Source organism: Streptomyces sp. yr375 (genome assembly GCF_900110755.1).
GTDB lineage: Bacteria > Actinomycetota > Actinomycetes > Streptomycetales > Streptomycetaceae > Streptomyces.
Genome location: NZ_FOFF01000040.1, coordinates 1 through 56,636, shown reverse-complemented (window position 1 = coordinate 56,636; position 56,636 = coordinate 1). Strand labels below are relative to the sequence as shown.

At 71.7% G+C, this 56,636-nt stretch carries 47 protein-coding genes, 3 tRNA genes and 4 pseudogenes (1 of these 54 running past the window's edge); 29 read left to right on the top strand and 25 right to left on the bottom strand.

All coding sequences use genetic code 11. The annotated features are described in order from the left end of the window. Together BMZ82_RS29685 and BMZ82_RS29680 are read right to left on the bottom strand one after the other, a co-directional pair. Positions 1–1,594, bottom strand: the 5' portion of a protein-coding gene (locus BMZ82_RS29685; protein WP_093780483.1) for an NHL domain-containing thioredoxin family protein. It extends 236 nt beyond the left edge of the window; the window shows 1,594 of its 1,830 coding nt (coding positions 1–1,594); the start codon lies at positions 1,592–1,594; its stop codon lies beyond the left edge, outside the window. Positions 1,595–1,623: 29 nt separating this feature from the next. After that, positions 1,624–2,040, bottom strand: coding sequence for a cupin domain-containing protein (locus BMZ82_RS29680; RefSeq protein ID WP_093780482.1), 417 nt, complete (start codon positions 2,038–2,040; stop codon positions 1,624–1,626). A 51-nt stretch (positions 2,041–2,091) separates the two neighbouring features. Here BMZ82_RS29680 and BMZ82_RS29675 point away from each other — a divergent pair, with 51 nt between their 5' ends. Continuing rightward, on the top strand, positions 2,092–3,135 hold the full coding sequence (locus BMZ82_RS29675) for a helix-turn-helix domain-containing protein (protein WP_093780481.1): 1,044 nt from the start codon (positions 2,092–2,094) through the stop codon (positions 3,133–3,135). Continuing rightward, the gene (locus BMZ82_RS29670; RefSeq protein ID WP_093780480.1) at positions 3,095–3,592 is read left to right on the top strand and encodes an LURP-one-related/scramblase family protein; all 498 of its coding nucleotides are present in this window, start codon (positions 3,095–3,097) and stop codon (positions 3,590–3,592) included. Before BMZ82_RS29675 ends, BMZ82_RS29670 begins: the two co-directional genes overlap by 41 nt. A gap of 71 nt (positions 3,593–3,663) precedes the next feature. Here BMZ82_RS29670 and BMZ82_RS29665 read toward each other — a convergent pair whose 3' ends face one another. Beyond that, positions 3,664–4,461 (bottom strand): carbon-nitrogen family hydrolase, encoded by a 798-nt coding sequence (locus tag BMZ82_RS29665; RefSeq protein ID WP_093780479.1) that lies wholly within the window; start codon positions 4,459–4,461, stop codon positions 3,664–3,666. A 222-nt stretch (positions 4,462–4,683) separates the two neighbouring features. Between BMZ82_RS29665 and BMZ82_RS29660 the strand changes: the two genes are divergently transcribed. Then, the gene (locus tag BMZ82_RS29660; protein WP_093780478.1) at positions 4,684–5,508 is read left to right on the top strand and encodes a maleylpyruvate isomerase family mycothiol-dependent enzyme; all 825 of its coding nucleotides are present in this window, start codon (positions 4,684–4,686) and stop codon (positions 5,506–5,508) included. Between the two features lie 118 nt (positions 5,509–5,626). Here BMZ82_RS29660 and BMZ82_RS29655 read toward each other — a convergent pair whose 3' ends face one another. Then, positions 5,627–6,529 carry a D-alanyl-D-alanine carboxypeptidase family protein gene (locus tag BMZ82_RS29655; RefSeq protein ID WP_093780477.1) on the bottom strand — a complete coding sequence of 301 codons (903 nt, stop codon included), beginning with the start codon at positions 6,527–6,529 and terminating at the stop codon, positions 5,627–5,629. A gap of 279 nt (positions 6,530–6,808) precedes the next feature. Between BMZ82_RS29655 and BMZ82_RS29650 the strand changes: the two genes are divergently transcribed. The 5 genes from BMZ82_RS29650 to BMZ82_RS29635 all read left to right on the top strand — a co-directional run bounded on the left by BMZ82_RS29650 (position 6,809) and on the right by BMZ82_RS29635 (position 11,419). After that, positions 6,809–7,519 carry a GntR family transcriptional regulator gene (locus BMZ82_RS29650; protein ID WP_093780501.1) on the top strand — a complete coding sequence of 237 codons (711 nt, stop codon included), beginning with the start codon at positions 6,809–6,811 and terminating at the stop codon, positions 7,517–7,519. Between the two features lie 62 nt (positions 7,520–7,581). Beyond that, a complete protein-coding gene (locus BMZ82_RS29645; protein ID WP_093780502.1) occupies positions 7,582–8,829 on the top strand; it encodes an MFS transporter in 1,248 nt (415 codons plus the stop codon). Between the two features lie 50 nt (positions 8,830–8,879). Then, a tRNA-Arg gene (locus tag BMZ82_RS29640) sits at positions 8,880–8,952 on the top strand. Between the two features lie 5 nt (positions 8,953–8,957). Beyond that, positions 8,958–9,029: transfer RNA gene (locus BMZ82_RS40960), tRNA-Glu, on the top strand. Between the two features lie 2 nt (positions 9,030–9,031). Beyond that, positions 9,032–11,419, top strand: coding sequence for a hypothetical protein (locus BMZ82_RS29635; RefSeq protein ID WP_093780476.1), 2,388 nt, complete (start codon positions 9,032–9,034; stop codon positions 11,417–11,419). A gap of 111 nt (positions 11,420–11,530) precedes the next feature. Here the strand turns inward: BMZ82_RS29635 and BMZ82_RS29630 are convergent, their stop codons facing one another. From BMZ82_RS29630 to pdhA (BMZ82_RS29620), 3 genes are read right to left on the bottom strand one after another with little or no spacing between them, the layout of a single operon-like run. Further along, the gene (locus BMZ82_RS29630) at positions 11,531–12,973 is read right to left on the bottom strand and encodes a dihydrolipoamide acetyltransferase family protein (protein WP_093780475.1); all 1,443 of its coding nucleotides are present in this window, start codon (positions 12,971–12,973) and stop codon (positions 11,531–11,533) included. Between the two features lie 10 nt (positions 12,974–12,983). Next, positions 12,984–13,985 carry an alpha-ketoacid dehydrogenase subunit beta gene (locus BMZ82_RS29625; protein WP_093780474.1) on the bottom strand — a complete coding sequence of 334 codons (1,002 nt, stop codon included), beginning with the start codon at positions 13,983–13,985 and terminating at the stop codon, positions 12,984–12,986. A gap of 1 nt (position 13,986) precedes the next feature. Continuing rightward, the gene (gene pdhA / locus BMZ82_RS29620) at positions 13,987–15,183 is read right to left on the bottom strand and encodes a pyruvate dehydrogenase (acetyl-transferring) E1 component subunit alpha (protein WP_093780473.1); all 1,197 of its coding nucleotides are present in this window, start codon (positions 15,181–15,183) and stop codon (positions 13,987–13,989) included. Between the two features lie 528 nt (positions 15,184–15,711). Between pdhA (BMZ82_RS29620) and BMZ82_RS42830 the strand changes: the two are divergent. Continuing rightward, positions 15,712–16,817 (top strand): annotated as a pseudogene (locus tag BMZ82_RS42830) (phosphotransferase). A 98-nt stretch (positions 16,818–16,915) separates the two neighbouring features. Here BMZ82_RS42830 and BMZ82_RS29610 read toward each other — a convergent pair. Continuing rightward, a complete protein-coding gene (locus BMZ82_RS29610; protein WP_371271322.1) occupies positions 16,916–18,514 on the bottom strand; it encodes a protein kinase domain-containing protein in 1,599 nt (532 codons plus the stop codon). 359 nt (positions 18,515–18,873) lie between these two features. On the opposite strand from BMZ82_RS29610, the gene BMZ82_RS29605 reads away from it, so the two are divergent. Continuing rightward, positions 18,874–20,514 carry a protein kinase domain-containing protein gene (locus BMZ82_RS29605; protein WP_093780471.1) on the top strand — a complete coding sequence of 547 codons (1,641 nt, stop codon included), beginning with the start codon at positions 18,874–18,876 and terminating at the stop codon, positions 20,512–20,514. A gap of 82 nt (positions 20,515–20,596) precedes the next feature. Here BMZ82_RS29605 and BMZ82_RS29600 read toward each other — a convergent pair whose 3' ends face one another. Next, positions 20,597–21,142, bottom strand: a complete 546-nt coding sequence (locus tag BMZ82_RS29600; protein ID WP_093780470.1) for a bacterial proteasome activator family protein — start codon at positions 21,140–21,142, stop codon at positions 20,597–20,599. Positions 21,143–21,306: 164 nt separating this feature from the next. Between BMZ82_RS29600 and BMZ82_RS29595 the strand changes: the two genes are divergently transcribed. Further along, a complete protein-coding gene (locus BMZ82_RS29595) occupies positions 21,307–21,858 on the top strand; it encodes a hypothetical protein (protein WP_093780469.1) in 552 nt (183 codons plus the stop codon). Between the two features lie 30 nt (positions 21,859–21,888). Here BMZ82_RS29595 and BMZ82_RS29590 read toward each other — a convergent pair whose 3' ends face one another. Beyond that, a complete protein-coding gene (locus BMZ82_RS29590; protein WP_093780468.1) occupies positions 21,889–22,869 on the bottom strand; it encodes an NAD(P)H-quinone oxidoreductase in 981 nt (326 codons plus the stop codon). Positions 22,870–22,994: 125 nt separating this feature from the next. On the opposite strand from BMZ82_RS29590, the pseudogene BMZ82_RS40955 reads away from it, so the two are divergent. Together BMZ82_RS40955 and BMZ82_RS40950 are read left to right on the top strand one after the other, a co-directional pair. After that, positions 22,995–23,177: pseudogene (locus BMZ82_RS40955) on the top strand (ATP-binding cassette domain-containing protein); the annotation flags it as partial. Beyond that, a pseudogene (locus BMZ82_RS40950) lies at positions 23,154–23,291 on the top strand (ABC transporter permease); the annotation flags it as partial. The pseudogenes BMZ82_RS40955 and BMZ82_RS40950, both read left to right, overlap by 24 nt. A 34-nt stretch (positions 23,292–23,325) precedes the next feature. Here the strand turns inward: BMZ82_RS40950 and BMZ82_RS29580 are convergent. Then, positions 23,326–24,024 (bottom strand): annotated as a pseudogene (locus BMZ82_RS29580) (TrkA family potassium uptake protein); the annotation flags it as partial. A gap of 121 nt (positions 24,025–24,145) precedes the next feature. On the opposite strand from BMZ82_RS29580, the gene BMZ82_RS29575 reads away from it, so the two are divergent. Further along, on the top strand, positions 24,146–25,264 hold the full coding sequence (locus BMZ82_RS29575; RefSeq protein ID WP_093780465.1) for a potassium channel family protein: 1,119 nt from the start codon (positions 24,146–24,148) through the stop codon (positions 25,262–25,264). A gap of 108 nt (positions 25,265–25,372) precedes the next feature. Here the strand turns inward: BMZ82_RS29575 and BMZ82_RS29570 are convergent, their stop codons facing one another. From BMZ82_RS29570 to pdhA (BMZ82_RS29550), 5 genes are all read right to left on the bottom strand, one after another. Then, positions 25,373–26,761: a molybdopterin molybdotransferase MoeA gene (locus tag BMZ82_RS29570; RefSeq protein ID WP_093780464.1), complete on the bottom strand. Its 1,389-nt coding sequence runs from the start codon at positions 26,759–26,761 to the stop codon at positions 25,373–25,375. Beyond that, the gene (locus BMZ82_RS29565; protein ID WP_093780463.1) at positions 26,758–27,681 is read right to left on the bottom strand and encodes an NTP transferase domain-containing protein; all 924 of its coding nucleotides are present in this window, start codon (positions 27,679–27,681) and stop codon (positions 26,758–26,760) included. The genes BMZ82_RS29570 and BMZ82_RS29565 overlap by 4 nt, the downstream gene beginning before the upstream one ends. A gap of 116 nt (positions 27,682–27,797) precedes the next feature. Further along, a complete protein-coding gene (locus BMZ82_RS29560; RefSeq protein WP_093780462.1) occupies positions 27,798–29,162 on the bottom strand; it encodes a dihydrolipoamide acetyltransferase family protein in 1,365 nt (454 codons plus the stop codon). Continuing rightward, entirely contained in the window at positions 29,162–30,166 is a 1,005-nt protein-coding gene (locus BMZ82_RS29555; protein WP_093780461.1) for an alpha-ketoacid dehydrogenase subunit beta, read from the bottom strand. The genes BMZ82_RS29560 and BMZ82_RS29555 overlap by 1 nt, the downstream gene beginning before the upstream one ends. Then, positions 30,163–31,320 carry a pyruvate dehydrogenase (acetyl-transferring) E1 component subunit alpha gene (gene pdhA / locus BMZ82_RS29550; protein ID WP_093780460.1) on the bottom strand — a complete coding sequence of 386 codons (1,158 nt, stop codon included), beginning with the start codon at positions 31,318–31,320 and terminating at the stop codon, positions 30,163–30,165. Before pdhA (BMZ82_RS29550) ends, BMZ82_RS29555 begins: the two co-directional genes overlap by 4 nt. A gap of 175 nt (positions 31,321–31,495) precedes the next feature. On the opposite strand from pdhA (BMZ82_RS29550), the gene BMZ82_RS29545 reads away from it, so the two are divergent. After that, a complete protein-coding gene (locus BMZ82_RS29545) occupies positions 31,496–32,005 on the top strand; it encodes an Lrp/AsnC family transcriptional regulator (protein ID WP_371271321.1) in 510 nt (169 codons plus the stop codon). A gap of 37 nt (positions 32,006–32,042) precedes the next feature. On the opposite strand, the gene BMZ82_RS29540 is transcribed toward BMZ82_RS29545, so the two are convergent. Together BMZ82_RS29540 and BMZ82_RS29535 are read right to left on the bottom strand one after the other, a co-directional pair. After that, a complete protein-coding gene (locus BMZ82_RS29540) occupies positions 32,043–32,633 on the bottom strand; it encodes a TetR/AcrR family transcriptional regulator (protein WP_093780458.1) in 591 nt (196 codons plus the stop codon). After that, positions 32,630–34,144 carry a 3-hydroxyacyl-CoA dehydrogenase gene (locus tag BMZ82_RS29535; RefSeq protein ID WP_093780457.1) on the bottom strand — a complete coding sequence of 505 codons (1,515 nt, stop codon included), beginning with the start codon at positions 34,142–34,144 and terminating at the stop codon, positions 32,630–32,632. The genes BMZ82_RS29540 and BMZ82_RS29535 overlap by 4 nt, the downstream gene beginning before the upstream one ends. A gap of 159 nt (positions 34,145–34,303) precedes the next feature. Here BMZ82_RS29535 and paaN point away from each other — a divergent pair, with 159 nt between their 5' ends. Then, on the top strand, positions 34,304–35,998 hold the full coding sequence (gene paaN / locus BMZ82_RS29530) for a phenylacetic acid degradation protein PaaN (RefSeq protein ID WP_093780456.1): 1,695 nt from the start codon (positions 34,304–34,306) through the stop codon (positions 35,996–35,998). Here paaN and BMZ82_RS29525 read toward each other — a convergent pair. Genes BMZ82_RS29525 through BMZ82_RS29515 form a run of 3 tightly spaced genes read right to left on the bottom strand, consistent with a single transcriptional unit; the run spans position 35,995 to position 38,899 of the window. Continuing rightward, a complete protein-coding gene (locus BMZ82_RS29525) occupies positions 35,995–36,771 on the bottom strand; it encodes a TrmH family RNA methyltransferase (protein ID WP_093780455.1) in 777 nt (258 codons plus the stop codon). The two genes, paaN and BMZ82_RS29525, sit on opposite strands and share 4 nt — an antisense overlap. Further along, on the bottom strand, positions 36,768–37,979 hold the full coding sequence (locus tag BMZ82_RS29520) for an HTTM domain-containing protein (RefSeq protein WP_093780454.1): 1,212 nt from the start codon (positions 37,977–37,979) through the stop codon (positions 36,768–36,770). The genes BMZ82_RS29525 and BMZ82_RS29520 overlap by 4 nt, the downstream gene beginning before the upstream one ends. Beyond that, complete coding sequence (locus BMZ82_RS29515) at positions 37,976–38,899, bottom strand: DUF5819 family protein (RefSeq protein WP_093780453.1); 924 nt, start codon at positions 38,897–38,899, stop codon at positions 37,976–37,978. The genes BMZ82_RS29520 and BMZ82_RS29515 overlap by 4 nt, the downstream gene beginning before the upstream one ends. A gap of 284 nt (positions 38,900–39,183) precedes the next feature. On the opposite strand from BMZ82_RS29515, the gene paaA reads away from it, so the two are divergent. The 6 genes from paaA (at position 39,184) to BMZ82_RS29485 (ending at position 44,187) form a co-directional block, all read left to right on the top strand. Further along, positions 39,184–40,218, top strand: a complete 1,035-nt coding sequence (gene paaA, locus BMZ82_RS29510; RefSeq protein WP_093780452.1) for a 1,2-phenylacetyl-CoA epoxidase subunit PaaA — start codon at positions 39,184–39,186, stop codon at positions 40,216–40,218. Then, entirely contained in the window at positions 40,215–40,502 is a 288-nt protein-coding gene (paaB, locus tag BMZ82_RS29505) for a 1,2-phenylacetyl-CoA epoxidase subunit PaaB (protein WP_093780451.1), read from the top strand. The genes paaA and paaB overlap by 4 nt, the downstream gene beginning before the upstream one ends. Next, the gene (gene paaC / locus BMZ82_RS29500; protein WP_093780450.1) at positions 40,499–41,251 is read left to right on the top strand and encodes a 1,2-phenylacetyl-CoA epoxidase subunit PaaC; all 753 of its coding nucleotides are present in this window, start codon (positions 40,499–40,501) and stop codon (positions 41,249–41,251) included. The genes paaB and paaC overlap by 4 nt, the downstream gene beginning before the upstream one ends. Further along, positions 41,245–41,862: a 1,2-phenylacetyl-CoA epoxidase subunit PaaD gene (gene paaD, locus BMZ82_RS29495; RefSeq protein WP_093780449.1), complete on the top strand. Its 618-nt coding sequence runs from the start codon at positions 41,245–41,247 to the stop codon at positions 41,860–41,862. The genes paaC and paaD overlap by 7 nt, the downstream gene beginning before the upstream one ends. Next, positions 41,862–42,923: a 2Fe-2S iron-sulfur cluster-binding protein gene (locus BMZ82_RS29490; RefSeq protein WP_093780448.1), complete on the top strand. Its 1,062-nt coding sequence runs from the start codon at positions 41,862–41,864 to the stop codon at positions 42,921–42,923. The genes paaD and BMZ82_RS29490 overlap by 1 nt, the downstream gene beginning before the upstream one ends. An 85-nt stretch (positions 42,924–43,008) precedes the next feature. Beyond that, positions 43,009–44,187, top strand: a complete 1,179-nt coding sequence (locus tag BMZ82_RS29485; RefSeq protein WP_093780447.1) for an acyl-CoA dehydrogenase family protein — start codon at positions 43,009–43,011, stop codon at positions 44,185–44,187. 83 nt (positions 44,188–44,270) lie between these two features. On the opposite strand, the gene BMZ82_RS29480 is transcribed toward BMZ82_RS29485, so the two are convergent. The 4 genes from BMZ82_RS29480 to BMZ82_RS29465 form a co-directional block, all read right to left on the bottom strand. Further along, positions 44,271–44,600: a rhodanese-like domain-containing protein gene (locus BMZ82_RS29480; protein ID WP_093780446.1), complete on the bottom strand. Its 330-nt coding sequence runs from the start codon at positions 44,598–44,600 to the stop codon at positions 44,271–44,273. 117 nt (positions 44,601–44,717) lie between these two features. Beyond that, positions 44,718–45,515: a hypothetical protein gene (locus BMZ82_RS29475; protein WP_093780445.1), complete on the bottom strand. Its 798-nt coding sequence runs from the start codon at positions 45,513–45,515 to the stop codon at positions 44,718–44,720. 125 nt (positions 45,516–45,640) lie between these two features. Then, positions 45,641–47,113 (bottom strand): DUF2252 domain-containing protein, encoded by a 1,473-nt coding sequence (locus BMZ82_RS29470; RefSeq protein WP_093780444.1) that lies wholly within the window; start codon positions 47,111–47,113, stop codon positions 45,641–45,643. 461 nt (positions 47,114–47,574) lie between these two features. Next, positions 47,575–47,658: transfer RNA gene (locus tag BMZ82_RS29465), tRNA-Leu, on the bottom strand. A 471-nt stretch (positions 47,659–48,129) separates the two neighbouring features. Between BMZ82_RS29465 and BMZ82_RS29460 the strand changes: the two genes are divergently transcribed. The 7 genes from BMZ82_RS29460 to BMZ82_RS29425 all read left to right on the top strand — a co-directional run. Continuing rightward, the gene (locus tag BMZ82_RS29460) at positions 48,130–49,023 is read left to right on the top strand and encodes an FhaA domain-containing protein (protein WP_093780443.1); all 894 of its coding nucleotides are present in this window, start codon (positions 48,130–48,132) and stop codon (positions 49,021–49,023) included. Positions 49,024–49,033: 10 nt separating this feature from the next. Continuing rightward, entirely contained in the window at positions 49,034–49,549 is a 516-nt protein-coding gene (locus tag BMZ82_RS29455; RefSeq protein ID WP_093780442.1) for an FHA domain-containing protein FhaB/FipA, read from the top strand. A 92-nt stretch (positions 49,550–49,641) separates the two neighbouring features. Beyond that, on the top strand, positions 49,642–51,204 hold the full coding sequence (locus BMZ82_RS29450; protein WP_093780441.1) for a Stp1/IreP family PP2C-type Ser/Thr phosphatase: 1,563 nt from the start codon (positions 49,642–49,644) through the stop codon (positions 51,202–51,204). Between the two features lie 25 nt (positions 51,205–51,229). Then, on the top strand, positions 51,230–52,669 hold the full coding sequence (locus BMZ82_RS29445; RefSeq protein WP_093780440.1) for an FtsW/RodA/SpoVE family cell cycle protein: 1,440 nt from the start codon (positions 51,230–51,232) through the stop codon (positions 52,667–52,669). Continuing rightward, positions 52,666–54,135 (top strand): peptidoglycan D,D-transpeptidase FtsI family protein, encoded by a 1,470-nt coding sequence (locus BMZ82_RS29440; RefSeq protein ID WP_093780439.1) that lies wholly within the window; start codon positions 52,666–52,668, stop codon positions 54,133–54,135. Before BMZ82_RS29445 ends, BMZ82_RS29440 begins: the two co-directional genes overlap by 4 nt. Before the next feature lie 169 nt (positions 54,136–54,304). Then, positions 54,305–56,290 (top strand): Stk1 family PASTA domain-containing Ser/Thr kinase, encoded by a 1,986-nt coding sequence (gene pknB, locus BMZ82_RS29430; RefSeq protein WP_093780438.1) that lies wholly within the window; start codon positions 54,305–54,307, stop codon positions 56,288–56,290. Positions 56,291–56,445: 155 nt separating this feature from the next. Beyond that, positions 56,446–56,636: DUF4277 domain-containing protein (locus tag BMZ82_RS29425; RefSeq protein WP_256252180.1), on the top strand; the 191-nt coding region annotated here is incomplete at its 3' end.

The window sequence follows — 56,636 nt, the reverse complement described above, 5'->3', positions numbered from 1 at the left end:
GCTCGGCCGGGGTCGCGGAGACCAGCAGCCGCGTCGACGGGCCGTACCGGATGTCCAGCTTCTGACCGGCCGGGGCCTGGAAGATCACGTCCAACCGCAGTGTCCCCGGCGCGACTTCGGTGGCGGCACGCCGCGTGCGGTGGGCGACGGCCGCCACCCGGACCGCCTCCTCCGGCAGCCGCAGCCGGGTCAGCCGGTGCCGGGCCGACTCGACGACCACGATGTCCTCGCCGACGAGAACGGCGTCGCTGGGCTCCCGCAGGTCCGTCGCCAGGGTGGTGACCTCACCCGTCCGCGGGTCGTAGCGGCGCAGCGCGTGGTTGTAGGTGTCGCAGACGGCGACCGAGCCGTCCGGCAGGACGGTGACGCCCAGGGGGTGCTGGAGCAGGGCCTGACCGGCCGCGCCGTCCCGGTGCCCGAAGTCGAACAGGCCGGTGCCGACGGCGGTGTGGACGGCCCCTTCCCGGTCGACCCAGCGCAGCGCGGACGTCTCGGAGTCGGCGAGCCAGAGCCGCTCCCCGTCGGGCGTCGCCGCGAGCCCCGACGGCTGGGCGAACCAGGCCTCGGCGCCCGGCCCGTCGACGAGCCCCTCGTTGGTCGTGCCGGCCGCGACGCCCACGGTGCCCTCGACCGGGTCGTACGCCCACAGTTGGTGGACACCGGCCATGGCGATCCACACCCGGCCGCCGAAGAGCGCCACGTCCCACGGCGAGGAGAGGTCGATGTCGCGGGCGGGGCCGGAGGTCGGCGACCCCTGCCACCACTGCTTCCCGGTGCCTGCCAGGGTCGTCACCTCACCGGAGCCGAGGTCGAGGCGGCGCAGCGCGTGGTTGACGGTGTCGGCGACGACCACGGCCGAGTCGTCGTCGAGCAGCGCGAGCCCCTGCGGCTCGTTGAACGAGGCCGTCTCCGCCACACCGTCGGCGAACCCCCGCACTCCGGACCCGATCCGCCGTACGACCGTCTCCCCGTCCCCCGCCAGCTCCACGAGCTGATGCCGGGTGGTGTCGCTGACCAGAAAGGTCCCGCCGGGCAGGACGAGGGCCTTGCCCGGGAAGCGCAGGGCGGTCGGCTCGGGCTCCGGCGCCACATACGGGCCGTCGCCGCGCCGCAGGGTGCCCTTCGCGGCGTGCTCGGCCTCCAGCTCCGCCACGAGCCGCTCGATGGCGTGCACATGCCCCTCACCGGCGTGCTGTGCGACGACGTACCCCTCCGGGTCGATCACGACGAGCGTCGGCCACGCGCGCACCGCGTACTGCTTCCAGGTGCCGAGCTCGGGGTCGTCCAGCACCGGATGCTCCACCCCGTACCGCTCCACGGCGTCCACGACCGCCTGGTGCTCGGCCTCGTGCACGAACTTCGGCGAGTGCACCCCAATGATGACGACCGTGTCCCGGTGCTTCTCCTCCAGCTCTCGCAGCTCGTCGAGCACATGCAGGCAGTTGATGCAGCAGAACGTCCAGAAATCCAGGACGACGATCCGTCCTCGCAGGTCGGCGAGGGTGTACTGCTGACCGCCCGTGTTCAGCCAGCCGCCCTTGCCGATCAGCTCGGGGGCGCGGACACGGACGCGGCGAGGAGTGGAATCGCTCATGCCTCCAGGGTGCCACCCGCCACTGACAGTCACCCCAGCGGATGTCCCGTCGTGACGTCCACATGCGCCGGGAGCTCCTCGTGGCGGTCGCCGACCGTCGAGGTGCCGGACGGGTTGAGGACGAGGATGTCGGTGCGGACGGGGGCGGACGGCCTGTGTTCGGTGCCGCGCGGGACCGTGAAGACGCTGCCCTTGGGCAGGACGACCGTGCGCTCCCCGGCCGGTTCGCGCAGCCCGATGTGCAGCTCCCCCTCAAGGACGAGGAAGAACTCGTCCGCGTGGTCGTGGACGTGCCAGATGTACTCGCCCTCGACATGCGTGACGCGGACGTCGTGGTCGTTGACGGTCGTGACGATGCGCGGGCTCCACTGCTCGGCGAAGGTGGCGAGCGCGGCAGGCAGAGAAACGGGGTGGGAAGCGGGCTGGGCTGCGGGTTCGTTGGTCATGTCCTCATCGTGGGGTGGGCCGCGCGGCCGTACGAGTGCTAGGAATCGCACATGCCGCAAGATTCCTCGCAGCGCGGCGGGCCGCCGCACCGGGTCGCCGTGATCGTCGACGAGGGCACCAACCCCTTCGAGGTCGGTGTCGCCACCGAGCTGTTCGGCCTGCCCCGGCCCGAACTCGGGCTGCCCGGGCCGCTGTACGAGGTCGTCCTGTGCGCGCCCGCGCGCGAGGTGCGCATGAACCACGGCTTCTTCACCCTGACCGGCATGCGCGGCCTGGACGCCGTGGACACGGCGGACACCCTCGTCGTACCGGGCCGCCCCGACGTCGTCGTACCGCGCGGCGAGGCCGTCCTGGACGCCATCCGGCGCACCCACGCGCGCGGGGCACGCGTCATGAGCTTCTGCACCGGCACCTTCGCGCTCGCCGAGGCCGGTCTGCTCGACGGCCGCCGGGCCACCACGCACTGGATGTGGGCCGACCACTTCCACAGGCTGCACCCGAAGGTGCGGCTCGAACCGGACGTCCTCTTCCTCGACGAGGGCGGCATCCTGACCGCCGCGGGCAGCGCCGCCGCGCTCGACCTCGGCCTGTACGTCGTACGGCGCGACCACGGCGCGGAGATCGCCAACGCGGTGTCCCGCCGGCTGGTGTTCGCCGCTCACCGGGACGGCGGACAGCGGCAGTTCGTGGAGCGCCCGCTGCCGGACGTGCCCGACGAGTCCCTGGCGCCCCTGCTGGCCTGGGCCCGGGCGCGGCTGGGGGAGCCGCTGACGGTGGCGGCGCTGGCGGCCCGCGCGGCCGTCTCCCCCGCCACGCTGCACCGGCGGTTCCGGGCCCAGCTCGGCACGACCCCGCTCGCGTGGCTCACGGGGGAGCGGGTGGCGCTCGCCTGCCGGCTGATCGAGCGCGGCGAGGAGCGGCTCGACGTGGTGGCGGCCAGGAGCGGGCTGGGGACCGCCGCCAACCTACGCGCGCGCGTGCGGCGCGAGACCGGGCTCAGCCCATCGGCCTACCGGCGGCGTTTCGGACCGGCGTCCGGGGAACCGCTAGGACATGAGATTCCTCGTGCGCGACCGGCTCCTCGGCTTCGGTGACGACTACTGGATCGAGGACGACCGGGGCTCCAGGGTGTACCTCGTCGACGGCAAGGCGATGCGGCTGCGGGACACGTTCGAGCTGAAGGACGCCCAGGGGCGGGTTCTGATCGACATCCGCCAGAAGATGTTCGCCCTGCGGGACACGATGGTGATCGAACGGTCCGGTGAGCCGCTCGCGACGATCCGCCGCAAACGGCTCTCCCTGCTGCGCAACCACTACCGGGTGGCCCTGGCGGACGGCCGTACCGAACTCGACGTCAGCGGCAAGATCCTCGACCGGGAGTTCGCGGTCGAGTACGACGGCGAACTGCTCGCCGTCATCTCCCGGCGCCGACTGCACGTACGGGAGACCTACGGCGTCGACGTCGTCCGCGAGGACGCCGACCCGGCGCTGCTGATCGCGGTGGCCGTCTGCGTCATCCACCTCGCCGACAAGGAACGGGAGGACGACTGAGCGGGACCGAGCAGGACTGACAAGGGCTGGGCAGGGCTGATAAGGGCTCAGGAGGGGCCGGAGAGCCGGCGCTAGCGGATCGGGGCGTGCAGGCCCAGCATCCGGTCCTTGAGGGCCGGGAACTGCTCGCGGGTCGTGGCGACGCGGGACGGGTCGAACTCGACCGTCAGGATCTCCTCGCCCGACCCCGCCTCCGCCAGCACCTCGCCCCACGGATCTACCACGATCGAGTGACCCGCCTGCGGAACTCCGGCGTGCGTCCCGGCCGTTCCACATGCGAGCACGAACGCCTGGTTCTCGACCGCCCGCGCCTGAGCCAGCAGCGTCCAGTGCGCCCGGCGGCGCTCCGGCCAGCCTGCGGGGATCACGAAGGTCTCGGCGCCGGCGTCGACGAGACCGCGGAACAGCTCGGGGAAACGGAGGTCGTAACAGGTGGCGAAGCCGACGGTGGTCTCGGGGAGACGGGCCGTCACCAGTTCCTGGCCCGCGCCCATCAGCACGGCCTCGCCCTTGTCGAAGCCGAAGCGATGGATCTTGCGGTAGGAGGCGACCAGCTCACCGGAGGGGGAGAAGACGAGAGACGTGTTGTAGAGAGCGCCCCGTGGGTCCCGTTCCGGGATCGAGCCCGCGTGCAGCCACACGCCCGCGTCGCTCGCGGCCTTGGCCATCGCCTCGTACGTCGGCCCCTCCAGGGGCTCGGCCTCGCTGCCGAACAGCTCGTAGGCGAACGCCCCGGTCGTCCACAGCTCCGGCAGCACCACCAGGTCGGCGGCACCGGCCTGTTCCCGTACCAGCGCGGCGACCCGCACCCGCCGCGATTCGACCGATTCGCTGTCTTCTACGGCGATCTGGATCACAGAGGCGCGCACACTACCACCGTCCTGGCATTCGAGTCGTCCACACAGGCCTACGATCGTCACACGAAAGCACTGCCGGGGTGCCTCACAGCAGCGTAGCTTGGGGTTCCCCCCAGCCTCGAGCGCAGCCGAGAACTGGGGACGTTCCAAGACACCCGCCGACAGCAGCCACCTCCCGCTGGCAACGCCGCCACAGCCCACCCGAAGTACCGACCGCCGAGGGGTCCCGTTTCCGTGAGTCTGCATCCCACCCTCCAGCCCTACGCCGACGCCTGGACCCACTCCATCGAAGCGATATCCGAGCTCGTGCAGCCCCTGGTCGAGGCGGACTGGAACCGCAGGACGCCCTGCCCGGGCTGGTCGGTGCGCGACGTCGTGTCGCACGTCATCGGGCTGGACTGCGAGATGTACGGCGACCCGCGGCCCATCCACTCCCTCCCGCGCGACCTGTTCCACGTCACCAACGACCTCCAGCGCTACATGGAGATGCAGGTCGACGTCCGCCGTCACCACACGTCGCCGGAGATGACGTCCGAGCTGGAGTACACGGTCATCCGCCGCAACCGCCAACTGCGCAACGAGTCGCGGCAGCCCACCGCGATGGTGCGCGGTCCGCTCAGCACCACGCTCACGCTCGAGGAGTCCATGCGCCTGCACGCGTTCAACGTGTGGGTGCACGAGCAGGACCTGCGCGCCGCCCTCGGCCGCCCCGGCAACCTCGACTCCCCCGGCGCGCACATCGCCCGTGACGAGCTGCTCGCCGAGCTCCCGGCGGTCGTCGCCGAGAAGGCCGACGCCCCGCGCAGCTCCGCGGTCGTCTTCGACGTGCACGGCCCGATCGAGTTCCTGCGCACGATCCGCGTCGACATGGCCGGCCGCGGCACCCTGGAGACGGCCCCCGCGCTCGGCCCCGCCGCCGCCTTCGCCCTCGACTGGGAGACGTACGTCCGGCTGGCCTGCGGCCGGGTGACGGCGGAGGCGGTCGCGGACCGCGTGAAGGCGGAGGGCGAACCGGAGCTGACGGCGGCGATCCTGCGCAACTTCGCGGTCACCAAGTAGAACGGGCCCGTCGTGTGGATCACGACGGGCCCGTTCCTCAGGCACTACAGGTACTACAGGTACTACAGGCACTCAGGTACTACAGGTTGACGCGCGAACGTCAGCCGAGCTTCGAACGTCAGCCGAGCTTGGCGAAGCCGTAGTTCAGCAGCTTCGTCGCGTCGGCGGAGCGCACCGTCGCGTTGGTGGAGGCCAGCACCGTGCCCACGACGGTCTTGGTGCCGCGGGTGGCGGCGAAGACGAGGCAGTACTTCGCCTCCGGGCCGGAGCCCGTCTTCACGCCGATGGCGCCGCTGTAGCTGCTCAGCAGCGTGTTGGTGTTGGTCCAGGCACCCATGGTGCGGATGGAACCGGTCTTGGTGATGGTCTTGGCGGTGTACGACTTCGTCTTGACGATCGCCCGGAAGTTGGCGCTCTTCAGCGAGTTGCTGGCGAGCTTCGTCAGGTCCTTGGCCGTCGAGTAGTTCGCGCCGTTGCCGATGCCGTCGAACGAGTCGAACTTGGTGTTCGTCATGCCGAGCGTCTTGGCCTTGGCGTTCATCTTGGCGATGAAGCTCTTCACGCGCGCGGCCTGCGTCGTGCCCGTGCCGAACTTGTCGGCCAGGGCGAACGCGGCGTCACAGCCGGACGGCAGCATCAGCCCGTAGAGAAGCTGACGCACGGTGACCTTGTCGCCGACGATCAGCCGGGCGGACGACGCGTTGTTCTTGACGATGTAGTCGCTGTACGCCTTCACGATGGTGACCTTGGCGTCAAGGTTGAGGTTGGCCTGCGACAGCACCACGTTCGCCGTCATGACCTTGGTGGTGGAACCGGTGGACAGCTTGGTGTCCATGCCCTTGTTGTACAGGGCGGCACCGTTCGCGTTGTTCATCACGTAGCCGGTCTTGGCGGCGATCGTGGGCGTCGTGACGGCTTGTGCGGGTGCCGCGGTGAGGGCTCCGGTCGCGAGCACTGCGCCGACGGTGACGGCGACGGATGCGGCCCTGCGGACTCGAATGCCCTTGGTGGCGGTTATCAACTGAAATACCCCGATTACGTCGAATGCCCCTGCGATGCGGCCGAGTTGGAGGGGGAAAGAAAAAAGGGGCCGCACGTGTGTGACACGTAAGTAGCACAGAAAGTTGTGCGCTTGCTGGACCGAATTTCCGATTACTTGGGAATGCCCTTACCTGCCGCTGGCATCTGCCCCAGTCACCGGCCCCGCACGACACCGCCACCGGCCTCGCGCACCACGTCCGACGGTCCCGAAATATGGACCCGCCCCCCGATGCGTACGCGTTGTATCTATCCTGTGGACATGCCATCGTCCGCCCCGCCCGCCCCCGCTACCGCCGCCCCCACCGCCACCCCCTCGCCGGCCCCCGCCCCCGTCAAGCAGCCGCCCGCCGCCGACCGCGTGTACGCCCACGTCAAACAGGGCGTCCTGGACCGCCGCTACGAGGGCGGCACCCTCCTCACCGAGGGGGAACTCGCCGAGGCCGTGGGGGTCTCGCGCACACCGGTACGGGAGGCGCTGCTGCGCCTGGAGGTGGAGGGGCTGATCAAGCTCTACCCGAAGAAGGGCGCCATGGTCCTGCCGGTCTCCGCTCAGGAGATCGCGGACGTCGTGGAGACCCGCCTGCTGGTCGAGGAGCACGCGGCGCGCAAGGCCGTCCCCGCGCCCCCCGGTCTCATCGCCCGCCTGGAGGAACTGCTCGCACAGCAGAAGGAGCAGGCGGCGGCCGGCGATCTGGCGGCGGCCGCGGTGACGGACCGCTGCTTCCACGCGGAGATCGTCCGCAGCGGCGGCAACGCGATCCTGTCCCGGCTGTACGACCAACTCCGCGACCGGCAACTGCGGATGGGCGTCGCCGTCATGCACTCCCACCCCGACCGGATCGCCAAGACGCTCACCGAGCACGAGGAGATCCTCCACGCGCTGCGCTCCGGCGACGCGGAGGCGGCCGTCGAGATCGTGCACCGGCACGTCGGCTGGTTCTCGCACCTGGCGCGCGGTGAGGTCCGATGAGCGCCGGCTCGCGCCGCGTGAACTCCACCCTTCCGGGTGACCCGCCGGGCGGCCGGCGCGCGATGGCCGTCTGGGGGATCGGCGTCTCGGTCTACTTCGTCGCGGTCATCTTCCGTACGTCGCTGGGGGTGGCCGGCCTCGACGCCGCCGCCCGCTTCCAGGTGAACGCCTCGGCCCTGTCCACCTTCTCGATCCTCCAGCTCCTGGTCTACGCGGGCATGCAGATACCGGTGGGCCTGCTGGTCGACCGGCTCGGCACCAAGAAGGTGCTGACCATCGGCATCGTGCTGTTCACGGCCGGCCAGCTCGGCTTCGCCTTCTCCCCGTCCTACGGCACCGCCCTCGCCTCCCGCGCGCTGCTCGGCTGCGGCGACGCGATGACGTTCATCAGCGTGCTGCGGCTGGGCACCAAGTGGTTCCCGGCGCGGCGCGGGCCGATGGTCGCCCAGATGGCGGGCCTGGCCGGCATGGCGGGCAACCTGATCTCGACGCTCGTCCTGGCCCGCCTGCTGCACAGCGTCGGCTGGACGGCCGCCTTCGCGGGCAGCGCGGTGGCCGGAGCGGTGGTCCTGGTCCTCGTCCTGCTCTTCCTGAAGGACCACCCCGAGGGTCACGAGCCCGCGCCGTTCCCGCACCAGGGCGCGGCATACGTCCGCCGTCAGATCGCCGCGTCCTGGCGCGAGCCGGGGACCCGGCTGGGCCTGTGGGTGCACTTCACCACCCAGTTCCCGGCGATGGTGTTCCTGCTCCTGTGGGGCCTGCCGTTCCTGGTGCAGGCCCAGGGCCTGTCGCGGGCGACGGCCGGCGAGCTTCTCACCCTGGTGGTGCTGTCCAACATGGTCGTGGGCCTGGTCTACGGCCAGATCGTCGCCCGCCACCACGGGGCGCGGCTGCCGCTGGCCCTCGGCACGGTGGGCGCGACGGCCCTGATGTGGGCGGCCACGCTGGCCTACCCCGGCGAGCCGGCACCGATGTGGCTGCTCGTGACGCTCTGCGCCGTGCTGGGCGCGTGCGGCCCCGCCTCCATGCTCGGCTTCGACTTCGCCCGCCCCGCCAACCCGCCCGAGCGTCAAGGCACCGCCTCCGGAATCACCAACATGGGCGGTTTCGTGGCGTCCATGACGACGCTCTTCGCGGTCGGCGTCCTGCTCGACGCCACCGGCGACGACTACACGATCGCCTTCTCCTGCGTCTTCGTCCTCCAGGCGCTCGGCGTCAGCCAGATCCTGCGCCTGCGCAAGCGGGCGGCCCGCCGCGAACGCGAGCGGCTGGTGGCGAGCCGGGTGGAAACGGTGCACGTACCGGCGTAACGAAACCCGGTTGTACGGTCACCCGTTCGGCGTCTAGCGTCACCTCACATCGACGTGTAGCTCAGTAGCCAGAGCGCCGGACTTCGGATCCGGAGGGCGCAGGGGCGGAACCTGCCACGTCGGCTCATCGGCGTGCAGCTCAGCAGCAGAGCACCGGGCTCTCCACCCGGAGGGCGCGGGGGCAGCACCCGCCATGCCGGCTATGAACGACGACACTGACCAGCAGCATCCCGCCCAGGCGAACCCGGGCTACGCCTCCGGCCAACTGGCCGCGGCGCTCCGGACCGCGCTCACCCACGACGACCCCGACACCCGCCACCGGGCCGCGCAACGGCAGCATGCCTGGCGGTCCGTGCTGGCCGGCATGGCGAACGGGCTGCTCGCCATCGGCTCCCGCACCCCCGTCAAGGGACTGCCCGCGTGGGTCACCCCCGAGGTGCTCCGCGGCGGCTTCGCCACCGGCGAACCGAGCGCCGGCGGCCCCCTGACGGCGTACGAGACCGAGGCCGCGCGCCGCGCCGGAGTACCGCAGGACCGACGGGCGCTGTTCGCGCACTGGCTGTCCGAGGCCGGGCTCGCGCAGCTCTACGACCTCCTCGACAGCGGACGGTACGAGGTCACCGTCCCCGAGGAGGCCGCCCTGCTCACCGTGGCCTGGCTGGCCCGGGCCGGCGAGACGGACGCGGCGCTCGCGCTCGTCGAGGAACTCGCGCCGTTCGCGGGGCGACTGCGGTTCGCGCCGCGCCCGACGACCCACCCGGCGCCCGACGCCGACGCGGTGCACCGGCGAACCGTCGCCGAGGCCGGCGACACCCTCGTACGACGACGCGTCAACCAGGCCGTGGAGACACAGCGGGAGGCCCTGGCCGTCTGGCAGCCCTTCGGCGACGAACTCCTCGCCCACTGGCTGAAGACCGCCGACCAGACAATCGACGAGGCCCCCGACAAGACCGGCGGCGGTGAACTGCCGGAGCGATCGGCCCTGGTGTGGACGCGCGTCCCCGACCCTGCCTGGCACGAGCGCAGTGCCGAACTGCTGCTCCGCTACCGCGACCTGGCCCGCCGTCACACCCTCTGCACCAAGCACCGCAAGCCGAAGGAGAACCTCGCGATCCTGCGCGGAGCACTGGAGGAGACCGTCGCCGGGCGGGAGTTGGACGCGCGCAGGCTCGGACTGCTGCGGCACGCCGTCGCGTCCATGGTGCGGCGACGCGGGCTGCCCGGCTCGGCGGAACTTCAGGCGCTGCGCCGCGAGCAGGCCGCCCAGGCCGCGCTGCCCTCGCACCACGCGCTGGCCCAACTGGTGCTGGGCCGACTGACCGGACTCGAGCAGGACACCGGCGTGGCCGAGATCGCCCCGCTGCTCGCCCCGGTGAGCGAGGACGAAGCCCTGGTCACCGGGCTGCCCGTGGGCGCGGCGGTCCCGGCCGGGGTCCGCCGCCCCGTCGAGGCCGCGCTGAGCGCGCCCCTCGGCACGCTGGTGGAGCGCGGGGTCGTGCCCTCGGCGGAGGTGCTGGCCGAACTCGTACCGCAACTCGTCGCCGTCACCACCGCGCAGGCCTACCCCGACCCGGCCCTGCGCACACTGGCGGCAGCCCACCACCGGGCGTTCGCCGGCCGCCGTTCGCTGCTCCTGCTCAACCTCCAGCGCCAGGTACGGGCGGAGGAACTGCCGTGGGTACGGGCCGTGGCCGGACAGCGGATCACCGGCGCGGCGGGCGAGGCAGGTGAGGCCGGCGAGGTGTCGGCGCTCGCGCTGCGCCACCTGGGCGAACTGGCCGTGCAGGCCTTCCCCGGCACCCTCCTGCCCAACCCCCTGATCCGCGAACTGTCCGTCCTGGCCCGCCAGGCCGAGCTGGGCGCGCCCATGGTCGAGGAGCTGGCCGCGGACATCTTCATGGGCACGTTCACCCCGAAGTTCCTCGTCGCGGCCCGGATCGCGGCCGAACTCCTGGGCGGCGGCTCCCTCTACGAGCGCTACTACGGCATCGACTACCGGGCCGTCCGCAACCTGGCGATCGTCGAGACCGGCGAGGCCCTGGCGCGGTCGTACGGAGCCCGAACCTCGCCCGGGTTCGCGAAGCTGTGCGCCGAGCGGGCCGGCACCGCCGCGTCCCGGTGGGGGCACGGCTACGGGTCACCCGCCGCGAACGGCACGGTGATCGAGCAGGCGCAGATCCTCACCACGCACAACCTGGCCACGCTGGTCCACCGCGTCGGCATCGCCCCGGCCGCGGGCTGGGCGGAACTGGCCCGCCGCTGCTTCGTCACCGTGTGCCGGCTGACCACCCGCCTGCACGCAAACCCGCGCCCGCTGAGCACGATCAAGGACGTGGCCTACGCCTGGCGGCACCTGCTGTTCCACCTGTCCCTGTGCACCCCCGCCGAGCGGGCCCGCACCCTGGCCTGGCTGCCCGAGGAACTCACCCGCCACCCCGCCCACGTGGCAGCCCGCCTGATCCCCGCCCTGACCGGACTCCACCAGGTCGCCGACGGCGGCCGCCCGGACGAGGGCACCGGCCGACTCCTCACCGGCTGGACGACGGACGACCACTGGCTACGAGCGGAACCGGCCGCGGCAACCGCCTGAAGCCTCCCGCTGGCCGCCGGTTACCGGTCATCGGTCCGGAAGGGGGCCGCGCTCCCCGCGCGGGGGGGGTGCGCGGCCCCACTCGGGGGTGCGGCCCCTTCCAACCGACCGTTAACCCCAGGTGATCAGCTTCTTCGGCTGTTCCAGGATCGCCGCCATATCCGCCAGCACCTTCGAGCCCAGCTCCCCGTCCACCAGGCGGTGGTCGAAGCTCAGCGCCAGCGTCGTCACCTGACGGGGCTTCACCTTGCCCTTGTGGACCCACGGCTGGAGCTTGATCGCGCCGACCGCGAGGATCGCGGACTCGCCGGGGTTCAGGATCGGCGTGCCGGTGTCGACGCCGAAGACGCCGACGTTGGTGATGGTCACCGTGCCGCCCTGCATCGCGGCGGGCGAGGTCTTGCCGTCGCGCGCCGTCGAAACCAGCTCGCCCAGCGACTGCGCCAACTGCGGCAGCGTCTTGGCGTGCGCGTCCTTGATGTTCGGGACGAGGAGACCCCGGGGGGTCGCGGCCGCGATGCCCAGGTTGACGTAGTGCTTGACCACGATCTCCTGCGCCGCCTCGTCCCAGGACGCGTTGATCTCCGGGTTGCGCTTGATCGCGACCAGCAGGGCCTTGGCGATCAGGAGCAGCGGGTTGACCCGCAGGCCCTGCATGTCCTTGTCCTGCTTGAGCTCCTCGACGAGCTTCAGCGTGCGCGTCACGTCGAACGTCACGAACTCCGTGACATGCGGCGCGGTGAACGCCGAGCCGACCATCGCCGCCGCCGTCGCCTTGCGCACCCCCTTGACCGGCACCCGGGTCTCCCGGACCTCACCGACCAAGTCGTACGACGCCACGGGCGCCGCCGCGGGTACGGACACGGGAGCCGGCGCGACCGGAGTCTGCGTCACCGGAGCCGCCGGGGTCACCGCCGCGTGGACGTCCTCGCGGGTGATGACGCCGTCCGGGCCGGACGGGACCACCGTGGTGAGGTCGACGCCGAGATCCTTGGCCAGCTTGCGCACCGGCGGCTTGGCCAGGGGGCGGTCCTTCACGGCGGGCGCGGTCCCATGGCCGTTCAGGTCGGTGCGGATGGTGTCCGGGACCTGCGGGAGCGTGATCTCCGGGCCCCTGCGCGCCCGGCGCTTGGTGGAGGACGCGGCCACGCCGTACCCGACGAGGACCGGCTGACGGCCCGCGCCCACCGGCTTCGCCGCCTCCGGCTTCACCGGCTCGGCCTTCTTCTCGGGGGCGGCCGGCGCCTGCGCGGGCACCTCGGCGACCGGGGCGGCCCCCGGCCCGCCCGCGCCGCCCGCCACGTCCACCGCGATGATCGACGTGCCCACGTCGACCGTGGCGCCCTCGGGGAAGTGCAGCGCGTGGACCACCCCGTCGTAGGGGATGGGCAGTTCGACGGCGGCCTTGGCCGTCTCGACCTCGCACACCACCTGGCCGTCCGTCACCGTGTCACCGGGCTGGACGTACCACTTGAGGATCTCCGCCTCGGTGAGCCCCTCGCCCACGTCGGGCATCTTGAACTCGCGTACGGACGCTTCCGTCATCGTCGTCACGACCCTCTCCTCAGTACGCCAGGGCACGGTCGACGGCGTCGAGCACCCGGTCCAGGCCAGGCAGGTACTCCTCCTCCAGGCGCGCCGGCGGGTACGGCGCGTGATAGCCGCCGACCCGCAGGACGGGTGCCTCCAGGTGGTAGAAACAGCGCTCGGTGATCCGGGCGGCGATCTCCGCGCCCGAGCCGAAGAACACCGGCGCCTCGTGCACGACGACCAGGCGGCGGGTCTTCTCCACCGACGCCTGGATCGAGTCGAAGTCCAGCGGGGACACCGAACGCAGGTCCAGGACCTCCAGGTTCTTGCCCTCCTCGGCGGCCGCGGCGGCGACCTCCTGGCAGAGCTTCACCATCGGACCGTAGGCGACCAGGGTCAGATCGGTGCCCTCGCGGACGACCCGGGCCTTGTGCAGGGGGCCGGGGATCGCCTCGGTGTCGACCTCGCCCTTGTCCCAGTAACGCCGCTTCGGCTCGAAGAAGATCACCGGGTCGTCGCTCTGGATGGCCTGCTGCATCATCCAGTACGCGTCGGACGGGTTCGACGGCGAGACGATCTTCAGGCCCGACACATGCGCGAAGAGCGCTTCCGGCGACTCCGAGTGGTGCTCGACCGCGCCGATGCCGCCGCCGTACGGGATGCGTACGACGACCGGGAGCTTGACCTTGCCGAGCGAGCGGGCGTGCATCTTCGCGAGCTGCGTGACGATCTGGTCGTAGGCCGGGAAGACGAAGCCGTCGAACTGGATCTCCACCACCGGGCGGTAGCCGCGCAGGGCCAGCCCGATCGCGGTGCCGACGATGCCGGACTCGGCGAGCGGGGTGTCGATGACGCGGCTGTCGCCGAAGTCCTTCTGCAGGCCGTCCGTCACCCGGAAGACGCCGCCGAGCTTGCCGACGTCCTCGCCCATGATCAGGACCTTGGGGTCGGCGTCCAGGGCGCGGCGCAGCGATTCGTTGATCGCCTTGGCCAGGGCCAGGTTCTTGCTGGTCGCGGTTGTCGCGGTCTCGGCCATCTCACTTACCCCCGTCTTCGTCCACGAACGACGCCTGGTAGGCGGCGAACTGGGCCCGCTCCTCGTCGACGAGCGCATGCCCGTCCGCGTACACGTTCTCGAAGATGGCGAAGTGGTCCGGGTCCGGCATGGCGCGGACCGCTTCGCGCACTCGCCTGCCCAACGCCTCGCTCTCCGCCTCGAGTTCCGCGAAGAATCCCTCGTCCGTGTGGTTTGAGGCCTCCAGGTGGCGGCGAAGGCGCAGGATCGGGTCCTTCGCCTCCCACGCCTCGCGCTCCTCGTCGGCCCGGTACTTCGTCGGGTCGTCGGAGGTGGTGTGGGCGCCCATGCGGTACGTGTACGCCTCGACGAGGGTGGGGCCCTCGCCGTTGCGGGCCCGCTCCAGCGCCCACTTGGTGACCGCGAGGCAGGCCAGGACGTCGTTGCCGTCGACGCGGACGCCGGGGAAGCCGTAGCCCTGCGCGCGCTGGTAGAGCGGCACCCGGGTCTGCTTCTCGGTGGGCTCGGAGATCGCCCACTGGTTGTTCTGGCAGAAGAACACGACGGGCGCGTTGTAGACCGCGGAGAAGGTGAAGGACTCGGCCACGTCGCCCTGGCTGCTGGCGCCGTCGCCGAAGTAGGCGATCACCGCGCTGTCCGCGCCGTCCTTGGCGACGCCCATCGCGTAGCCCGTCGCGTGCAGCGTCTGGGAGCCGATGACGATCGTGTAGAGGTGGAAGTTGTTGCTGTTGGGGTCCCAGCCGCCGTTGTTCACCCCCCGGAACATGCCGAGCAGGTTGGCCGGGTCGACCCCGCGGCACCAGGCGACGCCGTGCTCGCGGTAGGTCGGGAAGACGTAGTCGTCGTCGCGCAGGGCCCGGCCGGAGCCGATCTGGGCGGCCTCCTGGCCGAGCAGCGAGGCCCACAGGCCCAGCTCGCCCTGCCGTTGCAGGGCGGTGGCCTCGGCGTCGAAGCGGCGGGTGAGCACCATGTCGCGGTAGAGGCCGCGGAGGTCTTCGGGGGTGACGTCGGCGGCGTACTTGGCGTACTCCGCGTTCCTGCTGTTCTTGACCCGCTTGCCCTCCGGCGTCAACAACTGCACGAGCTCGGGCTCGGCACTCTTCGCGGTGGTGCGGGTGGTGCGCGCGGTGCCGGTGGCGCCGGCCTTGTCTCCGGCGCTGCGTCGCGGCTTGCGCGCGGCAGTGCTCTCCACGGTCACGTGTGCTCCTCCGTCGGTCCGGCCCCCGGGGTTGCCGGGTGACTGGGGTTCCCCTCAGCCCTTTTGAGGGCCTGGGGGAGCGGCTCACCTGTGCCGACGCCCGTGCACGGGGTGGGTGTCACTGGGTCGGACAGGCGTGACAGGTGCCCCGGCAAGCGCCCTGCAGTCATCACGTTACCCAGTGCTCCACATTTCTGTGAAACCCCTCCTGACCTGCGTTTTTGCTTGGATTTCCAAGTAAATCGGCAAAGTCGGAAGAGAGCCTGGTCACAGCCTTGCAGGAGGCCGGAGCAACGGCACGTTATCCCGGCCGACCAGGCCACGGGAAGAGTTTTCGGATGCGAGTGCCGCCGGTCGCGGGCGTACCCGAAGGGCGGCTGCGCGACCGCACCCACCCGCGAAACGACCTGAAGCGACCACCTGTGACACCTGTTGACCTTTGGTGACTTTCTGCGACAACGCCCAGCTCACAGCCCTAAATCGTGCCCTAGCATCGGGCGCGTGCCGCGCCCCTGTGTACCACCCTCCGTGCCCCACGCGCCCCCTTTGGGCGCTCTGCTCCGCCGGTACGCCGCCGGCACCGCGCTCGCCTGCGAGCCCGTCGACGAGGGGCTGCTGAACCGCGGTTACCGGCTGCGCACCACCCGAGGGCGCTACTTCCTCAAGCACCACTTCGACCCGGACACCGCCGACCCCGCCGCCATCGCCCGCCAGCACCGGGCCACCGAGCGCCTCGCCGACCTGGGCGTCCCGGTCGCGCCCCCGCTCCCCGGCCGCGACGGACGCACGGTCGCCGTCGTCGGCGGCCACGCCTACGCCCTCCACCCGTGGATCGACGGCCGCCACCGCCACGGCGCCCAGCTCACCCCCGGCCAGTGCGGCCGCCTGGGAGCACTGCTGGGGGTCGTGCACGCCAGCCTGGAACACGTGATGCGAGCCCCCGGCGAGCAGCCGCCCCCGACGGGCGCGGCGCACGCGGCTCCGGGGCGCGAACAGCCCGCACTCCCGGCGCACGCACCGGAGCGCACCACCCCGCCCGAGCACCCCGCTCCCGCCGGGCACCCCGCTCCGAGCCCCGACCCCGCCGACACCTTCGCGCTGATCGACGACCTCCTCGCGCGCGTGCGCCGCCACCGCCCCGCCGACTCCTTCGACGACCTCGCCCGCCACCGCCTCCTGGAGCGGCGCACCCTGCTGGAACGGCACGCGGACCGGCGCCCCCGCACACCGGCCCGATCGGCTGGGTGCACGGCGACTTCCACCCCTTCAACCTGCTCTACCGCGGCGACGCCCCCGCCGCCATCGTCGACTGGGACCGGCTCGGCGTGCAGCCCCGCGCGGAGGAGGCCGTCCGCGCCGCCGCGATCTTCTTCGTACGGCCCGACGGCACCCTCGACCTGCCCAAAGCGCGGGGGTACGCGCGCGCGTACCGGCGCGCGGCCGGGGCCGGCCCCGCCGAACTCGCGGCGGCCGTGCACCGCGTGTGGTGGGAGCGCCTCAACGACTTCTGGATGCTGCGCTGGCACTACGAGCGCGGCGACACCCGCGCGGACCCTCAGTTCCCGGCCGCCTCGGCCCTCGCCGTGTGGTGGACCCAGCAGTACGACGCGGTGTGCGGCGCGTTCACGGACTGAGCCGGACCGCACACACGACCACGCGCGCGTAGAGCCTTGTCAACAGGCCCACGCGCGCGTGGTCGAAGCGATACCGAAGAGGGGCGTACGCCGGTCGGTCAGTTGCCGATGCCGGTGCCGCCGATGCCGGTGTTGCCCTGGTCCGTCCCGCTGGTCGGGTTGTCGGAGGACGGGGTGCTCGGGTCGCTCTCCGTCTCGGTCGGCTCGGCCGGCGGCTGGGTGTCCGTCGACGCGTCCGACGGCCCGGAGGTGATCGACGCGGAGGGGGTGTCCGACGGCGTGTACGACGGCGTGTACGACGGCGTCCAGCTCGACCCGGAGTTCGAACCGCTGTTGTCGTCCGAGCTGCCGTCCGTGGACGTCTCGGTCGGATCTTCCGACGGCGTCTTGCTGGGGGTCTCGCCCGCCGCGGACGGCGAGGCGGTCGGCGACTGCGTCGTCTTGGTGTCGTCGCCGGTGCCCGCGCCCTTGGTGTTCAGCGCGAGCGCGACGCCCGCGGCGACGGCGATCACCGCGAGGACGGCGAGGATCCACAGCTTGCCGCGGCCGCTGCCGCGGTTGCCGTGGCCCTCGAAACCGCCGTCGTCACCGCCGCCGTAGCCGGTGGGCAGGATCGGCTGCGGGATCTGCGACGTGCTGGAGCCGTCGCCGCCGTGCGGCAGCATGGTCGTGCCGGCGAGACCGCCGGCGAAGCCGCCGGCGGGCGTGGAGCGGCCGTCGTGCGGGCCGACCGGCCCGGTGTTCCAGGTGCCGGTGTGGCCGCCCTGGTCGTACAGCATCTGCAGCCCGTACTGGATGAGGCCGCGCATCTCCTCCGCCGTCTGGAACCGGTCGTCCGGGTCCTTGGCCAGGGAACGCATGACGAGGCCGTCGAGTTCCGGCGGGCACTCCCCGCCGGACGTCTGCTGCGACGGCGGCATGGGGATGTCCTGCACATGCTGGTAGACCACCGACAGCGGCGTCTCGCCGGTGAACGGGGGCCGCAGCGCGAGGAGTTCGTACAGCAGGCAGCCCGTGGCGTACAGGTCGGAGCGGTGGTCGACGGCCTTGCCGAGCGCCTGCTCCGGGGAGAGGTACTGGGGGGTGCCCATGACCATGCCGGTCTGCGTCATCGTCGTGGACGCGCCGTGCAGGGCGCGCGCGATGCCGAAGTCCATCACCTTGACCGCGCCGTTGTGCGTGATGATCACGTTCGCCGGCTTGATGTCGCGGTGCACGATGCCGTGCTGGTGCGAGTAGGCGAGCGCCTCCAGGACGCCGGAGACGATGATCAGGGCCTGCTCGGGCCCGGGCGCCTCGGCGTTGAGGAGGAGGTCGCGGATCGTGCGCCCCTCGACGATCTCCATGATGATGTACGGCACGCTCTGGCCGCCCACGAAGTCCTCGCCGGAGTCGTACACGGCGACGATCGCGTGGTGGTTGAGGCCGGCCACCGACTGGGCCTCGCGCGTGAAGCGGGCCTTGGACGTCGGGTCCTCGGCCAGATCCGCGCGCAGCAGCTTGACCGCGACGGTGCGTCCAAGGCGTACGTCCTCGGCCGCGAACACCTCGGCCATGCCGCCCCGGCCGAGTCTGTGGGTGAGCCGGTATCGGCCGTCTCCGACCAGCCCGCCGTTGCCCCAGTTCTCCGGCGCATCTGACATACCGCCGCCAGTCGCCTCGGGGTCGGACGGGCCCTGAGCGCGCTGCTGTGCCATCAGTCCTCGCCGTCGTTTCTGCCCGCGGTGCGCGCGGTGTTGTCACGGTCTCCGTCGGCCACGCTACAGCCTCCGCGCAAGCCGCCGGTCCGGGGCGATCCCCGGAGCGACGCCCCGCGCGGACCCGGGCGCCGGTCCGACAGGGACCGGCCATGAAACCCGTACTCCGTACCGGCGTGCAAATTCTGTGTACCGCCGGTACGGCACCTGTAACGCTTCCGCGACGCTTCTTTCTCTTAGGGTCACGGAACGGGCACCGAGCTTGACGTGTCAGTGCCCTACGGCAGACTTGGCCGGGAATAGCACTGTCGATCAACGACAGGTCAACGGCGCCTGAGGGCCTACGGGGGACGCAGAACATGAGCCAGGACGGCGCGCAGGGCCGGTACGCGGGGCGGGCGCTCGCAGCCGGCCGCTATCAACTGCGCGACTTGCTCGGCGAGGGCGGCATGGCCTCGGTGCACCTCGCCTACGACGCCGTGCTCGACCGTCAGGTCGCGGTGAAGACCCTGCACACCGAACTCGGCCGCGAGCAGGCCTTCCGCGAGCGCTTCCGCCGCGAGGCGCAGGCCGTGGCCAAGCTCACGCACACCAACATCGTCTCCGTCTTCGACACGGGCGAGGACGACGTCGAGGGGCTGACGACGCCGTACATCGTCATGGAGTACATCGAGGGCCGCCCGCTCGGCTCCGTGCTCGACGAGGACGTACGGCAGCAGGGCGCGATGCCCGCCGACAAGGCGCTGAAGATCACCGCGGACGTGCTGGCGGCGCTGGAGATCAGCCACGAGATGGGGCTCGTCCACCGCGACATCAAGCCCGGCAACGTGATGATGACCAAGCGCGGCGTCGTCAAGGTGATGGACTTCGGCATCGCGCGGGCGATGCAGTCCGGGGTCACCTCGATGACGCAGACCGGCATGGTCGTCGGCACCCCGCAGTACCTCTCGCCCGAACAGGCCCTGGGGCGTGGCGTGGACGCCCGCTCCGACCTGTACTCGGTCGGCATCATGCTGTTCCAGCTCGTCACCGGGCGGCTGCCGTTCGAGGCGGATTCACCGCTTGCGATCGCGTACGCGCATGTCCAGGAGGAGCCGGTGGTGCCCTCCTCGATCAACCGGGCGCTGCCGCCGGCCGTCGACGCGCTGATCGCCCGCGCGCTGAAGAAGAACCCGAACGAGCGGTTCCCGACCGCCGTCGCCATGCGCGACGAGTGCCTGCGCGTCGCCGCCTCCTTCCAGCCGGCCCCGCCGAGCATCGTGCCGGGCGCGCAGACGTCGAGCGGCGCGGGCGTCGGCTCCGCGGTGTTCCCGCCGGTCGGCCAGGGCACCCCGGCACCCCAGGCGGGCGTCCAGACGCCCTACCAGCCCGCCCCGACCCCGAACCCGTACGGCACCCCGGCGCCGTCCCCCTCCTACGGCTACCCGCAGCAGGGCGGCTACCAGACGCCCGCTCCGGCCTACGGCCACCAGCAGGCGCCGCACACCCCGCCCGCGTACAACCTCAGCCCGCAGCCGTCCACCGCGGTGTCCTCGGGCGGCGGCAGCCGCAAGGGCAGCAGGGCGGTGCTGATCGGCTCGGCCCTCGTCGCCGTGGTGACGGTCGGCGGCCTGCTCATCACCCTCTCGACGAAGGGCGGCAGCGACGACGCCAAGGGCGGCACCGGTGCGACCAGCGCCTCGCCGTCGGCGACGAAGGCGGCGGACTACCGCGCCCCGGACCCGTCCAAGACGATCGACGCGACGGAGTGCTCCGAGCCGCAGGAGTCGTACAACGACCCCGACAAGATCCAGGTGCCGAACTTCAAGTTCAAGTACATCGACTCGGTCAAGGCGTGCTTCCAGTCCGCCGGCTGGAAGATGAAGATCACGAAGATCGACGAGAACACGTACGGCGAGGGGGCGGTCATGGACCAGTTCCCCGCCGCCGGGACGGACGTCGACCCGGAGGACATGCCCGAGATCGAGCTCCGGGTCTCCTCGGGCAACCCGCCGTCCTGACGCCGCGACAGGTCGGGCCGAGCATGTGAAGGGGCCCGGCGTCTCGGACGCCGGGCCCCTTCTTCGTGTGTTTCCCGGGCTGCTACAGGTACGGTCCGCCCGAACGGCCGCCCGCGCGCGGGTCGTCGGCGCCCTCGTGGCCCACACCCGGCGGCAGCGCGCGGCGCATCTGCTCCAACTGGGCGCGCGCGGCCATCTGCTGGGCGAAGAGCGTGGTCTGGATGCCGTGGAAGAGGCCCTCCAGCCAGCCGACCAACTGGGCCTGCGCGATCCGCAGTTCCGCGTCGCTCGGCGTCGAGTCCTCGTTGAACGGCAGGGAAAGCCGCTCCAGTTCGTCGACCAGCTCCGGCGCCAGGCCGTCCTCCAGTTCCTTCACCGAACTCGCGTGGATCTCCTTCAGCCGGACCCGGCTCGCCTCGTCCAGCGGAGCCGCGCGCACCTCCTCGAGCAACTGCTTGATCATGCTTCCGATGCGCATGACCTTCGCGGGCTGCTCGACCATGTCCGTCACCGGGATCTCGCGGGGGTCCTCGTCAGCGTCGATGCCGCCCAGCGCCATGCCGTCCTGTCCTACGACCAGGATCTTCTGGGCGTTCTCCGGCGACCTTTCGTTCCTCGGCATCTCCATGCCGCCATTCTCTCGCACGTCCCCACCTCATCACCGTGGTGCCCCCCGTGAAGGGTGATCCAGCGTTTCCGTTCGGCGGAGTCCGGAATGCGGTCGAACTTCACCGATGTGAGGCTTGTCACGTCTTTTTCTTGGCGACTGGGTACCGGGAGGGGGTCACGGACGTGACTCCATGGCAGCGGGCGTTGCGCGGGATGCAGGTGGGCGCACTGGGTGTGGCGGGAGTAGTCGTGCTGCCCTACGGGGCGGTCTCGGCGTACGCGGCCATAACGGCGTACGGCCCCGCCCCGGCGTACGTCACCGTGTCGGCGTCCGCCACCCCGGCCCCCTCCTCCCCCGAACCGGACCGGGCCGGAAGCCGCGCGGGCGAGGGCCGCGCGCGGCCCGGACGGGACAGCGACCAGGCGCAGGCCGGGAACGGGGACGAGAACGGGGACGAGGAGGGGCAAGACAGCGGCGGAGACGACACCGGCGGCGAGGACACGGCGGCCGGTGACGGCGATCTCGGCGACGGCACCGCCGAGTCCGAGTCGCCGCAGGCCGTCGTCGCTCCCGCGACCCCGGCCGCGCCCCGGAACGCCGTACGGCAGGCGGTCGCGCCACGGGACCGGGCCGACGGCCCCGTGCTCCAGATCCTGCCGCTCGGCAGCGGCCTCGTCCTCATCGGCCTGGGCATCGCCCTCGCCCTCGCCGCCCTGCGCCTGCGCCGCAGTTAGCCGCAGTCAGGTGTGCTGTCGCGGAGCCGGTCAGGGCGCGACCAGCAGCACCTTGCCGACGTGGCCGCTGTCCTCGAGAACCCGGTGGGCGGCGGCCGCGTCGCTCATCGGGAGTTCGCGGTCGACGACAGGGCGCACGTGGCCGGCCGCGATCAGGGGCCAGACGTGTTCGCGTACGGCCGCCACGATGGCCGCCTTCTCCGCCAGGGGGCGGGCCCGCAGCGAGGTCGCGCTGACGGCGGCGCGCTTGCCGAGGAGTGCGGCGATGTTCAGCTCGGCCTTGATGCCGCCCTGCATGCCGATGATCGCGAGCCGGCCGTTCACGGCGAGGGCCTGCACGTTGCGGTCCAGGTACTTCGCGCCCATGTTGTCGAGGATGACGTCGGCGCCGACGCCGTCCGTGGCCTGCTTCAGCTCGGCGACGAAGTCCTGCTCGCGGTAGTTGATCAGGATGTCCGCGCCCAGTGCGGCGCAGTGCTCCAGCTTCTCCTTGGTGCCCGCGGTGACGGCGACCCGCGCACCGAAGGCCTTGGCCAACTGGATCGCCATGGTGCCGATGCCGCTGGAGCCGCCGTGCACGAGCAGCGTCTCGCCTGGGCGCAGGTGGGCGATCATGAAGACGTTCGACCAGACGGTACTGGTCACCTCGGGGAGCGCGGCGGCCTGCCGGAGGCCGACGCCCGTCGGCACGGGCAGCAACTGACCGGCCGGCACCGCGACCTTCTCGGCGTAGCCGCCGCCCGCGAGCAGCGCGCACACCTCGTCGCCGACGGCCCAGCCGGTGACGCCGGCGCCGATCGCGGCGATCCGGCCGGAGCACTCCAGGCCGGGGTAGCGGGAAGCGCCGGGCGGCGGGTCGTAGAAGCCCTGCCGCTGGAGGATGTCGGCGCGGTTGACGGCGCTGGCCACCACCTCGACCAGGACCTCGCCCTCGCCTGCCACCGGATCGGGGACCTCGTCCCACACCAGCGCCTCGGGACCACCAGGTTCGGGAATCGTGATCGCATGCATGAGGGGGACGCTACTCCCCGCCCCCGGCCGAGCATCACCCGGCAAATCGATGTGCGATCACCGATGAGTTCGCGCGAGAGTAAAGGTCTCCCCATGCGTAGCCCAAGTACGCGGAAGGAAGCCCCATGAGCCAGCACCGCGCCGGCCTGGCGATCGAGACCGCGGGCCTGGTGAAGACGTTCGGCCGGACCCGGGCCGTGGACGGCGTCGACCTCGCCGTCCCCACCGGCACGGTCTACGGCGTCCTCGGCCCGAACGGCGCAGGCAAGACGACCACCGTCAAGACCCATCTGGCGTCGGCGGTACGGGGATTGATGGCCGGCGACTGGCCGGGCGCCGAGATCGCCTGGTCGCGGGGGTGGGCCGCACTGTTCGTGCTGGTCTTCGGACCGGTGACGATGCGGCTGTACAACCGCAAGTAACGCGGCCCGACGGGTCGGCCTGACGGGTGGGTGTTCAGGCCGGCGGGAGGGGCGGGACGCCGGGCATGCCGGGGGTCCCGAGGACGACCGGTCCGCGGTCCGGGCCCATCCGCGTGATCGTGACCAGCCGGTCCGTCGGCTCCAGCACGCCGATCGCCGGGTCGTCGTAGGCCAGCACACGGTGCCCGCGGACGACGCTCACCACCAGGTCGTCCGTCTCACGCGGGCCGCGGCCCGCCTCGGCCTTGGTGACGGGCCGTTCGACGAGGTCGAGCCCGTCGCCCTGCTGGATGAGGTCCTCCATGACCCGGCCCGCGGCCGGGCTGAGCACGGACAGACCGAGCAGCCGGCCGGCCGCACCCGCGCTGGTGATGACCTCGTCGGCGCCGGACTGCTTGAGCAGCGGCGCGTTCTCCTCCTCGCGGACCGCCGCCACGATCTTCGCCCCCGGGTTGAGCTGGCGGGCGGTCAGCGCCACCAGCACGGCCGTGTCGTCGCGCTGGGTCGCGATGACGATCCGCCCCGCCCGCTGCACCTCGGCCCGCCGCAGCACGTCACTGCGCGTCGCGTCCCCGACGACCCCCTCGTAGCCCTCGGCCGTCGCCGCCTCGATCATCTTCGCGCTCGGGTCGATCACCATGACCTGCTCCCTGCGCAGCCCCGCCGCGCAGGCCGTCCGGATCGCGGACCGCCCCTTCGTACCGAAGCCGACAACGACAGTGTGGTCGCGCAAGGGGACCTCCGGGATCATGGAACAGGTGCGGACTCATGGAGACGTGTTGCTTCATGACGGGCACGAACCCGCCGGGAACCATGGTGCCCACCGATCGGATCACCATCACAGGGGGCGCGCGATGAAGGACCACCCACGACAGCCCGGCGGCCCGGCCAGGTTCTCCCTCTTCCGGTCCCTCTGGTACCGCTCGCGCTCCGAGGCCCGGGACGACGCCGAGGCGGGCCGCTCCATCACGATGCCCGTGCGCACCGGCGTCCCCCCGCTCCAGCAGGTGCTGCGACGCCTCGCCATGGGCCTGCTGGTACTCGCCGCCACCACCCTGATCGTCTACGCCGACCACGACGGCTACAACGACAACTCGGACGGCTCCGTCGGCCTCCTCGACTCCGCCTACTACGCCACCGTCACCCTCTCCACCACCGGCTACGGCGACATCACCCCGGTCAGCGACATGGCCCGGCTCATCAACATCCTCGTCATCACACCGCTGCGCGTGGTGTTCCTGATCATCCTGGTCGGCACCACCCTGGAGGTCCTCACCGAGCGCACCCGCCAGCAGGTCCGCATCCACCGCTGGCGCGCCCGTACCAGCGATCACATCGTGGTCGTCGGCTACGGCACGAAGGGCCGCCACGCGGTGCAGACCCTCGTCGGGCAGGGCATCCCCAAGGACCGGATCGTGGTCGTGGACGCCCAGCGCAAGTACGCGGACCTGGCCGGCGACGACGGGCTGGTGGCGGTGACCGGGGACGCCACCCGCTCGGAGACCCTCCTCAAGGCAGAGGTCCAGCGCGCCTCGCGGGTGATCGTCGCCCCGCAGCGCGACGACACGGCCGCCCTGGTCACCCTCACTGCCCGCCAGTTGAACCGGCGCGCCACGATCGTCGTCGCCGCCCGCGAGGACGAGAACGTACCGCTGCTCAAGCAGAGCGGCGCGAACACCGTGATCACCAGCTCCAGCTCCGCCGGCCGACTGCTCGGCGTCTCGATGGTCAGCCCGACCGTGGCCAGGACCCTGGAGGACCTGATGACCCTCGGCAGCGGCCTGGACCTCATCGAGCGCCCGATCACCAAGGCGGAGGCGGGACAGACGCCCCGCACCTGCGCGGACCTCGTCGTGGCAGTCGTCCGCGGCAAGGAACTGCTGAACTACGCCGACCCCCGGCTCACCCGTCTACAACCGGGGGACCACGTGATCACGGTCAGCCGGGCGGTCCCGGCCGCCGAACAGGCCTGACGATGTTTCACGTGAAACAGGGAGTGTGTTTCACGTGAAACGAACGCCACGGCCGCCATGTTTCACGTGAAACAGGCTCCCCGTTTCACGTGAAACAAGCTGGCCGTTTCACGTGAAACAAGCGCCGATCCCGGCTGTCGCCCACGGCAGGTCGAGGAGTTCGGCCTCCTGACCCGCCCCTGCACCGCCCGGCGGTACGACGGCGAGGGCGTCGGCCACCGCGATGCCCCGCAGCATGGCCGGACCGTTGTAGTGCAGCGGCACCACATGGTCACCCCGCAGCACGACCGGGACGAGCCGGGTGTCGTACGGGTGCCCGTGGACCGTCTCCCTCAACGGCAGTGTGTACGGCTCGGGAGCCGAGCGGGCGGCGAGGGTGCGCAGCAGGGGCTCGGCGAGGGTGATCAGGCCGGAGACGGCCGCGAGCGGGTTGCCGGGCAGGCCGACAAGGTGCTGGTCGTCCTTGAGGCGGGCCAGCAGCATGGGGTGACCGGGTCGCACCTTGACGCTGTCGACAAGGAGTTCGGCGTCGAGGCGGCGCAGCGTGGGGTGAACGTGGTCGACGGGGCCGGCAGCGGTGCCCCCGGTGGTGACGATCAGGTCGGCGCCGGACGCGGTGACGGCCTTGTGCAGGACCTTCGCGTCATCGCGGAGCCTGCGCACGGCGATGACCTCGGCGCCCAGCGCCCGCAGCCACGGGGGCAGCATCGGGCCGAGCGCGTCCCGGATGAGGCCCTCGTGCGGGCGGCCCTCGGTGAGCAGTTCGTCGCCCAGGACGAGCACCTCGACCCGGGGGCGGGGAACGGCCGTCAGCGTGTCGTACCCGGCAGCGGCGGCGAGTCCGAGCACCGCCGGGGTCACCACCGCTCCGGCGAGGAGCAGTTGGTCCCCGCTGCGGCACTCCTGCCCTCGCGGGCGGATGTCCTGCCCGTGCTGCATCTCGCGGGTCGGGTGCAGCCGGCCGCTGTCGTCGGTGCGGCCGTGCTCACTGCGCAGCACCGCGGTGGTGTCCGCGGGGATCCGGGCGCCGGTGGCGATCCGGACGGCCTCGCCGTCGCCGAGGGACGCGGGCGCCGCGCTTCCGGCCAGCACTCCTTCGTCCCGTACGTGCCAGGGGCCGGGGCCGGCGACCGCCCAGCCGTCCATCGCCGAGGTGTCGAAGGAGGGCAGATCGGTGAGGGCGGTGAGGGGGGCGGCCAGGACGAGACCGAGGGCGTCGCCGAGGGTGACGGAGACGGGCGGGCGGCGGGCTGCGCCGGACCGGGCGGCGCGGGCGGCGATCGTCCGGGCCTCGGGCCAGGAGATGGCCCGGTGGCGGTGTTCCGGGGCGGGGGAGGTCTCGGAGGACGGGGTGCCGTCGGCGCTGCCCTCGCGCTGCGCGGGGCCGTGGTCGCCGGTCGGGCGGGCGGGGCCGTTGCCGTCCTTCACGAGGGCGAGCGCCTCCTCGACGTCGAGGTCCTCGGCGTCGAGGCCCTGCCGGGTGCCGTGGGGGGTCATCCGGCGTCCGGTCCGGAGCCGCCGGGCCCGGCGGCCTTGTCCTGCTGGACGGCCTTGTCCTGCTCGGCCTCCTGTGCCCAGCTCAGGGCCAGCGCGACAGCCTTGCGGGTGGCCTCGGCGACGGCCTCGGGGCCGCCCTGGGCCTGCGCCGCCGCGTAGCCGACCAGGAAGGTGGTCAGCGGGGCCGCGGGCCGGGCCACCCCGTGGGCGGCGTCACGGGCGAGGTCGAGGAGGGCGCCGGTGTCGACGTCGAGGTCGATGCCCAGCTCGTCCTTGACTGCGGAAATCCATTCATCCAACACGTGGCCATGCTCCCTGATACGTGCCCTGGCGGTGGCGATGTCGTCCCAGGTGTCGCAGTCGAAGGACGCGACCGGGTCGGGGACGCGGGTGAGTTCGAGCCCGGCGGTCAGCCGGCGCAGGGGCAGCCCGGTGAGGCCGCCGTGGTCGGTGGCGAGCACCGCCAGTTCGCGGCGCAGGGCGGCCGTGCGGTACGCGGCGACGAGCGGCTGGTCGCGGCCGTCGGCGTCGGTGAGCAACGCGCCCTCGGCTCGGCCGGCGCGCAGGGCCGTCAGCAGCCGCCGTACGGTGTCCGCCGCGAGGAAGGGCAGGTCGGCGGAGAGGACGACGACGTCGTCCGCCGTGGCCTGGCGCAGTCCGGCGTCGAGCGCGGCGACGGGTCCCGCGCCGGGCGGGTCCTCGCGCGCCCAGCGCACGGGCCGGGCGGCGAGGGCGGGGCGGGGTTCGGCGACGACGATGGTGGCGCGTGCGTCGGCGCAGGCCCCGAGCACCCGGTCGAGCAGCGCGCGCCCGCCCACCCGCACACCGGGCTTGTCGGCGCCGCCGAGCCGGCGCGCACCGCCACCGGCGAGCACGACGGCGTCGTAGGCGGCCGGTCCGGGAGGCTCGTTCGAGGTCACCCCCCGAGTATGCGGGCCGCTCCGGCGATGCGTGCCCCCGCGATCACGGGAAACGCGGGGAGCACGCGGGCGGGGGCGGGGGCGGGGGCGGGGACATGTTCAGGGCCTGGCCGGGATCACAGCGTGCGCAGCAGCACCGCCGGCTGCTCCACGCAGTCGGCCACGTAGCGCAGGAAGCCTCCCGCCGTGCCGCCGTCGCACACCCGGTGGTCGAAGGTGAGCGAGAGCTGCACGACCTGGCGCACCGCCAGTTCGCCTTCGTGCACCCACGGCTTGGGGATGATGCGGCCGACGCCGAGCATGGCCGCCTCGGGGTGGTTGATGATCGGCGTGGAGCCGTCGACGCCGAACACGCCGTAGTTGTTCAGCGTGAAGGTGCCGCCGGTCAGTTCGCCGGGGGTGAGGCGCCCGTCGCGGGCGACCTCGGTGAGCCGGGCGAACTCGGCGGTGAGTCCCTCGGCGTCCCGGGCGTGCGCGTCGCGGACGACGGGCACGACGAGTCCCCGCTCGGTCTGCGCGGCGAAGCCGAGGTGGACATGGTCGAACCGGACGACCTCCCGGGCCGCCTGGTCGACGGTGGAGTTGAGCTCCGGGAAGCGGGCCAGGGCCGCGGTGCAGACCCGGGCCAGCAGCGCGAGGAGGGAGATCTTCGGCCCGCCGGCCGCGTTCATCGCGGCACGGGCACGCATCAGTTCCGTCGCGTCGGCGTCCACCCAGCAAGTCGCGTCGGGAATCTCCCGACGGCTGCGCGAGAGCTTGTCGGCGACGGCACCCCGCACGCCCTTGAGGGGGATGCGATGGCTTCCGGCGAGAGTGGCGGAGGGAGCGACGGAGGCGGGAGCAGTCGTCGCCGCGGAGACCGGTGCGGACTGCGGAACGGCAGCCGCCCGCATCACGTTCTCCACGTCCGCCCGCAGGATCAGCCCCTCCGGCCCGGAACCGGAGACCTCCCGCAGATCCAGCCCGTTCTCGCGAGCGAGGCGACGGACCAGCGGGGAGATGACGGGGACGGGCCCGGCCGCCGCCCCGCGCGAAGCCGCCGGGGTAGCCGGGACCGCTGCGACCGCCGGTGCCGGAGCAACAGGCGTCGCGTGAGAAACCGGCGTCGGCTGAGCGACAGGCGTCGGCTGGACCGGCCGCACCCGCCTGCGCCGCGCCGGTGCCTCCGAAGTGCCGTAGCCCACCAGCACGTTGCCCGAGCCCTCGGTGGGAACCGTCTCACCGCCGGAAGCCGGCGGGCCGACCGCCACCGTGATCAGCGGGGCGCCGACGGGCATTTCCGTACCCTCCTCGCCGAAGCGGGCGGTGACCACGCCGCCGTAGGGACAGGGCACCTCGACCATCGCCTTGGCCGTCTCGACCTCGACGATCGGCTGGTCGACGGCGACCACATCGCCGACCTCGACCAGCCAGCGGACGATCTCCGCCTCGGTGAGCCCCTCCCCGAGGTCGGGGAGCTTGAACTCCAGCACCTGAGCCATCAGTTCTCGGCCTCCCACTGCAACCGCGCCACGGCGTCCAGGATGCGGTCGACGCCGGGCAGGTGGTGGCGCTCCAGCATCGGCGGCGGATACGGGAGGTCGAACCCGGCGACGCGCAGCACCGGTGCCTCCAGGTGGTGGAAGCAGCGCTCCGTGACACGGGCCGCGATCTCCCCGCCCGGCCCGCCGAAGGAGCCCGACTCATGGACGACGACCGCGCGGCCGGTCCGCCGTACCGAGGCGCAGACCGTCTCGTCGTCGAAGGGCACCAGGGAACGCAGGTCGACGACTTCGAGGTCCCAGCCCTCGGCGCGCGCCGCCTCGGCGGCTTCGAGGCAGACCGGCAGCGACGGCCCGTACGTGATCAGTGTGGCGCTCCGGCCCGAGCGCCGCACCACCGCGCGGCCTATCGGCTCGACGGTCTGCGGGTCCTCCGGGTTCCAGGAGTCCTTGGACCAGTACAGGCGCTTGGGTTCGAGGACGACGACCGGGTCGTCCGAGGCGATCGCGGCGCGCAGCAGGCCGTAGGCGTCGGCGACCGTGGCCGGCGTCACGACATGGAGGCCGGGGGTCGCCATGTAGTACGCCTCGGAGGAGTCGCTGTGGTGCTCGACGCCGCCGATGCCGCCGCCGTAGGGCACCCGGACGGTGATCGGCAGCGGCATCCGGCCGCGGGTGCGGTTGCGCATCTTGGCGACATGGCTGATGAGCTGCTCGAACGCCGGAAAGGCGAAGGCGTCGAACTGCATCTCCACGACCGGGCGCAGGCCGTACATGGCCATGCCGACGGCGGTGCCGAGGATGCCCGCCTCGGCGAGCGGGGTGTCCGTGCAGCGGGTCTCGCCGAACTCCTTGGCGAGCCCGTCGGTGACCCGGAAGACGCCGCCCAGGGTGCCCACGTCCTCACCCAGGACGTGCACGGACGGGTCGGCGGCCATCGCGTCGCGCAGCGCGCGCGTGAGCGCCTGCGCCATGGTGGCCGGCTTGACGGCGACGGTGGTCATCGGTGCGCGCTCCCCTGGTCACTGCCCTGGTCGGCGTGCTCGGCGTCGAGTTCCGCCCGCAGCAGCGCCTGCTGCTCGCGCAGTTGGGGGGTGGGTTCGGCGTACACGTGGGAGAACAGGTCCATCGGGTCGAGGACCGGGTCCTGGTTCATGCGGGCGCGCAGGTCGGCGGCCATCGTCTCGGCGGCGTCCCGCGCGGACTGCCGCAGGTCCTCGTCGAGCAGCCCGCGCGCGGTCAGTTCGCGCTCCAGGAGCTGGATCGGGTCGTGCTCGCGCCAGGTCTCGACCTCGGCGTCGCCCCGGTATCGGGTGGCGTCGTCGGCGTTGGTGTGCGCCTCGATGCGGTAGGTCACCGCCTCCACCAGGGTCGGGCCGCCGCCCTCCCGCGCGCGGCGTACGGCGTCGGCCAGCACCTCGTGCACGGCGACGGCGTCGTTGCCGTCGACCAGGCGGCCCGGCATGCCGTACCCGACGGCCTTGTGGGCCAGCGAGGGGGCCGCGGTCTGCTTGGCGAGCGGGACGGAGATCGCGAAGCCGTTGTTCTGCACGAGGAAGACGACCGGCGCCTGCCAGACGGCGGCGAAGTTCAGCGCCTCGTGGAAGTCGCCCTCGCTGGTGCCGCCGTCACCGACCATGGCGAGCGCGACCACGTCGTCGCCCTTGAGGCGGGCGGCGTGCGCGAGGCCCACGGCGTGCGGGAGCTGGGTGGCGAGCGGCGTGCACAGGGGCGCGACGCGGTGCTCGTAGGGGTCGTAGCCGGTGTGCCGGTCGCCGCGCAGCAGGGTGAGGGCCTCGACGGGGTCCACTCCGCGCGCGACGACCGCGAGGGTGTCGCGGTAGCTGGGGAAGAGCCAGTCCCGCTCCTGAAGGGCGAGCGCGGCGGCGACCTCGCAGGCCTCCTGGCCGGTGCTGGAGGGGTAGACGGCGAGTCTGCCCTGCTTGGTGAGGGCGGTGGCCTGGGCGTTGTAGCGGCGGCCGCGCACCAACTGGGCGTACAGCCGGCGCAGCAGCTCCGGATCGGTCTGCGCGGCCGCGTCGGTGCCGAGGACGCGGTACGGCTCCGCGTCGGGCAGCAGCGGCGCGGGGTCGGTACGGGGCTGCCAGGCGGGCGGCGGCGTGGGCCGGTACGTGCCCCGCTGCTCCAGGACCGTCATGACGGCACCTCCTCGTGGAAGCGGCTGTGGGAGGCGCGTCGGTTGTGATGCGCCTCACCTACCGATTGTTCGGTCGTCGGCACATTTTGGCTACAGGCCCCCTCAGGCTGTGGACAAACGGTTCTGCACAGCCTGAGATGGGTGCAGTACGTCCATGGTAGGGAGGCGGGGGGACATGGCACCTGAACAAATGGCCGAAGGGGCGCCGACCCCGGAGCCCGGCCCTCCGTCCCAGCCGGCCCGCCCGCTCGACGCCATCGACCAGGACATCCTGCAGATGCTCCAGGCGGACGGCCGCGCCTCGATACGGTCGGTCGCCGAGCGGGTCCACGTCTCGCGCGCAAACGCTTACGCGCGGATCAACCGGCTCATCGAGGACGGCGTCATCCGCGGTTTCGGCGCCCGCGTCGACCACGAGCGCGCGGGCCAGGGGACGAGCGCCTACATCACGCTGAAGATCGTGCAGAACTCCTGGCGGACCGTGCGCGAGCAGCTCAGACTGCTGCCCGGCGCCTCCCACATCGCCCTCGTCGGGGGCGACTTCGACGTACTGCTCCTGGTGCACACGCCCCACAACAGGGCACTGCGCGAGGTGGTGCTCACCCGGCTCCAGGCGATCCCCGAGGTGCTCAGCACGCGCACACTGCTGGTGTTCGAGGAGGAGGACCTGGAGCCGCAGGGCTGACCGGGCGCAGGACCACAGGACCGCGGGACCTGTGGTCTCAGTCCGCCGTGCGCAGGCCCTCGAAGACCAGCCGCACCACCGCGTCGGCCACCTCGCTCTCGACCATCCCCCGGCCGCCCGGCCGGTACCACTCGACGATCGAGTTGATCATCCCGAAGACCAGCCGCGTCGCGAGCCGCACGTCGATGTCGCCGCGTACGTCCCCGTCGGCGGCGGCCGCCCTCAGCAGGTCGGCGACCCGGTGGTCGAAGTCGCGGCGCCGCTCCAGGGCCCACCGCTCGGTGTCGGTGTTGCCGCGCACGCGCAGCAGCAGCGTCACGTACGGCAGTTCGCCGATGAGCACCTCGACCATGCGCCGTACGACGTACTCCAGGCGCTCCGAGGTGTGCCCCACGCGCGCGTGCTCCTCGTCGAGGATCCCGAAGAGGCCGTCCAGCGCCCGGCTGACGGCCCGCCGCAGCAGTTCCTCCTTGCCGGCGACGTGGTGGTAGATCGACGACTTGGAGATGCCGGCCGCCTTGGAGAGGTGCTCCATGGACGTGCCGTCGTACCCGCGCTCGTTGAAGACCTGGACGGCGACGGTGAGCAGGGTCTCCGGGGTGTACGTGTCGCGCTTGGCGGTGGTCACGAGGCGCCCTCCCGCTTCTCGGTGGCGTAGGAGTGCCGGTAGAGCGCGAGGGACGGCGCGTAGCGGCCGGAGGGGTCGCGCTCGTGCAGGTCGTCCAGGAGGGAGCAGGCCCAGGTGCGGCCCAGCCTGCGGCACCACTCGAAGGGGCCGAGGGGGTAGTTCACGCCTAGGCGCATCGCGGTGTCGATGTCCTCCTCGGTGGCGACGCCCTTGGCCACCGCGTCGTGCGCGAGGTCGACGATCCGCGCGACCGTGCGGGCGACGATCATGCCGGGGACGTCGCCGATGACGCTGACGTCCTTGCCGAGCGCCTGGAACAGGCCGATCGCCTCGGACATGGTCTGCGCGGAGGTGTCCTGGGAGGCGGACAGGGCGATGCGGGTGGCCTTGCGGTAGTCGAGGGCGAGGTCGAAGTAGACGACGTCCCGGAACTCCACGGAGGTCTGGCCGTCGGCGAGGGCGAGCTGGCCGCCGCCGGGCAGCACCAGGCGGCTGCCGTGGTCCTCGTCGTCCTCGCGGACCTGAATGCCCGCCTCGCGGATCAGCGCGAGCAGTTCCGACGCGGGGCCCAGGTCGCCTTCGGCGACGACGTACGCGGGCGGCTGGGCGGGCTCCGCGGTGTGCGGTTCGGCGGGCTCGGCGTCGTCGCGGTGGTCGTACCAGCCCTGGCCGGTCTTGCGGCCCAGGCGGCCCGACTCGACCAGGCGGCGCTGGGCGAGCGAGGGCGTGAACCGCACGTCCTGGAAGAAGGACCGCCACACGGAGTGCGTGACGGACTCGTTGACGTCCTGCCCGATCAGGTCGGTCAGTTCGAAGGCGCCCATCTTGAAGCCGCCCGACTCGCGCAGGATCGCGTCGATGGTGGCCGGGTCGGCGCCCTGCGCCTCGTAGACGGCGAACGCCTCGGCGTAGAAGGGCCGCGCGATGCGGTTGACGATGAAGCCGGGGGTGTCGGCGCAGGCGACCGGCGTCTTCCCCCAGGAGCGGGCGGTCTCGTACGCGCGCGTGGCCGACGTGACGTCCGTGGCGTACCCGGAGACGACCTCGACCAGCGGCAGCACCGGCGCGGGGTTGAAGAAGTGCAGGCCCACGAGGCGGCCGGGGTTGCGCAGGGCGCCGGCGACGGCGGTCACCGACAGGGAGGAGGTGTTGGTGGCGAGCAGGCAGTCCTCGCCGACGATGTCCTCCAGTTGCCTGAACAGCTCCTGCTTGGCCTCCAGGAGCTCGACGACGGCCTCGACGACCAGGGAGCAGTCCGCGAGGTCGGTGAGGCTCTCCGCGGCCTCCAGACGGGCGCGTGCCTCGTCCCGGTCGGTGGCGGCGAGGCGGCCCTTCTCGACGAGCCGGTCGAGGCGGGCGCCGATCGCGGCGGCCGCTTCTTGGGCGCGCCCGGGTACCGCGTCGTACAGCCGCACGAGGTGGCCCGCCACCAACGCGACCTGGGCGATGCCCTGGCCCATGGTGCCGGTGCCGACGACGGCCACGGGGCTGTTGAGGTCGAGTGCTGTCATGTGCGCGATCCTCCCGCACGGGGTTTTCCACAGATGCGGCAGGCCCCCTTGTCCCGACCGATCGTTCGGTTACTCTAGCCCTGACTGGCCGTTCCTGCCCAGGATTCCGCCAGTTCATGGGTGCGAAGAAGAGTTCTCACGACGAGGAGTTGGTCCCGCATGGCCACCGCCGAACTGACCGCGCACGACCTGACCGCCCAGCACCGGCCCACCCTCGACCAGGCCCTGGAAGCGATCCGCACCCGCGCGTACTGGTCCCCGCACCCGGAACACCCCAAGGCCTACGGGGAGAACGGCAGCCTGGACGCGGCGGCGGGCAAGGCCGCGTTCGACGCCGTGCTGAACACCCGCCTCGACCTCGGCCAGCCCGGCACCGACGACTGGGTGGGCGGCGAGGTCTCGCCGTACGGCGTCGAGCTGGGCGTCACGTACCCGCACGCGGACGTGGACACGCTGCTGCCCGCCATGCGGGCCGGACAGCGCGCCTGGCGCGACGCGGGCCCGGAGCTGCGCGCACTGGTCTGTCTGGAGATCCTCAAGCGGATCAGCGACCGCACGCACGAGTTCGCGCACGCGGTCATGCACACCTCCGGCCAGGCCTTCATGATGGCGTTCCAGGCGGGCGGCCCGCACGCGCAGGACCGTGGCCTGGAGGCGGTGGCGTACGCCTACGCCGAGCAGGTCCGCACACCGGGGACGGCGGAGTGGTCCAAGCCGCAGGGCAAGCGCGACCCGCTGACGATGACCAAGAGCTTCACGCCGGTCCCGCGCGGCATCGCCCTCCTTATCGGCTGCAACACCTTCCCGACGTGGAACGGCTACCCGGGCCTGTTCGCCTCCCTGGCCACCGGCAACGCGGTCCTGGTCAAGCCGCACCCGCGCGCGGTGCTGCCGCTCGCGCTGACCGTGGGCGTCGCGCGCGAGGTGCTCGCCGCCGCCGGCTTCGACCCGAACCTGGTGGCGCTGGCCGCCGAGCGTCCCGGCGAGGGCGTCGCCAAGACCCTGGCCACCCGCCCCGAGATCAGGATCGTCGACTACACCGGCTCGACCGCCTTCGGCGACTGGCTGGAGGCCAACGCCCGCCAGGCGCAGGTCTACACCGAGAAGGCCGGCGTCAACACGGTGGTCGTCGAGTCCACCGCGAACTACAAGGGCATGCTCGCCAACCTGGCGTTCTCGCTGTCCCTGTACAGCGGCCAGATGTGCACCACCCCGCAGAACCTGCTGATCCCCCGCGCCGGCATCCGCACCGACCAGGGCCCCAAGACCTTCGACGAGGTCGTCGCCGACCTCGCCCGCGCGGTCGACGGCCTGCTCGGCGACGACGCCCGCGCGAACGGCCTGCTGGGCGCGATCGTCAACCCGGACGTCAAGGCCCGCCTGGAGGCAGCGGCGGGCCTCGGCGAGATCGCCCTCGCCTCCCGCGAGGTCGGCAACCCGGAGTTCCCGGACGCGGTCGTGCGCACACCGGTGATCGTCAAGCTGGACGGTGCCAAGCCGGACGACGAGGCCGCCTACATGAGCGAGTGCTTCGGCCCGGTCTCCTTCGCCGTCGCCGTCGACTCGGCGGCCGACGCGGTCGCCCTGCTGCGGCGCACGGTGCGCGAGAAGGGCGCGATGACGGTCGGCGCGTACACCACCGACGAGGAGGTCGAGCGGGCGATCGAGGAGGTCTGCCTCGAGGAGTCCGCCCAGCTCTCCCTGAACCTCACCGGCGGGGTCTACGTCAACCAGACGGCCGCGTTCTCCGACTTCCACGGCTCGGGCGGCAACCCGGCGGCCAACGCGGCGCTCACCGACGGCGCGTTCGTCGCGAACCGCTTCCGGGTGGTGGAGATCCGCAGGGACGCCTAAGGGACGTGCGGTGCGCCCCCGGTGACGCTCCAGTGGTACAGCGTCATGGCCACACTGGTCGCGAGGTTGTAGCTGGAGACCTGGGGGCGCATCGGCAGGGCGAGGAGATGGTCGGCACGCGCGCGTAGCTCGGCGGAGAGGCCGCTGCGCTCCGAGCCGAAGGCCAGGAGGGCGTCGTCCGGGAGCTTGACGCCCCGGATGTCGTCGCCCTCCGGGTCGAGCGCGAAGACCGGTCCGGCCGGCAGTTCGTCGACGGTCAGCCGCTCCACCGCGGTCGCGAAGTGCAGCCCCGCCCCGCCGCGCACGACGGTCGGATGCCAGGGGTCGAGCGTGCCGGTGGTGACCACCCCGGTCGCCCCGAAACCGGCGGCCAGCCGGATCACGGCCCCCGCGTTGCCCAGGTTGCGCGGGTTGTCGAGGACCACGACGGGAGTGCTGCGGGGCGCGTGCCCCAGCCGCTCCAGGTTGGCCGCGCGGGAGGGCCGTACGGCCAGCGCGGCGACCCCGGTGGGATGCGGGCGCGGCACCAGGGACGCGTACGTCGCCTCCGAGACCTCCGTCAGGAGCGCCGCCAGCGCCTCGCGCACATCGGGGGCGAGTTCGTCGGCGAGGGCGAGCGTCGCCCGCCGGTCGACGGTGACCGCCACCGGGACCTCGGCCCCGAAGCGCACGGCGTGCTTGAGGGCGTGGAAGCCGTCGAGCAGCACGGAGGCGTCGGCGATCCGGCGCCACCGGCCGAGCGGGTCGGAGTCGGCGGTCACAGGGTCGGTCATGCCGTGAACCCTACGCGGGTCTCCTCGGGCTTCTCCTGGCCCTGCGGCTCCGCCGCCTCCATAGGAGCGCGGTCGGAGAGCAGCCGTCCACGCGCGCGTGCCGCCCAGCCGCCCAGCCGGTGCAGGAACGGCGTCGGCAGGAAGACGGCGTCGGTCGCGATCATCGCCAGCGAGAAGAACGGCAGACCGAGCACCACGGCGATCACCGCGTGCTCGACCATCATCACGGCCAGCAGGACGTTCTTCAGCCGCCGGTTGAACAGGGTGAACGGGAAGGCGACCTGGACGATGACCGTCCCGTACGTCGCGAGCATGACCATCGTGCCGCTGGCGGCGAGCAGGTCGCCGAGGGCGGGCCAGGGGGAGAAGTAGTCCAGTTGCAGCGGGTAGTACACGGCGGTGCCGTCCTGCCAGCGCGAGCCCTGGATCTTGTACCAGCCGGCCGTCGCGTAGATCAGACAGGCCTCCGTCATGATCACGACCAGGGCGCCGTTGTGCAGGATGTTGCCGATCACGTCGAGCAGGATCCGGGGCTCCGCCGTCTTCCTGAGCCGGCCGGCGGCCCACCACAGGCCCTGCGCGACCCACGCCGCCCACAGGAGCGCCGGAATGCTCCACTCGCTGTGGAACCGGCCCGCGACGGTCACCGTGACCAGCGCGAACCCGGACGCGGCCCACAGAACGGGACCGACCCGGTCGCTGACCCGCTCCCCACGCGCACGTGCCTCGTCCGCGCGCCGGGCCCGCCGCGCGTCCAGCGACCACACCTGACCGCAGCGCACGAACACCAGATAGATCGACATCAGGTGCAGGACGTTGTCGCCGCCGTCGCCCATGAAGACACTGCGGTTCTGCAGCGAGAGCACGCCGACCATGAACAGCACCGACATCGCGCGGGTACGCCAGCCGAGCAGCAGCAGTGCGGCGGCGAGCAGCGCGAGCGCGTACACGGCCTCGAACCAGCCCCGCCCGTCCGACCACATCAGGGCCGTGAACGCGCCGTTGGTGTCGATCAACTGCCGTGCCAGCTCCCAGTCCCAGGGGCTGTCGGGGCCGTAGAGCTCCTGGCGGTGGGGGAACTCGCGCACCAGGAACAGCAGCCAGGTGGCGCTGAACCCGATCCGGACCACAGCGCTCTGGTACGGCCCGAGCGCCGCCCCGGTGACGCGGGCTATGGCGGTGGACACCGACAAGGAGAACCGGTTCACCTCGCGCCTCCCTCGGTCTCGCCGTCCGGCACCGACCACCAGGGCAGCTCGCGGTACACCGGGCTCATCGACACCTTCTCGTCGCTCCACTTCGGCGGGGTCACGTTCGTGGTCTGCGACCGGATCTGCACCCGCTCGACGACACCGCCCGCGCCGGCCGCGCCGCCCCGCTCCATACGCAGCACCACGATGTGGCGCAGATACGTCTCGGAGAGAGAGCCGCGGATGCCCACGGAGCGGTTGTCGTTGCCGTGCGTGGCGGTGAAGAAGTCCCAGGCGCGGCGCAGCTCGTTCTGCTGGGTGTGGCTCGGCAGCAGGTTGCCGTCGATGGCCCGGCCGTCCTGCGCGGACAGGTCGTACCAGCCGGTGGTCCTCGACCCGCCGTCCCCGGTACGGACCTGGGCGCGCACCTGAACGGCGATGTCCTGCTGCAACGGGTTCGGCGCGAACAGTTTCCAGTTCTGCTCGAACTCCGGGTAGATCCATTCGTCGATCGCCTTGCCGTGCGCCTTGGTGACCGTGTTCGACGGCGCGACGTGCAGGAACACCATCCCGACATGCACACAGACGGCGACCGCGACGACGGCGAGCGCCAGCGCGGCGCCGATCTGGTAGCGCAGGGACAGAGCGGCCACACCGGTACGGGGCCAGGGCCCGGCGACAGGGCCGGCGGGGCGGGCGAGATCGGCCGGGGAGCCGAGGTCGGGGCCGGGGCTGAGGTTGGGGAATTCGGCTCGGGGGCCGGGAACCCCGCCGTCCTTCACAGGCGGCACCCCGATCCCGGTCTCGGTGCCGATCCCGGTCTCGGTGCCGGCCTCAGTGCCGACCCCCGCCTCGGTGCCCGCACCGGCCCCCGTCCTCGCCTCCCCTGACGTGTTCGGCTCGTGCGGAGCGCCGGAGCCTCCGTCGTTCGCGTCCATTCCGCCCCGTTCCCCGATCCCGGTCGTCTTCGCGCTGCGTCACGCAATCGCGAACGGTACTCAGCCTCACCCGTTCGGCGCAGCCCTCCCCCCGCGACGCCCGGGCCGGGCCGGGGACGGGGTGGGTTGTCCACAGGGGACGCCCGCAGGTTATCCACAGCGGTTGACACCTTACGACGGCCGTCCCACCATGGAATCGCACGGACCGAACGATCGGTCGGGAGAAGGCTCGGGCAGAGCCGAGGCCTGGGCACCAGCCCGGGCCCGAGGTCAAGGGGGACCGCATGGCGACAGCAGCCGCGCACCAGTCGGCCCGCACACAGCCGCACACCGCGCAGAACGGAGGCGGCGACGGAGGCAGCGGGAGCAGCGCCGACGACGCCTACCTGCGCGCCTTCGACGCCACCGTCGCCGCCGACGAGCGCATCGAGCCACGCGACTGGATGCCCGACGCCTACCGGGCGACGCTGGTGCGCCAGATCGCCCAGCACGCCCACTCCGAGATCATCGGCATGCAGCCGGAGGCCAACTGGATCACCCGCGCGCCCTCCCTGCGCCGCAAGGCCATCCTGATGGCGAAGGTCCAGGACGAGGCGGGCCACGGGCTCTACCTGTACAGCGCGGCCGAAACCCTCGGCACCGGGCGCGAGGAACTGCTCGACAAGCTCCACACCGGCCGCCAGAAGTACTCCTCGATCTTCAACTACCCCACGCTGACCTGGGCGGACGTCGGCGCGATCGGCTGGCTGGTGGACGGCGCCGCGATCACCAACCAGGTCCCCCTGTGCCGCTGCTCCTACGGCCCGTACGCGCGCGCGATGGTCCGCGTCTGCAAGGAGGAGTCCTTCCACCAGCGCCAGGGGTACGAGCTGCTGCTGGCCCTCAGCCGCGGCACCCCGCAGCAGCACGCGATGGCACAGGACGCGGTGGACCGCTGGTGGTGGCCGTCGCTGATGATGTTCGGCCCGCCCGACGACGAGTCCGCGCACTCCGCGCAGTCGATGGCCTGGAAGATCAAGCGCCACTCGAACGACGAACTGCGCCGGCGCTTCGTCGACATCTGTGTCCCCCAGGCGGAGTCCCTCGGCCTCACGCTCCCCGACCCGGACCTGAAGTGGAACGAGGAACAGGGGCACCACGACTTCGGCCCCATCGACTGGACCGAGTTCAAGGAAGTCCTCAAGGGCAACGGCCCGTGCAACGAACAGCGGATAACGCAACGCAGGCGCGCACATGAAGAGGGCGCGTGGGTACGAGAGGCGGCCGCGGCCCACGCGGCCAAGCACAGCGGGACCCAGAGGGAAGTGGAGCAGGCATGACCAACACCGACTGGCCGCTGTGGGAGGTCTTCGTGCGCTCCCGGCGCGGCCTCTCCCACACCCACGCCGGCAGCCTGCACGCGCCGGACGCGGAGTTCGCCCTGCGCAACGCGCGCGACCTGTACACCCGGCGCGGCGAGGGCGTCTCGATCTGGGTCGTGCCGTCGTCGTCGGTCACGGCCTCCTCGCCCGACGAGAAGGACTCGTTCTTCGAACCGGCCGGCGACAAGCCGTACCGGCACCCGACGTTCTACGAGATCCCGGAGGGGGTGAAGCACCTGTGACCACGACCACGCACGCGACCACGCACACGACGACGCACACGAATAGCGCCGCCCTCGCCCTCGGCGACGACGCCCTGGTGCTCTCCCACCGCCTGGGGGAGTGGATGGGCCACGCGCCCGTGCTGGAGGAGGAGGTCGCCCTCGCCAACATCGCCCTCGACCTGCTGGGCCAGGCCCGCATCCTGCTGTCGATGGCAGGCGACGAGGACGAGTTGGCGTACCTGCGCGAGGAACGCGCCTTCCGCAACATCCAGTTGGTCGAGCAGCCCAATGGCGACTTCGCCCACACCATCGTCCGCCAGTTGTACTTCTCGACCTACCAGCACCTGCTGTACGCGCGGCTGGCGGCCGGCGAGGGTCCGTTCGCGGGGCTCGCGGCGAAGGCCGTCAAGGAGGTCGCCTACCACCGCGACCACGCCGAGCAGTGGACGCTGCGGCTCGGCGACGGCACCGAGGCCAGCCACGAGCGGATGCAGCGGGCCTGCACGGCGCTGTGGCGGTTCACCGGAGAGATGTTCCGCCCGGTGGACGGCCTCGGCCTCGGCCTCGACGGGGCGGAGCTGGAAACGGCCTGGCTTGAGTCGGTGAAGGACGTGCTGGGGCGGGCCGGCCTGACAGTGCCCGAGGGATCGCGCACCGGAGCCTGGAGCGCCGGCGCGGGCCGCGAGGGCGTGCACACCGAGTCCTTCGGCCGGATGCTCGCCGAGATGCAGCACCTGCACCGCAGCCACCCGGGGGCGTCATGGTGACGCTCACCCCGCTGGAGGCGGAACTCCTCGCGGTCGCAGGCGCGGTGCCCGACCCCGAACTGCCCGTGCTCACCCTCCGGGAACTCGGCGTACTGCGCGCGGTGCACGTACGCGACACGGACGCCGTCGAGGTCGAGCTGACCCCCACCTACACCGGCTGTCCGGCGGTGGAGGCGATGTCCATGGACATCGAGCGCGCGCTGCACGAGCACGGGGTGCGGGAGGTCACCGTGCGCACCGTGCTCTCGCCCGCCTGGTCGACCGACGACATCTCGGCCGAAGGGCGCCGCAAACTACGGGAGTTCGGCATCGCGCCACCGCGCACCACCCGGTCCGCGCCGGGCCCGGTGACCGTGACGCTGGGCCCCACACACACCCTCCACAACCAAAACCACAGCCACAGCCACAGCCACAACCACAACCACGACCACAACCACAACCACAGCGAACCGGACGACCTGCCGACGGAAGGCCCGGACGACCCGATCCGCTGCCCGCACTGCGGATCCGCCGACACCGAGCTGCTCAGCCGCTTCTCCTCCACCGCCTGCAAGGCGCTGCGGCGCTGCCTCGCCTGCCGTGAACCCTTCGACCACTTCAAGGAGTTGTGATGGCCCGCTTCCACCCGCTCCAGGTGGCCGCGGTGGACCGCCTCACGGACGACTCCGTCGCCCTCACCCTCACGGTCCCCGCCGGCCTGCGCGAGGAGTACCGGCACGCCCCCGGCCAGCACCTCGCCCTGCGGCGCGTCGCCGACGGGGCCGAGGTCCGGCGGACGTACTCGATCTGCTCGCCGGCACCCGATCCCGACGGCGCGGGACCCCGCACGCTGCGGGTGGGCGTGCGCCTGGTCGACGGCGGATCCTTCTCGACGTACGCGCTGAAGGAGATCGGCGTCGGCGACGAGCTGGACGTGATGACTCCGGCGGGCCGGTTCACCCTCGAGCCCGCGCCCGGCCTGTACGCGGCGATCGTCGGCGGCAGCGGCATCACCCCGGTGCTGTCGATCGCCTCGACGCTGCTGGCCCGTGAGCCCGCGGCCCGGTTCTGCCTCATACGCAGCGACCGGACGGCCGCCTCGACGATGTTCCTGGAGGAGGTCGCCGACCTCAAGGACCGCTTCCCCGAACGGCTGCACCTGGTCACCGTGCTCTCCCGGGAGGAACAGCAGGCGGGGCTTCCCTCCGGTCGGCTGGACCGGGAGCGGCTCACCGGGCTGCTGCCGTCGCTGCTGCCGGTGGAGCAGGTCGCGGGCTGGTTCCTGTGCGGGCCGTTCGGCCTCGTGCAGGGCGCGGAACAGGCACTGCGGGAGCTCGGGGTCGCGCGGTCGCGGATCCACGAGGAGATCTTCCACGTGGAGGGCACGGCGCCCTCGGCGCGCGCGGCGGCCCCCGCCCACAGCACCGTGACCGCCCGGCTCGACGGCCGTGGCGGAAGCTGGCCCGTGCGGGACGGGGAATCGGTCCTGGAGACGGTCCTGCGCAACCGGCCCGACGCGCCCTACGCCTGCAAGGGCGGGGTGTGCGGAACCTGCCGCGCCTTCCTGGTCTCCGGCGAGGTCCGCATGGACCGCAACTTCGCGCTGGAGCCGGAGGAGACGGACTCCGGGTACGTGCTGGCATGCCAGTCGCATCCGCTGACGGAGGCGGTGGAGGTGGACTTCGACCGGTGAGGCGGTGACCGACCGTTCCCTTCTTCTAGAACCTGTTCTATCTTGACGCTCCGTCAGATCAACTGACCCGTCGGGAGGACAGGCCGTGGACTTCACCTTCACCGAGGAGCAGCAGGCCGCGGCCGAGGCGGCGCGGGGAGTGTTCGCCGGGGTCGCCCCCGACGCCGTGCCGAGCCCCGCGCTGACCAGGGGCTCCGTGGCCGACGACTTCGACCGCCCGCTGTGGGCCAGGCTGGCCGCGGCGGACCTGCTGAGCCTGCTGCTGGACGAGGAGTTCGACGGCACCGGCCTCGACGCGATCGCGCTCTGTCTGGTGCTGCGCGAGTCGGCGAAGGTGCTGGCGCGGATACCGCTGCTGGAGCACAGCGCGGCCGCAGCCGCCGTACAGGCCTACGGCGGCCAGGAGTTGAGGTCGTCCCTCCTCGCCCGGGCGGGCCGGGGCGAAGTCGTCCTGACGGTCGCCACGAACGGCCGCACCGGCCACGACCCGGCCGAACTCGCCGTCACCGCACGGCAGGACGGCACGAACAACACCGCCGCCACGGGCGGCTTGGGCAGCGCGGGCGGCGGCGAGTGGGTGTTGGACGGGGTGCAGACGGCGGTGCCGTGGGCGTACGGCGCCGACTTCGTCGTCGTGCCGGCGCGCACCGGGGACGACCGGAGCATCCTCGCTGTCGTCCCGCGCGAACACGAAGGGGTCGTGCTCGCCGAGCAGGTCTCCACCACCGGGGAGCGGCTCGGCGAACTGCGCCTCGAATCGGCGCGGATCGCCGCCCGCGACGTCATCACCGCCGACGGCGCCTGGGAGTGGCTGCGCGCCCTGGTGACCACGGGGACCTGCGCGCTGGCGCTCGGTCTGGGCGAGCGTGCGCTCGCGATGACCAGCGGCTACGCCGGCAAGCGGGAGCAGTTCGGGCACCCGATCGCCAGCTTCCAGGCCGTCGCCGTACAGGCCGCCGACCGCTACATCGACCTGCGCGCGATGGAGGTCACGCTGTGGCAGGCCGCGTGGCGGATCGCCTCCGGGGCACCGGGCGCACTGCCGGCCTCCGGGGACGTCGCCGTGGCCAAGATCTGGGCCGCGGAGGGCGTTCGGCGGATCGTGCAGACCGCGCAGCATCTGCACGGCGGCTTCGGCGCCGACGTCGACTACCCGCTGCACCGGTACCACGCCTGGGCCAAGCACCTGGAACTGTCGCTCGGCCCGGCCGCGGCACACGAGGAGAGCCTCGGCGACCTGCTCGCCGCCCACCCCCTCGGCTGACCCGCACCCAGCCACCCGCACCCGGCCCACGCGGCGAACCGATGCGCACCTGCCGCCTGACGCCTGCCTGCCTGCCTGCCTGCCTACAGGACGAAGCCCGACTGCCCCGCGTCCGTGACGACCGGGCGGCCCGTGGCGGCCCAGATCTGCATGCCGCCGTCGACGTTCACGGCGTCGATGCCCTGCTGGACGAGGTACATCGTGACCTGGGCCGAACGACCGCCGGAACGGCAGATCACATGGACCCGCCCGTTCTGCGGAGCCGCCTCGGTCAACTCGCCGTAGCGGCCGACGAACTCGCTCATGGGGATGTGCAGTGCCTTTTCGGCGTGGCCCGCCTGCCACTCGTCGTTCTCGCGGACGTCCAGCAGGAAGTCGCCGTCCTTGAGGTCCCCGACCTCGACCGTGGGCACACCAGCTCCGAAACTCATGCCCCGACGCTACCCGACCGCCCGCACACCCCGACGGCCCCGCCAGCCCACCACTCCAGCCTCAACCCACCACACCATCCCTAGCCCACCGGCTCGGACCTAACCCACCAGCGCGGCCAGCTCCGCCTCGCGGGCGGCGACGTCGGCGAGGAGCTTGTCGGCGATCTCGTCCAGGAGACGATCGGGGTCGTCCGGGGCCATCCGGAGCATCGACCCGATCGCGCCGTCCTCCAGCTCCCGGGCGACCAGCGTGAGCATCTCCTTGTGCTGGGCGAGCCACTCGAGGCGGGCGTAGAGCTCCTCGCTTGGGCTCGGGCTGCGCTCCGCGGGCGCCGGACCGGCCGCCCACTCCTCGGCCAGCTCCCGCAGGAGTACCTCGTCGCCACGGGCGTAGGCCGCGTTGACCCGGGTGATGAACTCCTCGCGCCGGGCCCGCTCGGCTTCCTCCTGCGCCAGGTCGGGGTGGGCCTTGCGGGCCAGCTCGCGGTACAGCTTGCGGGCCGCCTCACTGGGCCGCACCCGCTCCGGAGGCCGGACCGACTGGTCCGTGAGCATCGCCGCGGCCTCCGGGAACAGCCCTTCGCCGTCCATCCAGCCGTGGAACAACTCCTCGACCCCGGGCATCGGCAGCACCCGCGCCCGCGCCTCGGCGGCCTTGCGCCGGTCCTCGGGGTCACCGGTGCGGGCAGCCCTGGCCTCGGCGATCTGCGCCTCCAGCTCGTCGAGCCGGGCGTACATCGGACCGAGTTTCTGGTGGTGGAGCCGCGAGAAGTTCTCGACCTCGACGCGGAAGGTCTCCACCGCGATCTCGAACTCGATCAACGCCTGCTCGGCGGCCCGCACGGCCTGCTCCAGCCGCGCCTCGGGCCGTGGCTGCTCAGCTTCGGGGGTCGTCACCCGACCAGCCTAGGCCAACGCCACCCGAACCCACGCTGCCCACCGTCCACCGGTCCGCCGGGAATCCCGGGACCCCAGGAAGCCCCGAGAACCCCGGGAACCCTCCTCAGCCCGCCCCCGGCCCCTCACACCCCCGTCTCGGCCGCGATCCGCCCCGCCCGTACCGCCGCGACCAGATCGGCGTGGTCGGCCTCGGTGCGGTCGGCGTAGGCGACGGCGAACGTCGCGATCGCCTCGTCGAGTTCCTCGTTCTTGCCGCAGTAGCCGGCGATCAGACGCGGGTCGGCGCTGTGGGAGTGGGCGCGGGCCAGGAGGGCGCCAGTCATCCGGCCGTAGTCGTCGACCTGGTCGGCGGCGAGCGCGGCCGGCTCGACGCTGCCCTTGCGGTTGCGGAACTGCCGTACCTGGAAGGGGCGTCCGTCGACCGTCGTCCAGCCCAGCAGGACATCGCTGACGACCTGCATGCGCTTCTGGCCGAGCACCACCCGGCGGCCCTCGTGGTCCACCTCCGGAGCCTCGAAGCCGGCCGTCAGCAGGTGCGGGACCAAGGCCGACGCGCGGGCCTCCTTCACCTGGAGGATCAGCGGCTCGCCCCGGTGGTCCAGCAACAGCACCACGTACGACCTCGTGCCCACGCTGCCCGTGCCGACGATGCGGAAGGCGACGTCGTGGACGGCGTGGCGGGCCAGGAGGGGGTGGCGGTCCTCGGACACGGTGGTCAGGTACTGCTCCAGGGACGCGGTCACCGAAGCCGCCTCCGCGTCCGGGACGCGGCGCAGCACCGGCGGCGCGTCGACGAAGCGGCGGCCGCCGTCCTCCGTCGGCTCGGTCGACTTCGCCGCGAACCGGCCGCTGGTGTTGGCCCGCGCCTTCGCCGCGACCCGTTCCAGGGTGCCCAGCAGGTCGTGGGCGTCGGTGTGGGAGACCAACTCCTCGTCGGCGATGGCGTTCCACGCGTCCAGCACCGGAAGCCTGGCCAGGAGCCGCATGGTGCGACGGTAGGAACCGGCCGCGCCGTGGGCCGCCTTGCGGCAGGTGTCCTCGTCCGCGCCGGCCTCCCGGCCCGCGAGCACCAGGGACGCGGCGAGGCGCTTGAGGTCCCACTCCCAGGGGCCGTCGACGGTCTCGTCGAAGTCGTTCAGGTCGATGACCAGCCCGCCCCGCGCGTCGGCGTACAGGCCGAAGTTGGCGGCGTGGGCGTCACCGCAGATCTGGGCGCGGATCCCGGTCATGGGGGTGCGGGCCAGGTCGTACGCCATGAGCCCCGCCGAGCCGCGCAGGAACGCGAACGGCGTCGCCGCCATCCGGCCGACCCTTATCGGCGTCAGCTCCGGGATACGGCCCTGACTGGACTCCTCGACCGCCGCCACCGCGTCCGGCCGGGAGGCGTCCAGGTCGAGTGCGGCGTGCGCCGACCGCGCGACCTTGTCGCGCAGCGCCCTGCCCTGCTCCTTGGGCGACTGAAGTCCCGCCCCCTCAGCCGACCCCTCGACGGGCCACTCGGCAAAACCACGCACCCGAGGAAGCCTGCGCACCTCGCCGATCTCCGCTCCCGCACCCACACCGGTACCGGCACCACCGACTGCCTCGGTCACCATGACCGCCTCCCCCGCACACGTACGCACGTCGGCTCGACGAGCCGATCATCAACTCGTGCAGACCGTACAGCCCGACGACCGAACAGCGGCAGCCCCTGCCCCAACGGCCAGAGCCGGAACCAGACCGGGAACCAGAGCCGGAACCGGAACCCCGAACCGGCCTACCACCGACCGTCACGTTTCACGTGAAACATGCCCAGCCGGGTGTTTCACGTGAAACACCCCCGCACCACCCACAGGGCAACCCGCGACCATCACGCCCGCCACCCCGCCGCCACAACCCTGAGATGTTCCTCACACACCGTGAGCGACCATGGCCAGCGATCACCCGCCCAGAAAGCCCCGGGAAGCCCCCAGGACCGCCTGAGACCACACGGCCACCCACGCCACCCACGCCAAAACACCGGAACACCCGAAAACGCGAAAGCCCCCAGGTCATAGACCTGGGGGCTTTCGACTTGTGCGCGAGGGGGGAGTTGAACCCCCACGCCCTTGCGGGCACTGGAACCTGAATCCAGCGCGTCTGCCTATTCCGCCACCCGCGCATTGGGTGTGTCCTCGGGCTTGTGGGCTTTTCGGCCTGCGCGCCTTCCGACATGCAGAACATTAGCACGCGGTCCAGGGTGCGTTCACATCCCTTTTTCGCGGGCAGGGACCAGGTGGGAGACGGTCGGCAACCCCGTACGAGGCCCGCGGCGACCCCGCAGTGAACCCGTGGCGAACCTGATGGCGAACCTGATGGCGAACCTCGTACGTCTCGGCGGTGACTGGTTCGCGTATCAACCTCGTACCTATGGCGATCGTCTCCCCAGGAGCCGGACGAGGAGCACAGTCAGGTGCGGGACACTGGTCTACGGCCGCCTCTACGATCCTGGGACGTCGACACCCGTCGACGGGGCCGACAGGGGGAACCAGCCGATTCGCCGGCGCGTGGATACGATCAGTAAGCAGTACCAGGCAGGCAGCACGGTCAGCGGCACGGCACGGGACGGCAGCCACTACGGAGGAGGTGCCCCATGGGAGTTCTGAAGAAGTTCGAGCAGCGTCTCGAGGGTCTGGTCAACGGCACCTTCGCCAAGGTCTTCAAGTCCGAGGTCCAGCCCGTGGAGATCGCCGGCGCGCTCCAGCGCGAGTGCGACAACAACGCGACGATCTGGAACCGGGACCGCACGGTCGTCCCCAACGACTTCATCGTGGAGCTGAGCACGCCGGACTACGAGCGGCTCAGCCCCTACTCCGGCCAGCTCGGCGACGAGCTCGCCGGCATGGTGCGCGACTACGCCAAGCAGCAGCGCTACACCTTCATGGGGCCGATCAAGGTCAACCTGGAGAAGGCCGAGGACCTCGACACCGGCCTGTACCGGGTGCGCAGCCGTACGCTCGCCTCCTCCAGCAGCCAGGCGCAGGCACCGGAGCAGGCGCCCGCCGGCGGCCGGCAGCGGCCCGGCGGAGCGGGCGGACCCGGGTACCCCGGGGCCGGCGGAGCGGGCGCTCCGCCCATGCCGTCCGCACCGCCGCCCGGCGCCGCGGGCGGCCGTCCCGGCGGCTACGGCTACCCGCCCGCCGCAGGCGCCCAGCGTCCCGGCGGCGCGGGCGGCGGACTGGCCGGGGCCCCGCAGCCCGGGTCGCGCGCCCGGCACTGGATCGAGATCAACGGCACCCGCCACCAGATCTCGCGCGGGACGCTCGTACTGGGCCGCAGCACCGAGGCCGACGTGCGGATCGACGATCCCGGCGTCTCCCGTCGGCACTGCGAGATCCGGACCGGTTCGCCCTCGACGATCCAGGATCTCGGTTCCACCAACGGCATCGTGGTGGACGGGCAGCACACCACCCGCGCTACGCTCCGCGACGGCTCGCGGATCGTCGTGGGCAGCACCACCATCATTTACCGGCAAGCCGAAGGGTGAAGCGGGGGCAATGTCAGAGCTGACCCTCACGGTCATGCGGCTGGGTTTTCTGGCCGTACTGTGGCTGTTCGTGATCGTGGCCGTGCAGGTCATCCGCAGCGACCTGTTCGGTACGCGGGTCACCCAGCGCGGTTCGCGCCGGGAGGCTGGGCGGGCCCAGCAGGCACAGCGCCAGCAGGCGCCTCCGCAACAGCGCCAGCAGCCCGCCGCCGCGGGCCGCACGCGCCGTAACGCACCGACGAAACTGGTGGTGTCCGAAGGCACCCTCACCGGCACGACCGTCGCGCTCCAGGGCCAGACCATCAGTCTGGGCCGGGCGCACGACAGCACGATCGTGCTGGACGACGACTACGCCTCCAGCCGCCATGCCAGGATCTACCCGGACCGCGACGGCCAGTGGATCGTCGAGGACCTGGGCTCCACCAACGGCACGTACCTCGACCGATCGCGGCTGACGACTCCCACACCGATCCCGCTGGGCGCGCCGATCCGTATCGGCAAGACCGTCATCGAGCTGCGGAAGTAGTGCTACATCATGACTGAGCGCGAGCGGAGCGAGCACGCGGCGGCGGCCGGCACCCAGGGCCCCGGTGTGCTCCCGACCGGAGGGTGGGCAGTGTGGCTCGACACGACCGGCTGTACCCGGGGCCGACGGGCGAGGTGCGCATGAGCCTGTCACTGCGTTTCGCCGCCGGATCGCACAAGGGCATGATCCGGGAGGGCAACGAGGACTCCGGTTACGCCGGTCCGCGCCTGCTCGCCATCGCCGACGGCATGGGCGGCGCCGCCGCCGGTGAGGTCGCCTCCTCCGAGGCCATCTCCACCATCGTCGCCCTCGACGACGACGTCCCCGGCTCCGACGTCCTCACCTCGCTCGGCACCGCCGTCCAGCGCGCCAACGACCAACTGCGCGCCCTGGTCGAGGAGGACCCCCAGCTCGAGGGCATGGGGACCACCCTGACCGCGCTGCTGTGGACCGGCCAGCGCCTGGGCCTCGTACACGTCGGCGACTCGCGCGCCTACCTGCTGCGCGACGGCGTGCTGACGCAGATCACGCAGGACCACACCTGGGTGCAGCGCCTCGTCGACGAGGGCCGCATCACCGAGGAGGAGGCCACCACCCACCCGCAGCGCTCCCTGCTGATGCGCGCGCTGGGCAGCGGCGAGCACGTCGAACCCGACCTCTCCATCCGCGAGGTCCGCGCCGGCGACCGGTATCTGATCTGCTCGGACGGCCTGTCCGGCGTCGTCTCCCACCAGACGCTCGAGGACACCCTCGCCAGCTACCAGGGCCCGCAGGAGACCGTGCAGGAGCTGATCCAGCTCGCGCTGCGCGGCGGCGGCCCCGACAACATCACCGTCATCGTCGCCGATGTCCTCGACCTGGACACCGGGGACACCCTCGCCGGGCAGTTGTCCGACGTCCCGGTCGTGGTCGGCGCGGTCGCCGAGAACCAGCTCCAACTGCACGACAACGGCATCATGCAGACCCCCGCGGGCCGCGCCTCCGGCCTCGGCCGCAGGCAGCACGGGCACGGGCACGGCGGGGGCGGCGAGTTCGGCCCGCCCGGCTCCGGCGGCGACATCACCGGCTTCATCCCCACCGACGGCTTCGGCGACTACACCGACGACGACTTCGTCAAACCGCGGGCCGGCCGCAAGTGGCTGACGAGATCGATCTACAGCGTGCTCGCGCTCGCCGTGATCGGCGGCGGCCTGTACGGCGGCTGGCGCTGGACGCAGACGCAGTACTACGTCGGCACCAAGGACCAGCACGTCGCCCTGTACCGGGGCATCAGCCAGGACCTGGCCTGGGTGTCGCTGTCGAAGGTCGAGAGGGATCACCCCGAGATCGAACTCAAGTACCTCCCGGAATACCAGCAGAAGCTGGTCCAGGCGACGATCGCCGAGGGCAGCCTGTCCACCGCCCAGAAGAAGATCGGCGAGCTGGCCGTCCAGGCCTCCGCCTGCAAGAAGCAGGCCGACACCGCTCCGGCGGGCAAGACCCCCTCGAAGCCCGGCGGCCCCACGGGAACCACCCCCTCGTCGGCCACGTCCAAGGCATCGCCGAGCCCCTCGGCAACCGCGTCCCCGTCCGTATCCGCGACCGCCACTCCCACCACCGGCCCCAGCCTTTCGGAGGAAGAGCAGAAGGTCGTCTCGCGGTGCGGTGAGCAGTAGGCAAGCCGTGAGAGGCCCCGTCACGATGAGCAGTACGACCAACTCGCCGACGCACCACACGTCCACGATCGGCTCGATCGGCACGCCGAGCCGGCGCAACACCGAGCTCGCGCTGCTGGTGTTCGCCGTCGTCATCCCGGTCTTCGCCTACGCCAACGTGGGCCTGGCCATCAACGAGCAGGTGCCGTCCGGCCTCCTGAGCTACGGGCTCGGCCTCGGTCTGCTGGCCGGCGTCGCCCATCTCGTCGTCCGCAAGTTCGCGCCGTACGCCGACCCGCTGCTGCTGCCGCTGGCCACCCTGCTGAACGGGCTCGGGCTGGTCGCCATCTGGCGCCTCGACCAGTCGAAGTACCTCCAGCAGGCCCAGCAGGCCGGCACGGCCGCGCCACGGCAACTGCTGTACACGGCGATGGGCATCGCGCTCTTCATCGTGGTGCTGATCTTCCTCAAGGACCACCGCGTCCTGCAGCGCTACACCTACATCTCCATGGTCGGCGCGATCTTCCTGCTGCTGCTGCCGCTCGTGCCGGGCCTCGGCCAGAACATCTACGGCGCCAAGATCTGGATCTCGGTGGCCGGTTTCTCCATCCAGCCGGGCGAGTTCGCCAAGATCGTGCTCGCGATCTTCTTCGCCGGCTATCTGATGGTGAAGCGCGACGCCCTCGCCCTGGCCAGCCGCCGCTTCCTCGGCCTCTACCTGCCGCGCGGCCGCGACCTCGGCCCGATCATCGTCGTCTGGATCATCTCGATCCTGATCCTCGTCTTCGAGACGGACCTCGGCACCTCGCTGCTGTTCTTCGGGATGTTCGTCATCATGCTGTACGTCGCCACCGAGCGGACCAGTTGGATCGTGTTCGGTCTGCTGATGTCCTCGGTCGGCGCGGTCGGCGTGGCCCAGTTCGAGAGCCACGTCCAGCAGCGTGTGCAGGCCTGGCTCGACCCGATGAAGGAGTACACGCTCTCCCAGCAGGGCGTCGTCGGCCACTCCGAGCAGGCCATGCAGGCCCTGTGGGCGTTCGGCTCCGGCGGCACCCTCGGCACCGGCTGGGGCCAGGGCCACTCCGAGCTGATCAAGTTCGCCGCCAACTCCGACTTCATCCTCGCCACCTTCGGCGAGGAACTGGGCCTGGCCGGCATCATGGCGCTCCTGCTGCTGTACGGCCTGATCGCGGAACGCGGCGTGCGCACCGCCCTCGCCGCCCGCGACCCGTTCGGCAAGCTGCTCGCCATCGGCCTCTCCGGCGCCTTCGCCCTCCAGGTGTTCGTCGTCGCCGGCGGTGTGATGGGCCTCATCCCGCTGACCGGTATGACGATGCCCTTCCTCGCGTACGGCGGTTCGTCCGTCATCGCCAACTGGGCGCTGATCGGCATCCTGATCAGAATCAGCGACACGGCGCGCCGCCCGGCACCCGCCCCCGCCTCGAACCCCGACGCCGAGATGACCCAGGTGGTCCGCCCGTCATGAACAAGCCCCTGCGCCGGATCGCGATCTTCTGCGGCCTCCTCGTGCTGACCCTGCTGCTGCGCGACAACTACCTGCAGTACGTCAAGGCCGACAGCCTCGCCAGCGACACCAAGAACCGCCGCGTCAACATCACGCGCTACTCCACTCCGCGCGGCGACATCATCGTCGACGGCAAGGCCATCACCGGCTCGGTGGAGACCACCGGCGACTACAAGTACAAGCGCACCTGGTCCAACGGCGCGATGTGGGCGCCGGTCACCGGCTACTCCTCGCAGGCGTTCGGCGCCAACCAGTTGGAGAAGCTGGAGGACGGCATCCTCAGCGGCAACGACGACCGGCTCTTCTTCCGCAACACCCTGGACATGCTCACGGGCAAGGAGAAGCAGGGCGGCAGCGTCGTCACCACCCTCAACGCCGCCGCGCAGAAGGCCGCCTACACCGGCCTCGGCGACAAGAAGGGCGCCGTCGCCGCGATCGAGCCGTCCACCGGCAAGATCCTCGCGCTGGTCTCCACCCCGTCGTACGACCCGTCGAAGTTCGCCGGCTCCTCCAACGCGGACCAGGAGGCGTGGCAGGCGGTGCAGAAGGGCAAGGACGCCGACGACCCGATGCTGAACCGGGCGCTGCGCGAGACCTACCCGCCCGGCTCCACCTTCAAGGTGGTCACGGCGGCGGCGGCGCTGGAGAGCGGCGAGGTCGACGGCGTCGACTCGAAGACGGACACCCCGGCCCCGTTCAAGCTGCCGCAGTCCTCCACCAACCTCACCAACGAGCACGGCGCCTGCGAGAACGCCACGCTGCGCTATGCGCTCATGGTGTCCTGCAACACCGTCTTCGCGAAGATGTCCGACAACGTCGGCAACGAGAAGATGATCAAGCAGGCGGAGAAGTTCGGCTTCAACAACCCGGAGCTGGACACCCCGGTCCGTGCCGCGGAGAGCATCTACCCCAAGGACAACGCGCCGCAGAACGCGCTGGACGGCATCGGCCAGGGCTCCAACCGCGCCACTCCGCTGCAGATGGCCATGATCGCCTCGGCGGTCGCCAACGACGGCAAGCTGATGAAGCCGTACATGGTCGACCAGATCCTGGCCCCGAGCGTGGACCCGCTGGAGACGACGCAGCCCCAGGAGCTCTCCCAGGCCGTCTCGGCCAAGACCGCGCAGGCTCTGCAAAAGATGATGGAGACCGTCGTCAACGACCCGCAGGGCACCGGCGGCAAGGCCAAGATCAGCGGCGTCAAGGTAGGCGGCAAGACCGGTACCGCCCAGCACGGCCTGAACAACAGCGAGAAGCCGTACGCCTGGTTCATCTCGTACGCGAAGCTGTCGGACGGCAGCGCGCCGGTGGCCGTCGCGGTCGTCGTCGAGGACGGCGCGGCCAACCGCGGCGACATCACCGGCGGCGGTCTGGCCGGTCCGATCGCGAGGGACGTGATGAAGGCAGTCATCGACAGCAAGAAGTGACCCCCATCACGTCGCCTGCACATCGGTGCACGTTGCGATACCGGTCCTGTATCGGGTGACGGGCTTGGCCAGGTCACACTGCTCCGTCCAGGTACGGTAAGCCCGGACGGCAGCCTCCGGCCGCACATGTGTGCCGGTCGGGACCGACGGAGAGGGCTGGTAGGTAGCTATGGAAGAGCCGCGTCGCCTCGGCGGCCGGTACGAGCTGGGCCACGTGCTCGGCCGTGGTGGCATGGCTGAGGTCTACCTCGCGCATGACACCCGCCTCGGCCGCACCGTGGCGGTGAAGACGCTGCGCGCGGACCTCGCGCGCGACCCTTCCTTCCAGGCCCGGTTCCGCCGGGAGGCCCAGTCTGCCGCCTCGCTCAACCACCCCGCGATCGTCGCGGTCTACGACACGGGCGAGGACTACATCGACGGGGTCTCGATCCCGTACATCGTCATGGAGTACGTCGACGGCTCCACGCTCCGCGAACTGCTCCATTCCGGCCGCAAGCTGCTGCCGGAGCGGACGCTGGAGATGACCATCGGCATCCTCCAGGCCCTGGAGTACTCGCACAGAGCCGGCATCGTGCACCGCGACATCAAGCCGGCGAACGTCATGCTGACGCGCAACGGCCAGGTCAAGGTCATGGACTTCGGCATCGCCCGCGCGATGGGCGACTCCGGCATGACGATGACGCAGACGTCCGCGGTCATCGGCACCGCCCAGTACCTCTCCCCGGAGCAGGCCAAGGGCGAGCAGGTCGACGCGCGTTCCGACCTCTACTCGGCGGGCTGTCTGCTCTACGAGCTGCTGACGGTACGGCCGCCGTTCGTCGGCGACTCCCCGGTGGCCGTGGCCTACCAGCACGTCCGCGAGGAGCCGCAGCCGCCGAGCGTCTTCGACCCCGAGCTGACCCCCGAGATGGACGCCATCGTCCTGAAGGCGCTGGTCAAGGACCCGGACTACCGCTACCAGTCGGCCGACGAGATGCGCCTGGACATCGAGGCCTGCCTCGACGGCCAGCCGGTCGCGGCGACGGCGTCGATGGGCTCGGTCGGCTACGGCGGGTACGGCGACGACCAGGCGACCACGGCGATGCGCTCCGCGGACGCGGGCGCCACGTCGATGCTGCCGCCCATGAACCCGGACGACGGCGGCTTCGGCTACGACGACCGTCCCCGGCGCCGCCAGAACCAGAAGAAGTCCAACGCGTCGACGATCCTGCTGGTCGTCGCCGCGGCGCTGGTGCTGGTCGGCGCGGTGCTGATCGGCAAGTGGGTGTTCAGCGGCGACGGGGTCAACAACCAGACGGTGACGGTGCCCAGCCTGATCGGCCAGACCCAGGCCGACGCCGAGAAGCAGCTCACCAACAGCGACCTCAAGCTCGGGACGGTCACCCAGAAGGCGTGCGAGGACCAGCCCAAGGGCAAGATCTGCGGCCAGGACCCCAATCCCACGACGAAGGTCAAGAAGGAGACCGCCGTCAACCTGGTCATGTCGACAGGGGCGCCGAAGGTGGTCGTGCCGACGGTCCTGGGCAAGACCCTGGACGAGGCCAAGACGCTGCTGGAAGGCGACAAGTACCAGTTCACCGTGGAGACGAAGGAGGAGGTGTCCACCGAGGAGGCGGGCACCGTCCTGGAGCAGAACCCGGGGCTCGGCGACGAGGTGGAGAAGGGCACCACCATCACCCTCACCGTCGCCAAGGCCGAGGAGAAGTCGACCGTCCCGGATGTCTCCGCCAAGAGCTGTGACGACGCCAAGAACCTGATGCAGCAGAACAACCTGCAAGGCAACTGCGTCGAGGTCGACACCCAGGACCCGAACCTGGTCGGCAAGGTCGTCCAGACCGTCCCGGCCATCGGCTCCCAGGCCGACAAGGGCTCCGCGGTGCAGATCCAGATCGGCAAGAGCACCCAGACCCAGGTCCCGTCCAACCTTCAGGGCCTGAGCCTGAAGGACGCCAAGAAGGCGCTGCAGGACGCGGGCCTGAACGTCGGCAACATCTCCGGCTCCTCGGACGACGACGCCCAGGTCATCAGCTCGGACCCGGCCCCCGGCAGCACCGTCAACAAGGGGCAGACGGTCAACCTGATCGCCTTCAAGAACGGCAACAACAACGGCAACAACGACGACGGCAACGGCTTCTTCGGCGGGAACAACGGCTAGCCCCGTACTTCGCGGGTCGCTGATTCGTATGGTGTGACCGGCCCGGGGGTGTCCTGGGCCGGGGGTGTGGCGTTGGGTGGGGTGTGTCGATGACTTCCCGGTCCCCGCGGCCACGGTCTCAGCGTCAGCGCTTCGAGTGCGCGGTGGTGTCCGTGGTGGAGAAGCGTCTGGGTGCTCTGCCTGTCGCTGCCGAGTTTCTGCGCCGGCTGGATGTAGCCAGGATCGTCGACGAGCTGTGCCCGGGCGGCGCGAGCGCCCACCTGAGCCACGGGCAGGTGATCGAGGCGATGGTGGCGAACCGGTTGACCTCGCCGGCGCCGCTGGTGCGGGTCGGGGACTGGGCGCG

Bases quoted from the DNA above. Each gene is read 5' to 3' on its own strand.
- BMZ82_RS29680 (WP_093780482.1), bottom strand. From the start codon at position 2,040: ATGACCAACGAACCCGCAGCCCAGCCCGCTTCCCACCCCGTTTCTCTG.
- BMZ82_RS29675 (WP_093780481.1), top strand. From the start codon at position 2,092: ATGCCGCAAGATTCCTCGCAGCGCGGCGGGCCGCCGCACCGGGTCGCC.
- BMZ82_RS29670 (WP_093780480.1), top strand. From the start codon at position 3,095: ATGAGATTCCTCGTGCGCGACCGGCTCCTCGGCTTCGGTGACGACTAC.
- BMZ82_RS29650 (WP_093780501.1), top strand. From the start codon at position 6,809: ATGCCATCGTCCGCCCCGCCCGCCCCCGCTACCGCCGCCCCCACCGCC.
- BMZ82_RS29645 (WP_093780502.1), top strand. From the start codon at position 7,582: ATGGCCGTCTGGGGGATCGGCGTCTCGGTCTACTTCGTCGCGGTCATC.
- BMZ82_RS29635 (WP_093780476.1), top strand. From the start codon at position 9,032: ATGAACGACGACACTGACCAGCAGCATCCCGCCCAGGCGAACCCGGGC.
- BMZ82_RS29625 (WP_093780474.1), bottom strand. From the start codon at position 13,985: ATGGCCGAGACCGCGACAACCGCGACCAGCAAGAACCTGGCCCTGGCC.
- BMZ82_RS29610 (WP_371271322.1), bottom strand. From the start codon at position 18,514: ATGGCACAGCAGCGCGCTCAGGGCCCGTCCGACCCCGAGGCGACTGGC.
- BMZ82_RS29605 (WP_093780471.1), top strand. From the start codon at position 18,874: ATGAGCCAGGACGGCGCGCAGGGCCGGTACGCGGGGCGGGCGCTCGCA.
- BMZ82_RS29600 (WP_093780470.1), bottom strand. From the start codon at position 21,142: ATGGAGATGCCGAGGAACGAAAGGTCGCCGGAGAACGCCCAGAAGATC.
- BMZ82_RS29590 (WP_093780468.1), bottom strand. From the start codon at position 22,869: ATGCATGCGATCACGATTCCCGAACCTGGTGGTCCCGAGGCGCTGGTG.
- BMZ82_RS29575 (WP_093780465.1), top strand. From the start codon at position 24,146: ATGAAGGACCACCCACGACAGCCCGGCGGCCCGGCCAGGTTCTCCCTC.
- BMZ82_RS29570 (WP_093780464.1), bottom strand. From the start codon at position 26,761: ATGACCCCCCACGGCACCCGGCAGGGCCTCGACGCCGAGGACCTCGAC.
- BMZ82_RS29560 (WP_093780462.1), bottom strand. From the start codon at position 29,162: ATGGCTCAGGTGCTGGAGTTCAAGCTCCCCGACCTCGGGGAGGGGCTC.
- BMZ82_RS29555 (WP_093780461.1), bottom strand. From the start codon at position 30,166: ATGACCACCGTCGCCGTCAAGCCGGCCACCATGGCGCAGGCGCTCACG.
- pdhA (WP_093780460.1), bottom strand. From the start codon at position 31,320: ATGACGGTCCTGGAGCAGCGGGGCACGTACCGGCCCACGCCGCCGCCC.
- BMZ82_RS29545 (WP_371271321.1), top strand. From the start codon at position 31,496: ATGGCACCTGAACAAATGGCCGAAGGGGCGCCGACCCCGGAGCCCGGC.
- BMZ82_RS29535 (WP_093780457.1), bottom strand. From the start codon at position 34,144: ATGACAGCACTCGACCTCAACAGCCCCGTGGCCGTCGTCGGCACCGGC.
- paaN (WP_093780456.1), top strand. From the start codon at position 34,304: ATGGCCACCGCCGAACTGACCGCGCACGACCTGACCGCCCAGCACCGG.
- BMZ82_RS29525 (WP_093780455.1), bottom strand. From the start codon at position 36,771: ATGACCGACCCTGTGACCGCCGACTCCGACCCGCTCGGCCGGTGGCGC.
- BMZ82_RS29515 (WP_093780453.1), bottom strand. From the start codon at position 38,899: ATGGACGCGAACGACGGAGGCTCCGGCGCTCCGCACGAGCCGAACACG.
- paaA (WP_093780452.1), top strand. From the start codon at position 39,184: ATGGCGACAGCAGCCGCGCACCAGTCGGCCCGCACACAGCCGCACACC.
- paaB (WP_093780451.1), top strand. From the start codon at position 40,215: ATGACCAACACCGACTGGCCGCTGTGGGAGGTCTTCGTGCGCTCCCGG.
- paaD (WP_093780449.1), top strand. From the start codon at position 41,245: ATGGTGACGCTCACCCCGCTGGAGGCGGAACTCCTCGCGGTCGCAGGC.
- BMZ82_RS29490 (WP_093780448.1), top strand. From the start codon at position 41,862: ATGGCCCGCTTCCACCCGCTCCAGGTGGCCGCGGTGGACCGCCTCACG.
- BMZ82_RS29470 (WP_093780444.1), bottom strand. From the start codon at position 47,113: ATGGTGACCGAGGCAGTCGGTGGTGCCGGTACCGGTGTGGGTGCGGGA.
- BMZ82_RS29460 (WP_093780443.1), top strand. From the start codon at position 48,130: ATGGGAGTTCTGAAGAAGTTCGAGCAGCGTCTCGAGGGTCTGGTCAAC.
- BMZ82_RS29455 (WP_093780442.1), top strand. From the start codon at position 49,034: ATGTCAGAGCTGACCCTCACGGTCATGCGGCTGGGTTTTCTGGCCGTA.
- BMZ82_RS29445 (WP_093780440.1), top strand. From the start codon at position 51,230: ATGAGCAGTACGACCAACTCGCCGACGCACCACACGTCCACGATCGGC.
- BMZ82_RS29440 (WP_093780439.1), top strand. From the start codon at position 52,666: ATGAACAAGCCCCTGCGCCGGATCGCGATCTTCTGCGGCCTCCTCGTG.
- pknB (WP_093780438.1), top strand. From the start codon at position 54,305: ATGGAAGAGCCGCGTCGCCTCGGCGGCCGGTACGAGCTGGGCCACGTG.